Origin of the sequence: Paraburkholderia sediminicola, assembly GCF_046026855.1 — a bacterium.
In the GTDB taxonomy this organism is placed as follows: Bacteria; Pseudomonadota; Gammaproteobacteria; order Burkholderiales; family Burkholderiaceae; genus Paraburkholderia; species Paraburkholderia sediminicola_A.
In genome coordinates this window covers 171,880-229,550 of record NZ_JAQQET010000003.1, presented here as the reverse complement: position 1 = coordinate 229,550, position 57,671 = coordinate 171,880, and the positions used below count along the sequence as shown (strand labels likewise).

Genomic DNA, 57,671 nt, shown 5'->3' with positions numbered 1-57,671 from the left:
AGGCCGCGCCGCACGTCTGCGGAGAGGGCGTTGACCGGCGCATGGTCGATTGTGACCAGCAGGACTTTGCCGCGCAATTCGCGCGTCACAACGTCGGCGGAAGGGTTGAGGCTCATCGTGTCGTCTCCTGATTGTCACCGGACCAGATCGGGCATGCCGGGTCTGGCGAATTCTCCGATTGTCGGTTGGTCAAGGTTTATTGACAATTACATAGAGGGTTGACAGACTGTCAAAATTATTTTGACAAAGGCTGCATCATGGACGTCAATTCGCTGACCTTGCTGGTTGATATCCTCGACGCGGGCAACCTGAGCGAAGCCGCGCGCCGGCTGAAAATGAGCCGCGCGAATGTGAGCTACCACCTGAACCAGCTAGAGCGCTCGATCGGGCTGCAACTGGTCAGGCGCACCACGCGGCGGGTCGAGGCGACTGAAATCGGTCTGCAGTTATACGAGCATGGCCGCACGATCCAGAATGCGCTGCTGGCCGCGCGCGAGTCGGTTACCACCCTCGGGCAGAGCTTGCAGGGGCGGGTGAGATTGAGTGTGCCAAGCGGTTACGGGCAACTGGTGATGTCGGATTGGCTGATCGCGTTCAAGCGTTTGTATCCGGGCATCGTGCTGGATGTGATGTTCGAGAATCGCGTCGAGGATCTGATGCGCGACGAGGTCGACATCGCGGTCCGGGTCATGTCGGAGCCGCCGCAGAATCTCGTCGCGCGCGACATGGGGCCGGTGCGATATGTTGCGTGTGCATCGCCGGATTTTGCCGAAAGCCGTGGCATGCCGGTGCGGCTAGATGATCTGCGCACGACACCGTTGATTACGGCGGCGGTGGTCGGCAGGCAGTTGCGCGTGGCGGCGTATCTGCGCGACGAGCGCCATGAGGTGCTGCTGGAGCCGACGATTATTTCCGAGAACTTCCTGTTCTTGCGCCAGGCGGTGCTGGCCGGCCTGGGTGTGGGTCTGGTGCCGGACTACGTAGTGCAGGACGACCTGCGTCGCGGGGATGTGGTGACGGCGCTCGATGAATGGCGTTTAAGTATCTTCGGTACGAATATGTACATGCTCTATATGCCGAATCGCCATCACACGCGGGCAGCGGCGAGTTTTATCGAGTTCATCCTGGAGCAGGCGCACGGAAGTGGAAGAGGGGTTGTTGCCTGAGCGGCAATGAAGCGCTTTTTCTTCGGCACGCTGATGATCTGCGCGTGGCAGGCGAACAGATCAAGGATGGCCTCCATGCTTCGCCGCGCAGGAATGAACAGCACCCGCACAGGTGCTTCACTCACGGGTATGCTTAACAAAACGGCGAGATAGCCGTGCGCCTGGCATCACATCAAACTTCAGGGGAGACGGAGATGAAATGGACAATCGCATTTCTAGCTCTGCTTGCAATCGCCATTGTCATTGTACTGGTCTCGCGTCTCCCAGGCGAGGAGGCCATCCGCCTCGCCGGTTATGCGGCCACGGCGGTTTTCGCCGCACTGGTCGGCTTCCTGATTCGCTGGCGCTCAACTCGCGCCCAACGAAACAAACGCACCGGGTGACTTCGCGTGCGCGGGTATTCACCCGGTCGGCTTAAAGGTCATGCAGTATCAGGCCCGCGGTATGCACGCTAATCCGATCGAACGCTCGCTTGCAACGCGTCGCCGAGAAAGTCGACGAACGTCCTGAGTTTCGCCGACAGCCGATGTCGTTCCAGATAGATTGCGTGAATGTCCGCGTTCGGCAGCGCCCAGTCCGTGAGCAAGGGCACCAGCTCGCCGCGTTGCAGATGGCGAGCAATCTCCCATTCCGAGCGCACCGCGATGCCGCGCCCATCGAGCGCCCACTTCAGCACGGCGCTGCCGTCGTTGCTGCTCAACGGGCCGTCCACTTTCACTGTCTCTGATTTCTTGCCGCGCGCAAAATGCCACGTGCCGTACGCCGATTCGTTTTCGCGTAAGACGAGGCACGCATGGCGCGTCAAATCGTGGGGCATGGCCGGCGCGCCATGCCGTTTCACATAGCTCGGCGCGGCACACACCAGCCGCTGGTTCTTCAGCAGCAAACGTGCGTTGATCCGCGCATCCGGCACCTCGCCGAAACGAATGCCCAGGTCGAAACCTTCTTCCTGCAAGCTGACCGGCCGGTCTGTCAGATGCAACTGGATCTTCATCGACGGAAAACGCTCGCTGAACCGCGAGATGGCCGGCGCAATGTGCGCGCGGCCGAAACCGAACGACGCGTTCACGCGCAATAGCCCAGTCGGCTCGGCGCGGCTGCTGGTGACCAGTTGCTCAAGTTCAGCGAGGTCGTCGAGGATGCGTGAGCCGTTGGCCAGATAGATCTCACCCTCCGCCGTGAGACTCAGGCGGCGTGTGGTCCGGTTGACGAGACGCACGCCCAGGCGCTGTTCGAGTTGCGCGAGACGCTTGCTGATCGACGGCGGCGTCACGCCGAGCTCACGCGCCGCGGCAGCCAGATTGCGGTGACGCGCCACTAACGCGAACAGATTCAGGTCGGAAAAACCGTCCATCGATTCGTTCCTAAAAGTTAATTCCGGATTGCCTTAAGAGAAACCATATCGTTGCAGGCATCAATTAGACTGCATTCAGATACGGGAGGCAACGATGTTTACAGGTTTCACCGACGCGTCGATTCACGTCGACGGCATCCAGATCCACGCAATCCGCGCAGGCAATGGGCCCGCTTTACTGCTGCTGCACGGCCATCCGCAGACCCATGCGATCTGGCATAAGGTGGCGCCCGCGCTGGCGCAGCACTTCACCGTCATTGCGGCGGACCTGCGTGGCTACGGCGACAGCGGCAAACCGCAAGGCGCGCCCGACCACAGCAACTATTCGAAACGCCGCATGGCTGCGGATCAGGTCGCGTTAATGCGCGCACAAGGGTTCACGCAATTTGCCGTGATCGGCCACGATCGCGGAGGACGCGTTGCTGCTCGCATGGCGCTCGATCATCCGCAAGCCGTGACGAAGCTGGTCACGCTGGACGTCGCGCCGACACTCGCCATGTATGAGAAAACTTCGTTCGAGTTTGCGCGCGCTTACTGGCACTGGTTTTTCCTCGTGTGTCCCGCGCCGTTTCCCGAAACGCTGATCCGTGCGGATCCCGATCTCTATCTGAAGCAGACCATCGGCGCGCGCAGCGCCGGGCTGGCGCCGTTCACGGAAGCCGCGTACGCCGGGTATTTGCGCTGTCTGTCAGACCCCACCACTGCGCATGGCATGTGCGAGGACTACCGCGCGAGCATCACGATCGACCTCGATCACGACCGTACCTCGCTCGCTGAAGGGCAGAAGATAGAGTGCGATTTCCTGGCGTTGTGGGGCGCGCATGGCGTGATCGAACAATGCTTCGAGCCGCTCGCCGAGTGGCGGCAGTGGTCGGCGCATGTGAGCGGCGCGGCATTGCCGTGCGGCCATTACATTCCCGAGGAAGCGCCCGGGTTGTTACTCGAACGCGCCCTGCCGTTCCTGCAGTCGTAGCCGCCGGTCGACCCATCATGTCAAAACGAACCCTTTACCAGAAGCTCGTCGATTCGCACGTTGTTACGCGCATCGACGAGCAAAACGTGCTGCTGTATGTCGATCTGCATCTGATGAACGAATACACCAGCCCACAGGCGTTCAGTGCGCTCGCGGCGAAAGCGCGGCCCGTGCGCCGTCCGCGACAGCAACTGGCGGTGGTCAGCCACATCATTCCAACGCATGCGGAATCGCCGCGTGTGATTCGCGATGCCGCTTCGTTGTTGCAGGCGAATAATCTCGCGCGTAACTGCGAGCAGGCGGGTATCGAACTGTACGCGGCGAACGATCCGTTGCAAGGCATCGAACATATCGTCGCGCCCGAACGCGGCCTGATTCGTCCGGGCATGGTCGTGCTGTGCGGCGACAGTCACACGACCACGTATGGCGCGCTTGGCGCATTGGGCTTCGGCATCGGCACCTCGGAGGTCGAACACGTGCTTGCCACGCAAACGCTGGTCTATCGTGTCGCGCAAACCATGCATATTACGATCGACGGGGCGTTACCCTACGGCACATCCTCAAAGGATGTGATCCTGTGGATCATCAGCTGCATCGGTGCACAGGGTGCGCGCGGATATGCGGTGGAGTTCGCTGGTTCGACGATTGCATCGCTGTCCGCGGAAGCACGCATGACCTTATGCAACATGACCGTCGAAGCCGGCGCGCGCGCAGCGTTGATCGCACCCGATGCAACCACGTTCGACTACGTCCGCGCGCACGCAACATCACTCGACGATGCCGCGTGGGCCGCGGCAATGAATGACTGGCGCGAACTGAAGTCGGACGCCGACGCGGTCTTCGATGCCGAACATCATTTCGACGCACGCGATATCGCGCCGTTCGTTACGTGGGGCACGAGCCCCGACCAGGCGATCGCAATCGATCAGCGTATTCCTGGTGCCGACGCTCAAGAGACGCCGGAGGCCGCCGCAGCATTGCGGCGCGCGCTCGACTATATCGGGCTCGATGCGGACCAGCCGATTGCGGGCACGCCGATCGATCGCGTGTTCATCGGCTCGTGTACTAATGGACGTATCGAAGATCTGCGCGTGGTCGCTGCGATCGTGCGCGGACGTCACGTCGCGCAAGGCGTGCGCGCGATGGTCGTGCCGGGTTCGGGCAGTGTGCGCCGCCAGGCCGAGGCTGAGGGTATCGCGACGATACTGCGCGACGCCGGTTTCGAATGGCGTGAGCCGGGCTGTTCAATGTGTCTCGCGATGAACGACGATTTTCTCGCGGAAGGCGAGCGCTGCGCGTCCACGACCAACCGCAACTTCGAAGGACGTCAGGGGCGCGGCGGCCGCACCCATCTGATGAGCCCCGCGATGGCCGCGGCTGCCGCACTAACTGGGCGCATCACCGACGTCCGCACGCTGGAGACTCAATCATGCTAACCAGACTCACTGAAATCGATGGGATTGCCGCGCCGCTGCCGATTGAAAACCTCGACACCGATCAGATCATGCCGAAGCAGTTTCTTCGCATCATCGACAAGGCCGGCCTGAGCGAGGGCTTGCTATACGACTTGCGTGTCGACGCAGAAGGCGAGCTGCGCTCAGGTTGTGTGCTGAATCAGGCGGCGTATCGCGGTGCGCGCATCCTGATTGGTGGTTCGAATTTCGGTTGCGGGTCGAGTCGCGAGCATGCGGTGTGGGGGCTTCAGCAATTCGGTTTCGACGCAGTGATCGCGCTGAGTTTTGCGGAGATTTTTTATTCGAACGCGATGAATAACCGCTTGCTGCTAGTGCAACTGGAACGCGACGCAGTCAATGTCCTGTTGCATGGCACCGCGACACAACCGGCTGCGCGGTTGCATATCGACATCGAACAGCAAACGGTGACGGACGCCAATGGTCACGTGTTCAAATTCCCTCTCGGCGCACGTCACAAACAGATGGTGATCGAAGGCATGGACACCGTCGATCTCACGCTCGCTTCGTTGCACAACATTGAAGCGTTCGAGCGGGCCCATTTTGAGCGGCATAGTTGGGCCGCCGTGCTGTAAATCCCCTGGCGGCCTTTGCGCCGCCATTCAACCGGAACGCGCGTGACGGATTCCCCGCCAGAAGGGAAGGGACGCGCTTTGCCTTTAAAAAACGGAGGAGACATGAAGCGCAAACCGCTCTATAAGGTGCTGTACGTGCAGGTGATCGTGGCGATCGTTATCGGTGTGCTGGTGGGCCATTTCCTGCCTGCGGATGCGGTGGCGATGAAACCGCTTGGCGATGCATTCATCAAACTTGTGCGCATGATCATCAGCCCGGTGATCTTCTGTACCGTCGTGACCGGCATCGCCAGCATGCACGATATGCGCAAGGTTGGCCGCGTGGGCGGTAAAGCGCTGTTGTATTTCGAAGTGGTGTCGACACTCGCGCTCGCCATCGGCTTGCTGGCCGCGCACGTGCTGAAACCAGGCGCGGGCTTTAACGTCGATCCCGCCACACTCGACGCCGGCGCAGTGTCCAGTTACACCGCGCAAGCCGCGCACGGCGAGGGGCTCGCGGGTTTCTTCATGCACATCATCCCGGAGACGTTCGTCGGTGCGTTCACGCAGGGCGATATTCTGCCGGTGCTGCTGATCGCCATGCTGTTCGGCACGGCGCTCGCGGTCATGGGCGAACCCGCCAGACCAGTCATCAGCCTGATCGAACTGCTGTCGAAAACGTTCTTCCGGATCGTGCGCATGATTACGAGCCTCGCGCCAATCGGCGCGTTCGGCGCCATCGCATTCACGATCGGCAAATATGGCATCGTCTCCTTGCTGCCGATGATGAAACTGATCGGCACGTTCTATCTCACCGCGTTCCTGTTCGTCTCGTGCGGCCTCGGCCTGATTGCGCGAGCATGCGGTTTCAGCCTGTGGCGTTTCGTCGTGTATATCAAGGATGAACTGCTGATCGTGCTTGGCACGTCGACATCCGAAGCGGCGTTGCCGCAGTTGATGGAAAAACTTGAACGGCTCGGTTGCTCTCGTGGAATCGTTGGGCTGGTCGTGCCGACCGGCTATTCGTTCAATCTCGACGGCACCAATATCTATATGACGCTTGCGGTGTTATTTCTCGCCCAGGCCACTAATACCCATTTGACCATCGCTCAGGAGATCACGTTGCTCGCGGTGACGATGCTGACGTCGAAGGGTTCGACCGGCGTCACAGGGGCAGGTTTTATCACGCTGGCCGCGAGTCTTTCGGTCGTGCCGACCGTGCCGGTGACGGCGATGGTGCTGATTCTCGGCATCGACCGTTTCATGTCCGAGTGCCGCGCACTGACCAATACGATGGGTAACGGTGTGGCGTCGATCGTGATTGCCGCGTGGGAAAAGGAATTGGATCGCGACAAGCTCAGGGCGGCGTTGGGGAGGCCTGTTGCTGTGCCTTGTGCAGACGTCGAGGGGCGCTCTGTCTGACTATGCCGTGATAGTTGCCTCGTGTCTGTGTGCCTGCGGCGTTGGCCTTTCCTTGTTTTGTTATTGGTTTTTTAGTGTTGCCCCTGTGCGGGGCGGCACCTACTTTTCTTTGCCGGCCGCAAAGAAAAGATAGGCAAAAGAAAGCGGCTGACACCGCTAGCTCATAAGCGGGGCCTTTGCACAGTTACGGTAGTGGTGCATCTGGAATCTGCGCTTTCGCACATTCCGCGCTAGTGACAAGGCGCTCATCTGCTCCCACTCCGTGCACCGCGGACAACAAGCCGCGTCGCGAATTCACGCCGAGCTTCGCGAAAGCGCGCTTTGCGTAAGTTTCGACTGTGGACTCCTTTACGCCTATTGCCTCTGCTATCGACAGTGTCGTCATGCCCTTTACGAAGGACGAACACACGCTGGCCTCCCGCGACGAGAGCAGTATCGAGCGGCGTGTCAGATATGCCTGGAGTGCATCCGCAGGCGCGATCCTTTTGATGTTGTCGTCGAGCGGCACGCCGACCATGCGTGTATGCAACTCTGCCAGCGGCAACAGTACCTGGCCGAGATGCTTGAGCACGCTCAACTCATAGAGCGAGAACGCCGGCAAACGCCGTGCGCGGCAGGTGGACAGCGAATAGGCGATGCCGTTGGACGGCCGCACCACGATGCACTCGTCGTGAATATTCGCAACGTCGTAGATCAGACAGCGTAGCTCGGTGTCTTCGATCGTCTGTGCCGACCGGTGAATCAATTCGGCCTGCCGGGCATCGGAAACGCGGTCGTTGAGCGGGTCGCGGTCGGCGAAACTGCCAAAGTACGTTTCCATGGTCCGCTGCAGGTTTTCGTGGTCAGGCGCATAGCTGCCGATCCACTCGATGCGCCGGGCGCGTGTTTCCTGCGACGTAACGCGCGCCCGTTGCAGATGCAACGAATCGCAATCGACAAATTGCTTCACGCAATCGAACAGTTGCCCCAGAAAGCGCGACGAACCGGCAGAATCGACCACTGGACCCAGGGCGTTCGACAGCGCGGCCAATTGTCCGACAGACAGTGGTATGGAGGAGGGGAAGCGGTCATGACCTTATATTTTCAGCGGAGCATCGCGGCAAGTTGACACTGATAACACGAAAAAATCGGCGCGCCCACTGCGGCTTACCCCTCCACCAACCGGGTGCAAGCGCCTGAACGCCGAGAACCCCAAAGTTGCACGTTTATATCCTGCGTGTCCCCCCTCAGTCGGGACAGACGGCGTAATTTCGTCTCCCTAGACTCTGCCCATCGTTGCATCATCATGAACCGGGGATGGAGGTCGAGGATGGAAATCAGCGGGTGGAGTAAGAGACTGGCGCGGCCGATGCGGGCACTATCGGTATGTTTGCTGACCGCAGCGGCGCATGCGGACCCGGCGGTCGTGAACGTCTACAACTGGGGCAATTCGATCGGTAAGGATACAGTCACCAACTTCGAGAAGGCGACCGGTATCCACGTGGTGTATCAAGAGTTCGACAGCAACGAGACCTTACAAGCCAAATTGCTCTCCGGCAGCTCCGGCTACGACGTGGTAGTGCCGTCTGACGCCTTCTGGGCGAAGCAGTTGGCCGCCGGCATCTACCAGCCGCTCGACAAAACCAGGCTGCCGAATTACGCACTGCTGGACCCCAAACTGATGGCGCTGCTCGCCGCCGACGACCCCGGGCATCAATACGGCGTGCCCTGGAGTTGGGGGACGGACGGTTTCGGGATCAACGTGGAGAAAGTGCAGGCTGCGCTCGGCAAAGATGCAAAGCTCGACGGACTCGATCTGCTGTTCGATCCAAAGAACGCGGCGAAACTGAAAAGCTGCGGCATTTCACTGATCGATTCGCCACGCGATGTATTCGGCAGTGTGCTGCTGTATATGAAGCGTGATCCGAATAGCGCTAATCCCAAGGATTACCAGGACGCGATGAGCGTGTTGAAGGGTATTCGGCCGTATATCGCGCAGTTCAGCACCGGCAGCTATATCGGTGACCTGGCGAACGGCGATATCTGTCTCGCGCTCGGCTGGTCGGGCGACGTGAATACCGCGCGACGCTCCGCGCTGGATGCGCATCGCTCCTATCACATCAAATACATTCTGCCGAACGAAGGCGGCCCGATCTGGTTCGACGTGATGGCCGTGCCGAAAGATGCGCCGCATCCCGATGCCGCGCTGAAGTGGATCAACTTTGTGCTGTCCGAGAAGGAAAGCGCGAACCTGACTAACGACACCTCTTATCCCACCGGGGTCGCGAGCGCGTCGAAACTGGTGCATGCGGAAGTGCTGGCTGATCCGGCGGTTTTCCCGCCACCGGCCGACTTCAACAAGCTGTTCGCGGTCAAGCCCTTGCCGACCGAGATCAACCGGCTCGTGACACGCCTGTGGCAACAGTACAAGACGGACTAGCGGCCTGAACGGGTTATCGACGACGCTGCGCAACCTGGCGACAGCAGTGCGTTTGGAACGTAACTGAGTCCCGCAACCCCACGCTCATACAACAAGCACGCTTTCTGCCGCCGCGTCTCGCGACGCGGTGCGGATCAACTCGTCCCTTCGATATCTTCCATCATGAAACTGAAAGTCATTGTTCTGGTGAGCACGCTCGCGTTCCAGTTGACTGCCCTTGCTGCACAGACGGACGCTTCTGCACATCCGTCCGTTGCCGCGCAACTTGATGCATTGCAGGCGCAAATCACTTCGCTGCAAGCGGAGATTCATAGCCTGCAGGCTCAGGCCAAGGTTAAGGCAACGCCGCAGATAGCCGCGGCCGCATCTGCACCGGTGTCTGCCACAGCCGCTGCTTCTGTTTCCGCTTCTGCTTTTGCTTCGGCACAGGACTCCGCAGCATTGGCGCGTGATTTCCAGTCGATGCACGAGCAGGTCAACAATCTCACGCTGAAAACGGACTCGCTTGAAGATGCGGCCACCACCGGCCCGCTCGCCGGCCTGAGCGTAACCGGCTATATCGACCCGCTGTACCTGTACAACCGCGCGCAGCGTTCAGGTGGCTTCCAGTTCCTGAATCATGACCCGGGCGTCTACGACTACTTCGAAAGTCAGATTGGCGATGTCTATCTCGACATCAAGAAGACCTTCGGTGTCGGGCCGCTCGCGCCGGCGGCGGAGATCGTGATCCAGCCCAATCGCGGTGTGGGTTCGACCTTGAGCAGCGGGCACGGCAGCGTCGGCAACAACATTCTGACGCAGGCCGATGTGACGGTGCCGCTGAACTCGCTGACCACTTTCACGGCGGGTCTGTTGCAAAGCCCGATCGGCTATGAGCCATTGCCGTCGAATCAGATGCTGACCCTGACGCACAACCTGCTGTACGACTTCAGCGAACCGGCAGGCATGGTTGGCATCGGCCTGAAGGGGAACAACGCGATCTTCACGCATTTCTGGCAGGTGTACATCGCGAACGAACAGTTGCGCACCGCGGGGGCGATCGTCAAAGGTCCCAACAACACCTCGCAGAGCAACTGGGTGCCGTCGCTCTCTGCGCGCTTCGACGATGCATTGTCGACCGCGCTCGACATTGGCGTGGCCGGCATGTTCGGCCGCTCGACACTGTTCTCGCCGTGCGCGAATCCGGGCGGCTATGGTTACCAATGCAACGCATCGACGCCCTTCGGCATGATGCGCTACGTCGAAACCGATCTGACTTACACGCGCGACAAGCTGCAACTGAACGCGCAACTCGACTACGGCGAACAGCAGAAGGGCGCTTACGACGGCGGCACCGCGCGCTGGTACGGCATTTCATTGCAGGGCCACAAGAAGTGGACTTCCACGTGGCTCGGCCATATGGGCGCGACGCTGCGCTTCGACTACCTGAACGACACGGCCAATGGCGGCGGCGCGCCAAACATTCTGTATGGACTCTCGGGCGGTAATCCTTCGGTGAATGCGACGAGCGGCTTCGGCATCGACCCTGCGTGCTTCTCCGTCTCGACGCGCAATGGCACCGAGTGCAAAGGCGCGACGCACTACGACATCACGGCCGACCTGCTGTTTTTTCCGACCCAGCAGATCACGCTCAAGTTCGAGTACCGGCACGACCAGGCCAACCATCCGGTGTTCCTGATGAACGACGGTACCTATTCATGTGCCAACGACATTCTGGCGACCCAATTCATCTATTCATTCTGACGACTATCATGGCTAACTTCTCACACGATGCCGCACGCGACGCGCTGCGCTACCGCAACTGCACCTTCGTCAACGGTGCGATCTACACCGGTGGCCCGACGCCGGCCTTTGCAGAATGTCTTGCCGTGCGCGACGGTTTGATCGCATACGTCGGCCGTCGCGCGGGTTTGCCGGAGGCGCTTCACCAGGCAGAGCAAATCGATTTGCGTGGGCGCATGATCGCGCCGGGCTTTACGGATTCGCACGCGCATCCTGTCGAAGGATTCCAACTGACGTGTGACGGCGATCTTGGCGACGCGCACTCATTCGACGCAATTGCCCACCAGGTCCGCGAATGCGCCGCTCTGCATCCGCAGCGAAGCTGGGTGATGGCGGGCAACGTTGCACTCGAAGCGCTCGGCGAGCAGCTCAACCGCGCGGCGTTAGACACGATGGTGCGTGACCGTCCGTTGCTGCTGATTGGCCATGACGTGCATTCCGGCTGCCTGAACACAGCCGCATTACGCGCCCTCGGCGTGAGCGCAACGACCCTGGACCCCGAGGGCGGCATTTACGAACGCGACGAGCACGGCGAGCCCACGGGTGTCGTGCATGAAGCCGCGCTATACGGACTGTTTCGCCATCTCCCGCAAATGGGCGCAGACGAATCCGCGCTGGCGTTGCAGAAGGCGCAACGCCAGGCCCATGAAAATGGCATTACGGGGTGGTTCGAAGCGATGGTGGGGCAACGCCTTGTGGATGCCTACGTGCGTGCACGGGACAACGGCGAACTGAAGGCAAACGTGAGCCTGGGGTTGCTGGTGTCGCCGAATATGTCGCTGGCGCCGCAGATTGCCAAGCTGATCGACTGGCGCCATCAGTACGACGGCGGCCGCGTACGTTTGCACACGGCCAAGATCTTTATCGACGGCGTGCTCGAAAGCCACACAGGCGCATTGCTGGACAACTACGAAGACGCCGACCATAACGGCGCTGCGCATTGGGATCCCGCGCAACTGCGCGAGGCTGTATTTGCCGCTGACGCTGCCGGCTTCGACCTACATTTCCACACGATCGGCGACCGCGCGGTACGAATGGCATTGGACGCACTTGAGGCGCTGAACCACGAACGCGGCCGCCGCGACCGCCGAGCGCAACTGGCGCACGTACAACTGATCGACCCACAGGACGTACCGCGTTTCGCCGAGATCGGTGCCATCGCATCGATTCAGGCCGTCTGGGGCAGTGTCGCACCGGATCTGCAGGATCTGTACACGCAACTGCTGGGAGAACGGCGAATGAGCCGCCACTATGCGTTTGGCGATTTGCAGCGCAACGGTGCGATGTTATCGGGCGGTTCCGACTGGCCGGTATCGACACAAAACCCGCTGGTGGCAATAGAAACCGCGTTGCGCCGTGCGAGGCCTGGCGATATCGACGACACGCCGTTCCTTGCGGAGCAAAGCGTCGATCTCGCAACGATGATGCAGGCGTACACGCACAATTCCGCGTACAGCTTGCGTTTCGACGACCAGGCGGGCCAACTGAGCGTGGGCCGTCCGGCATCGCTCGCGGTACTGAGTGACGACGTACGCGAGGTGGCGTCACATCGGATAGCGGAGGTGGCGACGACGATGACGTTGTTCGAGGGCGAGACGGTATACGGCAAACTTGATTAATTGAGGCGAGTTAGAAAAGGGAGGGCAAGCGGAGAATTACGCACCCGCCCACGCACCCCGCAGGTTTCCGTGGCACACCCATCCGCGACGCACGCAGTGCGGAGTGGGCGCTGATGAGCCCTTTGTCACCACGGCCGAATGTGCGAGGGCACGGATTCCAGATGCACCACTACCGTGGCTGCGCGAGGGACTCGCTTAAGAATTAGCGGTGTGAGCCGCTTTCTCTTGCTTACTTCTCTTTGCGGCGGCAAAGAGAAGTAAGTGCCTGCCCCGCACAGGGGCGACGCTAATAAACCAATAAGAATTCAAGGAAAGGCCAAAGGCCAAAGGCCAAAGAAGCCAGATCAAGGAAAGCCCAACGCCACAGGCAACAAGGCCACTACAGTCACACGGCAAACACACAAAAAGTACGCAACAGTCGCGAGTCCCCCCGCATGCTACGATACTTTGCTCGTTGTGAAGAACGTCGGAGACATAGATGCGTCCAGAGAGTGCCGTCCGTTTCGATGAACAGTTTGCGCCTCGCATCGCCGAGGCGATCGCCGCATGTTTTGCCACCACTGTGCATACCGAAGTACTGCCTTACGGCGGACATGGGCGTCCCACGCGCGTGCGAATTCACGCAGCACCGATCGAGGGCCTCAGCCACTACGCGCATCCCTTGAATCTGTTTCTGACCTGGGATAACGACGAGATCGAACGATTGATGGGCGCGGAAGGGCCGACGCGCTTCGCCGGCTATCTGGCTGCGCTGCCGCGCAAGCTCGAAGCCTGGCGCCATGTGCGCGAACTGGATTTTCTCTCGCACACACAGGCTGAGCCGGTGGTATTGATCGGCGGGCTCGATTTCGGGTCTTAGAACGCCGCCGTGCCGATCCGGAAGAAACTCACGCTTTGCACCAGACTCGATGCCTTGCTCTGCACCGCATTCATATGACAATAATGGTCGGCGCAACGCATCTATGCCGAAGCAGGCGGACGATTTCACATCACCGGAGAATGCAGGTGATGCGGATGGTCGAGTGTCTCGCCCACAATACGCAGCGCCTCTTCGCATTCGTCGCGCGTCTTCGAGCCGCCGAGACACACGCGCATGGCGTTCGGCGGATTGCCGTCGGTAGAAAACGCCGCGCCTGCAACCGCGGCGATGCCCTGATTGCGCAGTTGCAACGCGAGTTCCGATGCACTCCAGCCACTCTCGACCGGCACCGGCAACCACAAATGAAAACCATCCGGATGGGCTTCGTAAGACCACGCTTCGAGCATGCGCAAGGCAATCGCCTGGCGCGCGCGGGATTCATTGCGAATCGCGTTGAGCATGTCGAGCGCGGTGCCGTCGACGATCCATTGCGTCGCGAGCATGACCGTGAACGGACTCGCCATCACCGTGGTCGCGCGCAATGCGCCAGCGAGGCGCTGTGTTTGCCTTGCAGTCGGTGCGTGCAGATGCGCGACCCGCAAACCGGCACCGAGGCTCTTCGATAAACCCGTCACGTAGTAGGTCAGTTCGGGTGCGAAGCTCGCGAGCGCATCGGGCGCATTCTGCGGCAGCATCGCGTAGGCGTCGTCTTCGATGATCGGGACGTTGTAGCGCAACGCAACGTCTGCGAGGGCCTCGCGCCGTTTGTGCGTGAGCGTCAGCGTGCTCGGGTTCTGCAGCGTCGGATTGCAATAGAACGCGCTCGGCTTGTCGGTCTTGCAAAGCGCTTCGAATGCGTGAGCGAGCGGACCTTCGTCGTCGCGCGGCAGGGCTTGCAGACGCACGCCGAGTTGCGCGGCGATCGCCTTGATGCCGGGGTAGGTGAGCGTGTCGAGGCAGATCGTGCCGCCGGGCCGTGCCAACTGCGAGACGAGCGCCACCAGCGCGCTATGAATGCCAGGGCACACCAGCACGTTCTGCGCGTCGCAATGCGGCACGCGCCGCTTAAGCCATTCTGCGCCCGCGTCCTTGTCGGCGGCCGAACCGCCGAAGTCCTGATAACGGAGTAACTGGTAAGGATCGCAGCCGGTCATCAGGCGCGTGGCCGAGTCGCGCAAATGCGCGGCGTAGTCGGGCGGCTCGGGTGGCGTGTTCATCGACATCTCGATGCTGGTGCCGCCGGCCAGCGGCAAGGTCGCGGTGCGGCCGCGCACGAAGGTGCCGCTGCCGGCGCGCGAATCGAGCAAACCGCGCTTTCGCGCTTCCGCATACGCGCGTGCCACCGTTGTGTAGTTCAGTGCGAGTTCCCGGGCGAGATCGCGCAGCCCAGGCAGGCGGTCGCGCGGACGCAGACGGCCGGTGGCGAGATCTTCTTCAATCAGTTCGGGAATCGCGAGGTAGGCCGGTTTGCGGATATCGGCGAGACGTTTGATCCAGTGGTGTGTCGGGCTGCTCATCGTCTTGGGCTTCGGGTGAAGGTCATTAAAGTTGATCGGATGCTGAGGCACTCAATGATCGGATTGATCGCCAGTGGTGAATGAGTGCACCACGCCGACACGTCTCTGCCGGCAAACCGCACCCTGCTGGTGCGATATCGAGGCGCTGAGTGCGAATGCTCGTGACGCCCCGGCTGCATGCAACCTTCGCGCCAAAAGAATTTTCGAGTCGCATGTCGAATCGAGCCGGAATTGATTGCTGATTGATTGCATTTGTGTGGCCGATCAATGGCACGGGCGTTGCATTAGGAGAAGCGCGCACAGATTGAACGCGCGTCATCTTTTACTTAGCAAACCTGATCGGAGAGTGTCATGCCAGCCGTCAACAAACCGCTGCATCAGAAAGGCGATTACCTTGTCGACTACGAAGAGAAAGTCTTCGAAGACGTAAAAGCGGAACCGGGCGAGAAGGCGCTCGTCACGTTTCACACGGTTGCGTTCGAAGGCTCGATCGGTTTCGTCAACTTGCTTCAGGCCACCCGTCTGCAACGCAAGGGTTTCGAGACGTCAGTACTGCTGTATGGGCCGGGTGTCACGCTTGGTCTGCAACGCGGCTTTCCAACCCTCGGCGACGAAGCGTTCCCCGGTCACCTGAACTTCAACAAGCAACTGATGAAATTCATGGAAGAGGGCGGCAAGGTGTACGCCTGCCGCTTCGCACTGCAAGCCTTGTATGGACACGGCGAAGCGTCGCTGATCGAAGGCATCCGCCCGGTCAGTCCGCTCGACGTGCTCGATATCCAGCTGCTTCATCGCAAGGACAACGCGTTGATCATCCACACGTGGACGGTTTGACGAGAGGCGGGTGACCACTATGTCCGACAAGCGCATCGTGCGTGCCGCGGCAGTCCAGATCGCACCGGACTTCGAACGGAGCGGCGGCACCCTCGAGAAGGTATGCGAGGCCATCGAGAAGGCGGCACGCGAAGGCGTGCAACTGATCGTGTTCCCCGAAACCTTCGTGCCGTACTACCCATACTTTTCTTTCGTGCGGCCGCCGGTTGCATCCGGCGCCGATCACATGAAGCTCTATGAGGAAGCCGTGATCGTGCCGGGACCGGTGACGCAAGCGGTGGCTGAGCGGGCGCGTTTGCATAGGATGGTGGTGGTGTTAGGCGTCAACGAGCGCGACCACGGCAGCCTCTACAACACGCAACTGATCTTCGACGCGGACGGCCAACTGGTGCTCAAGCGCCGCAAGATCACGCCGACGTTTCACGAACGGATGATCTGGGGCCAAGGCGACGCGGCTGGTTTGAAAGTCGCTCAAACCGCAGTGGCGCGTGTCGGTGCGCTCGCTTGCTGGGAGCACTACAACCCCCTCGCGCGCTACGCATTGATGACGCAGCATGAAGAGATTCATTGCAGCCAGTTTCCCGGTTCGCTGGTGGGGCCGATCTTCGCCGACCAGATCGAGGTGACCATCCGGCATCACGCGCTGGAGTCGGGCTGCTTTGTGGTCAATGCAACGGGCTGGCTTACCGAAGCGCAGATCGCGTCGGTCACGCCGGATACGAATCTGCAGAAAGCGCTGCGCGGCGGCTGCAATACCGCGATCGTGTCGCCCGAAGGGCAGCACCTGGCCCAGCCGCTGCGTGAAGGCGAGGGCATGGTAATCGCCGATCTCGACATGACGTTGATCACCAAACGCAAACGCATGATGGATTCGGTCGGCCACTACGCGCGGCCTGAATTGCTCAGCCTTGCGATCAACCGGCGGCCGGCGGAAACCGTCGCACCGATGGCGGTGTGGTCCAGTGCTTCGGGTACTGGTTTCGATTCAGACGAGGGATGGCGCGATGAACTCCAGCGAGACACTGTCGGCAGCGAGCCGGCAATTGATGACTGAATTGCAGTCGGCCGGTTTGCGGCTCGTGTCTCCGGATGCGGGCGCCGCGAGCCGGCGCGGCGGCGCAGGCCCATCGGACCACAAAGCCGTAACGGTGGACGGTGTGACGATCATGGTGCCGGTGCATACGAGCACCGCATGGCACTCGCCGTTCGTCGCGCAGACGCCGGACGCGAACGGTTCGAGCGCGTTGTTGCGGGGCACGATTCCGATTGCCAATATCAGCTTTCCGAAAGCACCGCGTTTTTACGGCATGCAAACGCTCGACGGTGTGCCGTACTCGCACATCGCCACGCTGCATAGTGCGGACGTGCTGGCCACGACGGTGCTGCAAACCTGCATCCGCTACGAGAGCCGTCGCAAGAGTTGCAAGTTCTGCGCAATCGGGCAGTCGCTCGCGGCAGGCCGCACGATCGCCCGCAAAACGCCGGAACAATTGGCCGAAGTGGCGCGTGCAGCGGTGTTGCTCGACGGCGTCAAGCACATGGTGCTGACCACCGGCACGCCGCCCACGCCTGATCGTGGCGCGCGGATTCTGTGCGAGAGCGCGTTCGCCATCAAGGCGGCGGTGGATCTGCCGATTCAGGCGCAATGCGAGCCGCCTGACGACGATCGCTGGTTCGCGCGCATGAAGGCGAGCGGCATCGATACGCTCGGCATGCATCTCGAAGTGGTGGCGCCCGCATTGCGCGAACGCATCATGCCGGGCAAAGCGGGCGTGCCGATGTCGCGTTACATGGAGGCGTTCAAGGCCGCGGTTGCCGTATTCGGGCGCGGCCAGGTCAGCACGTACATACTCGCCGGTCTCGGCGATAGTGCCGAAACGATTCTGACCGTGTCGCGTGAACTGATCGAACTCGGCGTCTACCCGTTCGTGGTGCCGTTCGTGCCGATCAGCGGCACGCCGCTCGAAGATCATCCGGCGCCCACTCCCGAATTCATGAAGTCGATCCTGCAGCCGCTCGGTGGCATGCTCAACGCCGCCGCGATGCGTTCGAGCGATATCAAGGCGGGATGCGGCAAATGCGGCGCGTGTTCATCGCTGTCATCGTACGAGGAGTGATCATGTTCGGGGAAGCGATTGCAGGCGAGGCACTGGATGGCGACGTTGTTTTTGCACCGTATACGCCGAGCGAATTCCGTATCAAATGGACCACCCTGGATTGGGAAGCCGACGAAGCGTACAAGTTGAGGCGCGCAGTGTTCTGCATTGAGCAGGGCATTTTTGTCGGCGATGATCGCGACGATATCGATCGACACGCGCAGCAACTGGTGGCAGTCAGTTGCGTGGCCGGCATGCCGGAGCAGGTGGTCGGCACTGTGCGGATTCATCGCGATGAGGGCAACGTGTGGTTCGGTTCGCGACTCGCCGTGCATGCGGCGTTTCGCCGTCACGGCAAGATCGGCGCTACGCTGATTCGTCTCGCGGTGAGCAGCGCCCATGCGCTCGGCTGCGAGACTTTTTTCGCGCATGTGCAGAGCCAGAACGTGCCGCTCTTTTGCGCGATGCATTGGGACGTGCTTGCTGAAGAAACGCTATTGGGGCGGCCTCATCATCTGATGCAGGCGCAGCTGGATTGGTATCCGCCATGCGTGACACCGTATGGCGGCTTTGTGACTCACACGCAGCCACATGGCCTTCAGTCCGCACGGAGAGCCGCATGAACGTGGCCGATCTCGTTGCCAGCTTGCGCGAAAGCCGCGGGTTTCGGCACAAGACTGATATCGCCGATGTGGTCAGCTCGCTCGCACGGCATCTGCCTGGCGGTGCGCAGGATCTCGCACAGGCCGTCGCACTTGGCGACGACTGCGCGGCACTCGCCGATGGCGATGGCTATCTACTGTTCGCAATCGAAGGCATGGTCAGCGATTTCGTGAGCGCGATGCCGTGGTTCGCCGGCTATAGCAGTGTGATGGTCAACGTCAGCGACATCTACGCGATGGGTGGTCGGCCACTTGCGGTGGTTGATGCACTGTGGAGTGAGGGCATTGGCGCGGCCGGGGACATGCTTGCAGGCATGGCTGCGGCCTCTGTCGCTTATGGCGTACCGATCGTCGGCGGTCATACGAATACGCGCAGCAATGCAGCGCAACTGGCGGTGTCGATTGTGGGGCGAGCTAAGACGCTGCTTTCGAGTTTCAACGCGAAACCGGGTGACCGGCTGATGATGGCTGTCGATTTGCGCGGCCGGTTTGAGGAACCTTATCCGTTCTGGAATGCATCGGTGGACGCGCCGTCTGGACGTCTTGGAGCGGATCTGGAACTGCTGCCGAAATTGGCAGAAGGTGGCCTGTGCGACGCGGCGAAAGACATCAGCATGGCCGGCACGCTCGGCACGGCGCTGATGTTGCTCGAATGCTCGCGGGTGGGCGCGCGGATCGATATCGATCGTATTCCGAAGCCTGCAGATGTTCCGTTGGAGCGCTGGGTCACAGCGTTTCCGAGTTTCGGCTTTCTGCTATCGGTGCGGGAAGAACAGGTGGAAGCCGTGCAGGCGCAGTTTGACTCGCGTTCGCTCGCGTGCGCGGTGATTGGTTCGGTCGATGCAACGCGTGAAGTGGTTTTGCGTCAGCACGAAGAGACTGCGGTGTTGTGGGATTTCAATCGCGAGCCGTTCATGATCGCGAAGGACGGCCCGCGGTGAACAGGTTGCGTAGCGCATTGCTGACGCATTCGGTCAACCCGCGCGGTGGCGTGACGCATACGCTCGAACTGGCGACGGCGTTGACTGCGCTCGGCCATGATGTGACGGCCTTTGCACCGGCCGTGCCGGGCGGAATGCTGCTTTACTTGCCGCTTCCTTGCAAAGCGCACGCCGCCTATTCATTGATTGATAGAGGATTTGCGATGCCTGTCATGCACTTTCGGATTCAGTGGCCCGATGGCGACGAAGCGAACTGTTATTCGCCGTCGCTCGTCATCGGCGATTTTTTCAAGCCTGGAGAGACCTATGCGCTGGACGATTTCGTCGAACGTTCACGGCGAGCGTTAGGTATCGCGTCGGAACGCGTACGCGATAAATACGGCTTTGCCTGCTCTGCGGCGATGGACCAGCTTGCACAGATCGAGCGCGATGCTGAGCGCTTTCGCGATCACCCAGAGGCGACCGTCAAGGTTCTCGAATTCATCTAGACACTTATTTTGCAGAGGACGCATCATGTCGAATCCAACACATCATGCGCGTGCCGATGGGCATTACAGTGTGCTCATCGTCGGCGGCGGGCAGGCGGGCCTATCGGTCAGCTATTTCCTCAAGCAGGCGGGTATCGACCATCTGGTCGTGGAAAAGAACACAATCACGCATACGTGGCGCCAGCAACGTTGGGACGCCTTCTGTCTCGTGACGCCGAACTGGCAATGTGCATTGCCAGGCTATCCATACCGGGGCGACGATCCGCACGGGTTCATGAAGAAAGACGAGATCATCGACTATCTCGACGGCTTCATCGCACACGTCGATGCGCCGGTGATCGAGCATGCGGAAGTGAGGCGCGTTAAGCAACACAACGATGGGGTCTATACGATCGCGACCACCCAAGGCGATTTCACGGCGGAGCAGGTCGTGGTGGCTTCGGGCGGCTATCACACGCCTATCGTGCCGCGTCTCGCCGAGCGCTTGCCCGCAGGCATCGTGCAGTTGCAGTCGTCGGCTTATCGGAATCCACAGGCCTTGCCTGAAGGCGCGGTCATGGTGGTCGGCACGGGGCAATCCGGCGCGCAGATCGCGGAGGACTTGCATCTGGCGGGGCGCAAGGTGGTTCTCGCGGTTGGCGAGGCACCGCGCTGCGCGCGCTTCTATCGGGGCCGTGATGTGGTCGATTGGCTCGCGGACATGCAGTACTACGACATGCCGGTCGAAAAGCATCCCCTACGCGAAGGCGTACGCGACAACACCAATCACTATGTGACCGGCCGGGACGGCGGCCGCGACATCGACCTGCGCAAGTTCGCTGCTGAAGGCATGGAGTTGTACGGCAGGCTCGACGATCTGCGCGACGGGCAATTCCATTTCGCGCCGACGCTCGCTGTCAATCTCGACGCTGCGGACGATACGTATAACCGGATCAATGCGAGCATCGACGGCTTCATTGAAAAGCATGGCATCGACGCACCCGCGGGCGAGGTCTACGAACCCCTCTGGCGGCCGGCCGAAGAACGTACCACGCTCGATCTGGAGGCTAGCGGTATTTCGGCAATTATCTGGTGCATCGGCTTCACGCCGGACTTCAGCTGGCTCGACGCGCCCGTGTTCAATGGCCGAGGATATCCGGCGCATACGCGCGGCATTACACCGATCGATGGGTTGTATTTCGTCGGTCTGCCATGGCTGCACACGTGGGGTTCAGGACGCTTCTCCGGCGTCGCGCGCGATGCGGAGTTCGTTGTGCAAGCGATTCGCGAGAGGATGCGCGAGCGTGCGTCGTTGAGGGCGGCTGTAGCGGCTTGACACTACGGTTTAAGCGTCAAGATGCGAACGCATGAAAAAGCGGCCGTTGCTTTCCGTCGCAGCGGCCGCTTCTTTTGGTAAGGGCCTAGTGGAAACTTAGCTGCCGAGTGCCGGATCGCTCATGCTGCTCTTGCCGGTTTCCACGTGTCCGGCGAAGCGTCGCACGAACGACGGATCCGTGTCGACGGTAATTGCGAGGTCGTACCAGCCATAGGCGTTGCGCAGATCGAGGTATAGCTGTTCAGTGTCGCCACCGCGCACCGAATGTTTGACCACGTTGCTCGCATCATAGGCATTGACGATGGTGAACTGGCAATGTGCGCTGCCCACGTTCTCCAACCGCAATTGCAGGTTGCCGTTCGCGACGTCGTAGCCTTCGGCGACTTCCGGCCGCGCGATTTCGGAGCCGTGCCACCAGCTTCTCGCAACCGGCTTGCCCGCGAAGCGGCGCAGAAAACCGTTCGGGCCATAGACCGTGTAATCGTACGTACCGTCGACATTCAACGGCAACTGATCCTGCAGCCGCTTGCCGGCTTCGACCGTATACGTAAGCGGCGCGGCGAGACCATTCGCTGCATAGACGAGAAACACGGCACCCGTGCGGCCCGAATTGACGAAACGCATCGTCAGCTTGTTGGCCGAGCCTTCACCGTGCACGCGTACGAACAGCTCGTACGGCAGGGCGCGAGCCGGGCGTACGCCGGGTTCCTGCTTCGGCACCGCCTGCATGAGCGGCGGTAGCGGGACATAGTCCGGGTGGCGATTCTGGTCGGGCGGCACGTAGCCGCTCGTGCTCGGCAGCGTCGGGAACGCGTCGTTCGGGGTGCTGAAGTTGAACGCCGACATCAGATCGCCGCACACCGCGCGGCGCCACGGCGTGATGTTCGATTCGCCGAGGTTGTGCTGCTCGCCGAAGCGCTTTTCGATAAAGCGGATCACCGACGTATGGTCGAACAGCTCCGAGCACACGTAGCCGCCTTTCGACCACGGCGAGACCACCAGCATCGGCACGCGCGGGCCGAGTCCATACGGGCCAGCCGGCGTGCTACCGTTGCCCGCGTAGTTTTCATTGCTGGTGTCCACGGTCGACAAACCGTTCGCACTCGTCGCCGGGGCGAACGGCGGCGCCATGTGATCGAAGAAGCCGTCATTTTCGTCGTAATTGACCAGCAGCACGGTCTTGCTCCATACCTCCGGATTCGACGTGAGAATCTGCAAGACCTGATCGACGTACCACGCACCATAGTTGGACGGCCAGTTCGGGTGCTCGGAATACGCTTCCGGCGCGACGATCCACGAAACTTGCGGCAAGGCATTGTTCTGCACGTCGCGCTTGAGGATGTCGAAGTAACCGTCGCCATTGGCTGCGTTGGTGCCCGTGCGGGCGTTGTCGTACAGCGGGTTGCCCGGCTGCGCGTTGCGGTACTGGTTGAAGTAGAGCAGCGAGTTGTCGCCGTAGTTGCCGATATACGGGTTCTGCGTCCAGCCCCACGAGCCGCTTGCGTTGAGTCCGGTGCCGATGTCCTGATAGATCTTCCAGGTGATGCCCGCGTTCTGCAGCACTTCCGGATACGTGGACCAGCCGTAGCCGAGTTCCGAGTTGTCGATCACCGGGCCGCCGCCGTTGCCGTCATTGCCGACCCATCCGCTCCACATGTAGTAGCGGTTCGGGTCGGTCGGGCCCATCAGCGAGCAGTGGTACGCGTCGCAGATCGTGAACGCGTCGGCGAGTTGATAGTGGAACGGAATGTCGTCGCGTGTGAGGTAGGCCATCGTCGTGGTGCCCTTGGACGGCACCCATTGATCGTAGCGGCCGCCGTTCCATGCAGCGTGCGTGCTGGTCCAGTCGTGCGCGAGGTCCTGCAGGAATTGCAGACCGAGGTTCGGCGCGCTGGGGCGGAACGGCAACACATAACCGAGATCCGCGGCGAGCGGCTGATACCACACCGGCTTCCCGTTGGGCAGGTTGATCGCGCGCGTGTCGCCGAAACCGCGTACGCCCTTGAGCGTGCCGAAGTAGTGATCGAACGAGCGGTTTTCCTGCATCAGCACGATGATGTGCTCGACGTCGCGAATGCTGCCGGTCTTGTTGTTGGCGGGAATCGCGAGAGCGTTGCGAATGCCCAGCGGCAACATGCTCAACGCGGTGGCGGATCCGGCGGCGTGCGCGGCGGAGCGCAGAAATTCACGGCGATTTTTTGAAGTCATGGTTTTGGCTTTCGATCTTCATAAGAGGAACGAACCACGCGGCGCGCGAACATGAGCCGCGCATCGCGTGGGGCGCGGAACTCAATCTACGGTGTGGATGACGGGTGTGGCGAGCGGCGTCGATGCGGCAGCGGACTGAGCCATGTCGGCGCTTGATGCGGGCAGTGCTGGGGTTTGAATCGTGAGTGCGGGTGAGGCGGGTGGGGCGGAAGACGGGTTCGCTGACAAGACCTGTGAAGCGCCGCTGTCATCACCGGCACTATTGGTAGAACTCACTGCGTTCGTGTCCGGCGCTTTGTCGTCGTCGTTGCCGCAGGCGCCGAGCAATCCGCACAGCGACATGGCAATCAGTGCGCCTGCCAAACGTTTGCGATGTAAGGCAACAGTCGGCTTCGACACAACGGACATGGAATGCCTCCGGCACGGGGGAGTGAGCGCCAAGGCATTCGCGTGCCCGGGTCGACGATGCAGAAGAATAATCGCCGACCTGTGTAAGTTTTGTGAAGATACGGTGAGAAATAGTGAGGAATCTGCCGCCCTCGATCCTTAATCGTGGATCGCCACGATTTACCGGCTATGGAAAACGCGATAGCCGGTGCATACCGGCGGGAGAGCGTACCGCGATGATGTTCAACGCTGCCGCGAGATAAACGCCGCAATCGCCTCATTCAGCGCACCCGGCGCATCGCGATGCGGCGAGTGTCCGCACGCATCGAGTTTGACCAATTGCGCATGAGGCACGCGCTCGGCGATTGTATCGATCTGCGCCATCGTGCCGTAGTTATCGTCGTGGCCTTGCACCGCAAGCAGAGGTTGCTTGATGGCGGCCAGTTCACTAGCGATGTTCCATTCCCTGAACGCCGGATTCAACCAGATATCGTTCCAGCCATAAAACGCGGAATCGACGTCGGCGTGATAGCGACTGAGTTTGCTGCGCAGATCCGTGGTTTCGTAAAACGTTTTGGTCTGCGCGATGCTTTCCACCGAGATATCTTCGACGAATACGTGCGGTGCGATTGCTACCGCGCCGGCCAGTTCATTCGGATGCAGTGCCGCGTAAAGCAGCGTAATCGAGCCGCCGTCGCTATGGCCGATCAGCCACATGCGTCTGCGTTCCTGCATGCCGACATCGAGTGCGTCGAGCAAGGCGGGCAGGATATCGCGTGCTTGCTCCGTCATGAAATCGACCGGCCATTTGACGTTGTGCTCGCGCGGCGTGGAGAGTCCGTAACCGGGGCGTGAATAGACGAGGCCACGCATGCCGAGCCGCTCGCATAAGGATTGCGGCCAGTCGCGCCACATCGCAATAGAACCGAGTCCTTCGTGCAGGAAGACGGCGATGGGTGCATTGACCGCCACTTCATTCACCCAACGATATTCAATGCGCAACAGTCCATGCGATGCCGTGGCAGGCAACTCAGCGAAGTCGCTAACAATGGTTGAGCTTGCGGGGTTCTGCATGGATCACCTTATGACTGTTCGCGCAGTTTGAAGCGTTGGATCTTGCCGGTAGCCGTTTTCGGCAAATCGTCGACGAATAAAATATCGCGCGGATACTTATGTGGCGCGAGCCGCTCCTTGACGAAAGCCTTCAACTCGTCCACGAGTATCTCAGACGGCGCGAACTCGCGCTTCAACACCACGAATGCGCGGGTTTTCACGAGGCCGCCGTGATCTACGCCGACCACCGCGGCTTCCAGCACCGCATCGTGTTGCACCAGGACCATTTCCACTTCGACGGGCGACACGTACTGGCCACTCACTTTCAGCATGTCGTCGCTGCGGCCTGCGTACACGTAGCAACCGTTCGCGAGCCGGCAGTACTTATCGCCGCTGCGAATCCACTCGCCGAGGAACGTCGCACGCGACTTCTCGCGATTGCTCCAGTACATCAGTGCGGCACTCGGCCCCTTGATATACAGATCGCCTACTTCGCCGTCAGGCACCGCATGACCCGCTTCGTCGCGCAGTTCGATTTCATAGCCGGGCACCGGGCGGCCCGTAGTGCCGTATTCGACCGCGCCGGCGCGATTCGACAGGAAGATATGCAGCATTTCGGTCGAGCCGATACCGTCGAGAATCTCGCAGCCGAAGTGTGCTGTAAAGCGCTCGCCGATTTCGCGTGGCAGCGCTTCGCCCGCAGACGTGCACACGCGCATCGCGACATCGGCGCGCGCGGGCAGGTTAGGGCACACGAGCATGCTTGCGTACAGCGTCGGCACGCCGTAGAAAATGCTCGGACGATGCCGCACGAGGCGCGTGAAAATCGCCTCGGCGGTGGGGCGCTCGGCCATCAATATTGCCGTAGCGCCGACCGAGAGCGGGAACGTCAGACCATTGCCCAGACCATACGCAAAGAACAATTTGGCCGCCGAGAAAACCACGTCGCTTTCGACGATGCCAAGAATCGGCTTCGCGTACAGCTCAGCCGTCCAGTACAGATTCGCGTGCGTGTGGACGGTGCCTTTCGGTTTGCCGGTCGACCCTGACGAATACAGCCAGAACGCGATATCGTCGCAACCTGTCGTTGGCGCCTTGATGGCCGGCGTGGCCGCGTCGATCAGATCCTTGAGTAGCGGCGCGATTAACGGCTCGTTTTCCGGCGGCTGCGAAACGATCAACTGGCAACCGTCGTGTTCGGCGGTATCCATCGCCTGCGTGACATTCGGCAGCAAGGCACCCGATGCGATCACGGCGCGCGCGTGGCTGTGCGTCAGCATGTACACATAGTCGGCGGCGGTGAGCAGCGTGTTCGCAACGACCGGCACGACGCCCGCATAGAGCGCGCCGAGAAAGACGACCGGCAGCTCGACGGTATCGAGCATCACCAGCAGTACGCGTTCTTCCGGATGCACGCCGAGGGCGCGCAATGCGCTTGCGAAACGCCGGGCCCGCTCTTCGAGTTCGCCGTAAGTGGTGGTGCCGGTATCGTCGATATAAGCGGTCTTGGCGGCGCGCGATTCGTTCAATCGGAACAGGTAGGCCGCGAAGTTAAATACCGCGGGCGGCGGTTCGACCGTCGCGGCGGGCTGACTCGCAGCCGGTTCCAGCAGGGCTTCCATATGTCTCCTCCATCGGGTGGGGGCGGTCCGGCGGTTATGTGCTCATGATCCGCTCGATGCTTGCTACCTCATTGCTTGATGCCTGTCTTGCGCCGTTACGCTGCCGGCAAATGCGTGGTTTGCGTCAATGCGTCGATCGCCGCGCTCGATGCCTGAATGGCCGAGCGTCTGTGATAGAAACCCAGGGCACGCAGGCCACCGAGTTCTTCTCCGCCGCCCGCGCGGCCCGGTCCGCCATGCAGCGACATCGGCATCACGTTGCCGTGGCCGGTTTGACTCTGCTGGACTGAAGGCGAGATCGCGTGCACACGCCCATGCGAATCGGCGAGTTCCATCGCGAGGCGGCCGAGATGCGCGTCGTCGTTCGAATAGATCGACGCGACGAGCGAGCCCTGACCGCGTCGCGCGAGTGCGACGGCGTGCGCTTCGGGAAGGGCACCGCTTGCCGCGGCGGCGACGCGATAGGGCGCCACGGTTGCCACCGGTCCGAACACTTCGACATCGTGCAGCAGTGTTGCGCGATCGGGATCGTTGACGACGAACAGATGCGGCGCGACGCAGGCCGCAATCGATGCGTCCGCATCGATCAGCGGTGCAGCCGAACCGTCGTACGCGAGCACGGCTTCCTCGCGCAACGCGGCGATGCCGGCCAGCACGTTCTCGTACTGCTCGCGGCTCACGAGCGAGCCCATCCGCACCGCGTCGTTGCGCGGATTGCCGACGCTTATTTTCGCGAGCTTTGCTTTGAGTGCATCCAGGACCGCTTCGAGCGTTGCTTCCGGCACGAACGCGCGCCGGATCGCCGTGCATTTCTGACCGGACTTCACGGTCATTTCCCGTACTACCTCCTTGATGAACAATTCGAAGGCTGGCGTATCGGGTGTTGCATCGGCACAGAGAATGGCGCTGTTGAGGCTGTCGGCCTCGACATTCAGGCGCGCACCGCGCTCGACGAAAGCCGGGTGCGCGCGCAATGTTGTGGCGGTTTGCGCGGAGCCGGTGAACGACACCACGTCGAATGCCTGAATCTGATCGAGCAGACCCGCTGAACCGCCGCAGATGACTGACAATGCGCCGGGCGGCAGAATGCCTGCGTCGACCACATCGGCAACCATTTTTTGCGTGAGCCATGCTGTCGCCGTAGCGGGCTTGATGATGACAGGCACGCCGGACAACAACGCGGGCGCTGCTTTCTCCCACAAGCCCCACGACGGAAAATTGAACGCGTTGATGAAGAGCGCGACGCCGCGCGTTGGCGTCAACACATGCTGCACGGAGAACGATTGGTCTTTGCTCAGCGATGCGGCGTTGCCGTCGCGCAGCGCATGCACGTCGCCGAGCGACACACCGAGTTTCGCGTAGTACGACAGCGTGAAGATTCCACCGTCGATGTCGACCGCCGAATCATTGCGCGTCGTGCCCGAGTTCGCGGTCGCGATCGCATAGTAGTCGTCGCGCCTCGCTTGCAACAGTTTCACGATCTCGGCAAGACGGGCGGCGCGCTGCGCATAGGTCAACTCACGTAAAGCTGCGCCGCCGTCTTCTCGGGCGAAACCGAATGCGTGAGCGAGATCCAGACCTTGGCTCGACACGCGCACGAGCGCTTCACCGGTGATCGGATCGGTTAGCGTCACGCCTTCTCCGCCGCCTGCGACCCACTGGCCGGCAACGTAGTTTTTCAATAGTTCAGTCATGGCGAAGCTCAGGCGGAAGGTGGGGTGACGGTGAATTCGATCGCGCCTTGCGGCAGCAGATACAGCACCAGCGCCTGGCCATTCGCGACGGTCGGACGATGCGCGCTGCCGGGGCCGTACACGCACCAGCCGGCCGGATGACCGTCGAAGGTGGCGCCTTCGGTGAGTGGCATGATCAGATCGATTTCGCCGTTCGGGTGAACGTGATGCGGACCGGCAATATCCTTCATATCGACCACGTCGACGGAAAAGCCGTGGGTATCCGGCAGTGCCTTGAAGATCCGGCCATAGCGGATGCCGCCGCCTTCGCGGTTGCACAGCCAACCTTCGGTCACGCCGGTGCGGCAGGCATCGGTGAGATCGCGGAAGGTCGTGCCATCCGCAGGATAAGTATCGTTGAGCCACGCGGCCAGCGTGCCGTCGAGCGGCCGACTGGCGAGTTGCTCTGTCACGCCCGCAATCAGGCGTTGAAACTCATGTGGGGACATGTGAGCCTCCAGATCAGCATGCTCACGCACCTTAATTCATGCGTGTTGCGCGCCTTTTCCGTGATGCCGCCGAAAAATCTCGACAGCGTTTGTTATTGGATCAATATTTGGCGAAAATTAACCGTTCACTCAGTGCGTGTCAAGCACTATAGTACATGTAACGCAGTCAAGAGGCAGTTAAACATGAACCAAAATTACTCTTCCGCGCCGCTGGACGACCCTGCCGATGAGGACGCAAGCCGTGCGGGCCGGGCCAGCCCCGGGGCGGACAGCGGTGCTGAGCGCGGCGGCGAGCGAGAGGAACGTGATCCTTTCCTGACGGCAATGGGCGATCGCGTGCGCCTGCTGCGCGCGCGCCGCGGCATGACGCGCAAGACGCTGGCGACTGAAACCGGCTTGTCGGAGCGTCATCTGGCGAATCTGGAATCGGGCGTGGGGAATGCGTCGGTACTGGTATTGCGGCAGATCGCGGCGACGCTGAACTGCCCGCTGGCCGAAGTGATCGGCGACGAAACCACCGCTTCCGCCGAATGGCTGCTGATCCGCGAACTGCTGCAAGGGCGTGACCAGGCGGCGTTACAGCGTGCCCGTGTGGCGCTCGCCGAAATGTTCGCGCAAGCGCCGCGCGACCCGCATCGCAAGGACCGGATCGCGCTGATTGGCCTGCGCGGGGCAGGCAAGTCAACCTTCGGGCGGATGCTGGCGCAGGAGCGCAAGGTGCCATTCGTTGAACTCACGCGCGTGATCGAACAACTCGCCGGCTGCCCGCCGTCGGAGATTCACTCCCTCTATGGTGCGAGCGCTTACCGGCGCTATGAACACCGCGCGCTCGAGGCGGTGATTCAGGAGCACGAGCGCGCGGTGATCGCGTCGCCGGGCGGACTGGTGTCGGAGTCGGGCACCTTTAACGCGCTGCTGTCGCACTGTTTCACCGTGTGGTTGCAGGCCACGCCGGAAGAGCATATGCGCCGTGTCGTCGCCCAAGGGGATCTGCGGCCGATGTCCGGCAACAAGGAGGCGATGGACGACCTCAAACGCATCCTGGCAGGGCGCAGTGAACTGTACGGCCGTGCCGACATGACCTTCGACACTAGCGAGAAAACCTTGGCCGACGCCTATTTGCAGCTGCGTGACCGGCTTGCGGCAAGGCTCGCAGCGGAATCTCCGGACGAAGTACGGGTGAGCTGAAATGCAGTGCGGCGTCAGGGTTTACTAGCAAACATGCATTAAAGTGCTTTACATGGGTTTGACGATGCACTATTGTTCAAAAAACAAGTTTTGCATCGTCCAGTCAGGAGACGCCCCATGTCCACAGCAGAAACCGCAATCGCGCCGGTCGACTACCGCACCGATCCCTCGCAGTACAAGCATTGGAAGCTGAGTTTCAATGGTCCCGTTGCGACTCTCGGCATCGATATCGCCGAAGATGGCGGGATCCGCGACGGCTACAAGCTGAAGCTGAATTCGTACGACCTCGGCGTCGACATCGAACTGCACGACGCGATACAGCGCATCCGCTTCGAGCATCCCGAAGTCAAAACGGTGGTGCTGACGAGCCTGAAAGATCGGGTGTTCTGCTCGGGCGCGAACATCTTCATGCTGGGTCTGTCCACGCATGCGTGGAAGGTCAACTTCTGCAAGTTCACCAACGAAACGCGCAACGGTCTCGAAGACTCGTCGCGTCATTCAGGTCTGAAGTTTCTCGCTGCCGTGAACGGCGCATGCGCTGGCGGCGGTTATGAACTCGCGCTCGCTTGCGACGAAATCTATCTGGTGGATGACCGCTCGTCGTCCGTCTCGTTGCCGGAAGTGCCCCTGTTAGGTGTGCTGCCGGGCACGGGCGGCCTGACGCGTGTTACCGATAAACGTAAGGTGCGCCACGATCGTGCGGACATCTTCTGCACGGTGGTTGAAGGCATTCGCGGCGAACGGGCGAAAGCATGGCGTCTTGTGGATGAGGTCGTGAAGCCGAATCAGTTCGACCAGACGATTCAGGCCCGCGCGCTCGAACTCGCCGAGCAAAGCGATCGTCCCGCGGACGCACAAGGCGTCATGCTCACGCGAATCGAACGCACTGAGCGCGAAGACGGCCTGACTTATAAAACGCTCGATATCACGATCGATCGTGCGAAGCGCATTGCTACCTTCACCGCGAAAGCCCCGCAAGCCGAACAACCCACGGAGATCGACGCGATCGTCGCGGCCGGCACGAGCTGGTGGCCGCTGCAGTTTGCTCGCGAACTCGACGACGCGATCCTCACGATGCGCACCAACGAGCTCGACGTCGGCACCTGGGTCTTCAAGACCGAAGGCGATGCCCGTAACCTGCTCGCCGCCGACGCCACCCTGATGCAGCACAAGGACCACTGGTTCGTGCGCGAAACCATCGGCTTGTTGCGCCGCACGCTGGCGCGCATCGACGTGTCGTCGCGTTCGCTGTTCGCGCTGATCGAACCGGGCTCGTGTTTTGCCGGCACCTTTGCGGAACTCGCGTTCGCCTGCGACCGCAGCTATATGGCGGCACTCCCGAGTAACGAAGACGAAGAACCGGCGATCACGCTGTCGGAAGTCAACTTCGGTCTCTATCCGATGGTCACGCATCAATCGCGTCTCGCTCGCCGCTTCTATGAAGAAGTCGAACCGCTTGACGCCGTGCGCTCGAAGATCGGCCAGACGATCAAACCGGTTGAAGCCGAACGTCTGGGTCTCGTGACCGCATCGCCCGACGATATCGATTGGGCTGACGAAATCCGCATCGCGCTCGAAGAACGCGCGGCCATGTCGCCGGATGCATTGACCGGCCTGGAAGCGAATCTGCGCTTCAACGGCCCGGAAACGATGGAGACGCGTATTTTCGGGCGTCTCACCGCGTGGCAGAACTGGATCTTCAACCGGCCGAACGCAGTGGGCGAGAAGGGCGCGCTCAAGGTGTACGGCAAGGGCAGCAAGGCGCAATTCGACGTCTCGCGCGTTTGATTCTTTCGACGCGTCGCACCTGAAAGCAACGCCGCCTGCCTGATACGCGCATCCCATACGCAAGCTCTGTATTCCGACCAAGGAACCGACCATGTCAACGATCAACTACAGCGAAAAGATTCCGAACAACGTCAATCTCGCCGACGACCGCACGCTACAACGCGCGCTCGAACAATGGCAGCCGAATTTTCTGGCGTGGTGGGGCGATATGGGCCCGGAAGGCTCGCACGGCTATGACGTGTATCTGCGCACGGCGGTGAGCGTCGACGCGGGTGGCTGGGCGCATTTCGATCACGTGAAGATGCCGGACTATCGCTGGGGCATTTTCCTCACGCCCGGCGAGCAGGACCGCAAGATTCATTTCGGTGAGCACAAGGGTGAGGCTGCGTGGCAGGACGTGCCCGGCGAGCATCGCGCGAATCTGCGCCGCATCATTGTGACGCAAGGCGACACAGAGCCGGCTTCGGTCGAGCAGCAACGGCATCTGGGTCTGACCGCGCCGTCGATGTACGACTTGCGCAACCTGTTTCAGGTGAACGTGGAAGAAGGGCGCCACCTGTGGGCGATGGTGTATCTGCTGCATCGCTACTTCGGCCGTGATGGACGTGAGGAAGCCGAAGCACTGCTCGGCCGCCGTTCGGGCGACGAAGACAATCCGCGCATTCTCGGCGCCTTCAACGAGAAAACGCCGGACTGGCTCGCGTTCTACATGTTCACGTACTTTACCGACCGCGACGGCAAGTTCCAGTTGTCGGCACTCGCCGAATCGGGTTTCGATCCGCTGGCGCGCACCACGAAGTTCATGCTGACCGAAGAAGCGCATCACATGTTCGTCGGCGAATCGGGGGTGTCGCGTGTGATTCAGCGCACCGCGCAGGTGATGAACGAACTGGGCACGGACGACGTCGCAAAGATTCGTGCAGCCGGTGTGATCGATCTGTCGACCATTCAGCGTTATCTGAACTTCCATTACTCGGTGACGATCGATCTGTTCGGCGCCGATCATTCCTCGAATGCGGCCACGTTCTATAGCTCGGGCCTGAAGGGGCGCTACGAGGAGAACAAGCGTGACGACGATCATCAATTGAACGGTCAAAGCTACAAACTGCTCGACGTACAGGACGGCAAGCTGGTCGAACGTGAGGTGCCGATGCTCAACGCGATGAACGAAGTGCTGCGCGACGACTATATTAAAGATTCGGTGGCGGGCGTTGGCCGCTGGAACAAGGTGCTCGAAAAAGCCGGCATCGATTTCCGTATGACGGTGCCTCACAAAGCGTTCAATCGCCAGATCGGCACCTTCGCGAACACCCGTGTATCGCCGGATGGCCGTGTGATCGGCGAGACCGAATGGGCCGCCAATGAAGCGAAGTGGCTCGCCACACCGGAAGACCGTGCCTATGTCGCTTCGCTGATGGGCCGTGTCGCCGAACCCGGCAAGTTCGCGAACTGGATTGCGCCGCCGGCAATGGGCGTGAACCGTCAGCCGGTCGATTTCGAATACGTGCGCTTCAACTGAGCAGGCGATTAAAGACGTGTGGCGTACGACGTCGTATTCGCACGAATATAGGGTGGAGGAAGTCATGAACGGCCCAGTATCGATCGAAGTTCTCAGGCAGCATCTGATCGATCCGGAAATCTGCATTCGCTGCAATACCTGCGAAGAGACTTGCCCGGTCGATGCGATCACGCACGACGAGAACAATTATGTGGTCAAGGCGGATGTCTGCAACGGTTGCATGGCGTGCGTGCCACCATGTCCGACCGGTGCGATTGATAACTGGCGCACGGTGCTGAAAGCCGATGCATATCCCATCGGCGAGCAGTTCAAATGGGACGTGTTGCCTGAGCAGAACACAATGGCCGTGCCGGCAGCGGAAGATGCAGCGACGGGATCGTCAGGCGAGACACCGGCGGACGCGAGCGGTATTGAAGTCGATACCGTGCGCGGGTCGGTCGTGCCGCCGTGGTCCGCTGCGAAGCCGTACGTGAATCTCTATACGCACAAGGAGCCAACTACCGCGACGGTGGTCGGCAACTACCGGCTCACCGACGGCTCGACCGATAGCGACATCCACCACATCGTGCTCGATTTCGGTTCGATGCCTTTTCCTGTGCTTGAGGGACAGTCGATCGGTATCCTGCCGCCGGGAGCGACCGCGGATGGCCGCACACATCACGCGCGACAGTATTCGATTGCGAGCCCGCGCGACGGCGAACGGCCCGGCTATAACAATGTTTCTCTCACCGTGAAGCGCGTTTCCCAGCAGCACGGCGATGCACTCGATGGTGTCTGCTCGAATTATCTGTGCGATCTGAAGAAGGGTGACGTGGTGAGCGTGATCGGCCCGTTCGGCGGTACCTTCCTGATGCCGAATCATCCGAACTCGCATTTGCTGATGATTTGCACGGGCACGGGTTCTGCGCCGATGCGCGCGATGACCGAGTATCGCAGGCGGCGTCGTCTGAAAGGCGCGACCGGCAAACTGATGTTGTTCTTCGGCGCACGCACGAAAGAAGAGTTGCCGTACTTTGGGCCACTGACGAATCTGCCCAAGGATTTCATCGACACGAATCTGGCGTTTTCGCGCACGCCGGGTCAGCCCAGGCGCTACGTGCAGGATGTCATGCGTGAGCGCGCGGTCGACGTCGCGCACATGCTCAAGGACGACAACACGCATATCTACGTGTGCGGATTGAAGGGTATGGAAGATGGCGTGTTGCAAGCACTCAAGGAAATTGGCGAGCAGCACCAACTCGATTGGGAAGCGTTATGGATGAAGCTGAAGCGGGAGGGGCGGCTGCATCTGGAGACGTATTGATCGAGACGCTGTCGAAGGGAGCCTGGTTTTGCGCCGTAATGCCGTTCAGTCAAGTTTGCCGTTTGCTGATTATTTGCTAAGCTGGTCGATGCCGTACAGATAGTTGCATCCTTGCGTCACGCAAGGCAACATATGAGCATGACTGAATAGGCAGGCGAGGAAGGATTGAACAAACGGACAGCGTCTTGTGCACTATTGGCTATCGCGGCGGTCGGTGCTGCCTGGGTTTTTTTGGGCGAAGTTACCTATACATACGACGACGGAAACCAACATCACGTTTTCATTAAGCAGCATCCCACGCTGCAGGTCCTGTTCGTTAATCCCTATGCGAGCGATTTCTTGGGCGAGGAACACGACTACGCAAAAAAGTTTGACACCTCGGGGCGTTTCCTGAGCAGTACACCGGAATTTGGGGAGTTTCTAAATTACTGCAAGTACAGATTTGGTGTCATGGGCGATGGTATTGCCGCCCATGACCGATGCGTGGCGCTTATACAAAGCAACGTCGCTAGCTCGGCGAGCTAAGCCGTAGAGACGCGCGAAGCGTTTTTACAAATTCGAGGCCCACATTGCCGGGGCATATGCGTCCCTCTCCAGCGCTCTGATTCTGAAATTCGCGATGACCGCCAAGCACCCAAATGTAAAATACATTGCTCAGAATTTCGACTAGCTTCCTCAATGAATCTTTCTGTCTGTCGGGTATCTGCGGGCCGTTTTTGCCTAGCAGGCGAACGAGACTCTGCATCCTTCCGGCGAGGTCCTTTCGCTCCTCAGGTTCCGCGAGGTTCTCAAGCAAAACGATTCCAATTATGCCGGTGTTGTAGCGGAACAGGTGTTCGCCCTTAAAACGGATGTCGCGGCCTTCATAGATGTTCCCAAAACAGTCAATCGCGTAGTGATATCCAATGTCGTCGGCGTGCATCTTGCCCTGCATCCGTTGCAATAGAGTAGGGTCCATCTGCATGGACTGTATATCCTGCAACTGTAATGCAGCGGGCCCGCAGGTGAAGCTGCGGCCTGCGTGATGAACGGCTATGCCACGATAGTCCCAGTCGTCTTGCATGCTCGCGGTCTTCGCTTTGTGCGCTGCCCAGCTTGACCGCTCGACAAATTCCGTCCTTGAACGGCGAACCGCGTTGATGATGGCCTGTCGCGTCGCGGCACGGTCATTCACCGTGATTTCGACAGGGTCGTTGTTTTTGTAGTCCGGCATTGCGTTTGCCGTGCTCCAATGCTCGATGCTGTAATAGGGGGACACCATCCGCTATACCCCCTCCGCTGTGAGATGGCCTCTCGGCGAGGCGAAGACGACATGAATCCGAATTGACTGTCCTGCATGCGTATCAACATACGCATATCCTTCACTATCAGTGATGCCTTCACTTCTGATGCCGTCGACATCGGAGATGTATTTTCGGTTCGCGAGCCGCGTTCCTGTTTCGCTGTCTCTCAGCAAAAACGACTTGCCGTCATTTCCTCGTGTGGGTTCTTCTTTGCTTCGCGAAGCTGCTGAAACGGCGGTAGAAAATGACGCGTCCGTCGCAGGAATCGCCTCGCTCATCATGAACATCGTCATGCTGCGCTGAGCCGAAAATACACGGGGCGGTTTGCAATCGCACATGTTGATATCGCCGCTGAGCGCTGCCTCCTTGCCGTTCTCCGCAATACAGGGCAGTCGGGGGCCAGTGGGGCAGATAGTTCCGACCTTCTTGCATGCATGGCAGTACGTTTTCATGCCGACGGTTGCCATTCGCAGATGTCGTCCAGTCTCCTCGTCCTGATAGATGCTTGTATCCAGACCTTCGACAATGACGGCTTCTCCGGCTTTGTCGCCCTCGCAAAGAAATGTTCGAATCACGTGTCATCTCCTGTTAAACATTTCGGAAAATTCACGGTAATAAACGAGGAGGCCGATAGATATAGGATTGATCCGAAGGTTAGATCGAAGAAATTGCCCGAACGCGCCATAATCTCGAGGAGAGCTCTGATCGCGGGCTTTAACTACCTTCGCGTCAGAAATTAAAAATGCCGTTCAGCGCTCAACTGAACGGCATTAGGCGCTGCATGGCTTTCCGATTTGCCGGATTGTTCCGGCGTGTACGTAGGCCGATTCTTTCGCCTTTGATTGCTGGTGGGACGACGACGTCCAGCTATTCTCTGCAACCAGCTCGGTCGGATTTTCATAGCACACCATCGAGCCGCGCAGCACGTCGACCGGCTTGTGTTCGACACCGCGGCAAGGTCGTACTTCGAACACAGGTTTGCCGCGATTGGTCACGATGACGCTTTCACCCAATACCTCGACCTGTTGAAGGAAGTTGAGCGCGTTAGTCTCGAACGCCGACTTTGATACATGCTTCCTTTAGATGATCGTTCCTGTCGCTGTTTGCCACTACTCATGGTTATTAATCAATCGGTGAGGCGACCCAGTCATTTTTGAATGTTGCCGTCATTTGGCGACACCGCCCCACACGCCCGAATCACCAGTTGCACGACTTCCTCGGTTGTCACTTCGAACGCCTTCTGCGTGAGCGCTCGCTTGCCTTTAAGCGCGCGAATCTGCGCATCGAAGTCGGCGTAATGCTGAGTGGTTGCCCAGATCATGTACATCAGCGTTTGCGCATTCACTGGCGCCAGCAATCCGCGCGCGATCCAGTCGTCGATCACCTTCACCCGGCTGTCCAGCCACGGCTTTACGCGCCCGGTGAGAATGTCCTCCATATGCTCCGCGCCGTGGATGATCTCGCTCGCCCACACCTTCGAGCCCAAAGGCCGGCGGCGCGACAATTCCATCTTCGCGCGTACGTATCCGCCGATTGCCTCGACCGGATCATCGCTGCATTCAAACGTATCCGCCGCGCGGTGCCAGTCTTCGAACAGGTCTTCCAGCACGCGCCGGTACAACGCGAGCTTTGTCGGGAAGTAGTAATGCAGGTTAGCTTTCGGTAAGCCTGCGCGTTCCGCGATCATTGCCGTACTGGTTCCGTCGAGTCCTCGCTCCGCGAAAACCGCTTCGGCACACGCCAATAAATGCGCTTCATTCGACTCGCGAATGTGTGCCTTGCGCCGCCGCAAAGGTGCGCGAGTTTCGTCCCTCGTCTCGTTGTTTTCCGTGATGTCGGCAGCCACGTTGTCGTCTCTCATGTTGGCCTTCATCGGCATGTGTGCCGCGTCGCGCTTCATTCTAGTCGTTTGGGCGCGGATGGACACACGCATTCGAATCCGTCGATAAATGCGTGCTGCAGTGCAATGGCACGCTTCTCGCTATGTTTCTTACCGTACGAAAGGTATTGATTTGGCGGGCTTAATCGTCTACAACCTGTCCAATTGGACAGGATTGAGAGAGCGAGAGATGCCCCAGGGTTTGCCCTCTGACGAAGAGGCAATTAAAGGCATTGAGTGTGCACCGCCGCCGTGCGGCCACGCCCCAAAACTCGCCGCCCATGCACCAGTTTCATGTCGGTTCACCGAAAGGAGCGAGACGAATGAACGCGGTATCCGAAGCGCTGAAGCACTCAGAACCCGCTACGTCGATCAAGGTCGACGGCAAGCGGCTGTGGGACAGCTTGATGACGATGGCGAAGATCGGCGCAACGCCCAAAGGCGGCGTGTGCCGGCTGGCACTGACCGACCTCGACAAACAAGGGCGCGACCTGATCGTCAGTTGGGCGAAGGAAGCGGGTTGTGCTGTCACTGTCGATCAGATGGGCAATGTATTCATGCGCCGCGCCGGGCGTAATCCTGCTGCGTTGCCGGTCATGACCGGTTCGCACGCGGACTCGCAGCCAACTGGCGGCCGGTTCGACGGTATCTATGGCGTGCTTGGCGGACTCGAAGTCATCCGCAGTCTGAACGATCACGGCATCGAGACCGAGCATCCTGTTGAAGTGGTGATATGGACCAATGAGGAAGGCTCGCGCTTCGCGCCCGCAATGGTCGCCTCGGGTGTCTTTGCCGGTGTCTTTACGCTGGACTACGGCCTTTCGCGCAAGGACGTGGACGGCAAGACGATCGGCGAGGAACTCGAACGCATCGGCTATGCGGGCAATGTTCCTTGCGGTGGCCGCCCCTTGCATGCCGCGTTCGAATTGCATATCGAACAAGGGCCGATTCTCGAAGCCGAGCAAAAAACCATTGGCGTGGTGACCGATGCGCAAGGTCAACGCTGGTACGAAATCACGCTGACGGGGCAGGAAGCGCATGCGGGTCCGACGCCGATGCCACGCCGTCGCGATGCATTGCTCGGCGCCGCGCGCGTGGTCGATCTGGTCAATCGCATCGGGCTGGACAACGCGCCGTTCGGCTGCGCGACCGTCGGCATGATGCAGGTCTATCCGAACTCACGCAATGTGATTCCGGGGCGCGTGTTCTTCACGGTAGACTTTCGCCATCCGGATGACGCCGTACTCGCGAAGATGGATGCCGAGTTGCGCGAAGGGGTGGCGAAGATCACGGGCGCGATCGGTCTGGAAACCGAACTCGAGCAGATCTTTTACTACGCGCCAGTCGCTTTCGACGAGGCATGCGTGAAGTCGGTACGCGCCGCGGCTGAACGCTTTGGCTACCCGCACCGCAACATGGTGTCCGGTGCGGGACACGACGCCTGCTATCTCTCGCAAGTCGCGCCGACTTCGATGGTGTTCGTGCCGTGTGTCGACGGGATCAGTCACAACGAGATCGAGGACGCGACCTTCGAATGGATCGAAGCGGGCGCGAATGTCTTGCTGCACGCCATGCTCGGACGAGCGTGCGAGCCGGTTTCATAACGCTTTAGCGATAGCTGTAGCGGGTTTCGGTTAATTCCCTAGCCTCACCGTAGTGCCCATAAAACATGCCGCCCCGGCTCCGCTTCAGCGCAGTCGGCGGGACCGGCTACGTCCTCACATCGAAGAAGGAACGTGTATGGCCATCAAGCAAACCGGCGATATTGCGCCTCAGCGCCTATCGGCCGATCAACTCTCGTGCGAGTTCTCCGATATCGCACCGTTGCTCGACGCGAGTGCCGCGGCCGCAGCAGCGAGCCGCTGTCACTACTGTTACGACGCGCCGTGCGTGAACGCGTGCCCGACGCAGATCGACATTCCCAGTTTCATTCGCAAGATCAGCAACGGCAATCTGAAGGGCGCGGCCGTCGATATTCTGTCGGCGAATCCGCTGGGCGGCATGTGCTCGCGCGTTTGCCCGACCGAGATTCTTTGCGAGGGTGCTTGTGTGCGCAACCATCAGGATGCGAAGCCGGTGGCGATCGGCGCGCTGCAACGTCATGCGACTGATTGGGCGATGGCGCGCGGTGAAGCGCTGTTCAAGCGCGCGGCCGAAACGGGTCGGCATGTCGCGGTGGTCGGTGCGGGACCGGCGGGACTGGCGTGTGCACATCGGCTTGCATTGGCCGGCCATAACGTGACGATTTACGACGCTAACGAGAAGGCGGGCGGCCTGAACGAGTATGGCATTGCCGCCTACAAAACCGTCGACGATTTTGCGCAGCGCGAAGTGGCGTGGCTGTGCTCGATCGGTGGCATCGAGATCAGGCACGGCGTAGCGCTTGGACGTGACGTGGATCTCGATGCGCTGCGCAAGCAGCACGGTGCGGTCTTCCTCGCGATGGGTCTCGCGGGCGTGCGTGCCCTGGCGATGGAGGGCGAGGATCTGAGTGGTGTGATGAACGCAGTGGATTTCATCGAACAGGTGCGCACCGCGCGTGACTTCGGCACGGTGCCGGTGGGCCGCCGGGTCGTCGTGATCGGCGGCGGCAATACGGCGGTGGATGCGGCCGTGCAAAGTCGCAAGCTCGGCGCGACGTCAGTGACGATGGTGTATCGACGCGGCGTCCAGTCGATGAGCGCGACGTGGGCCGAGCGCGATTTCGCGCAGACCAACGGCGTCACGCTCGTCACGCACGCAACGCCGACTCGTTTGATCGGAGAAAGCGGTGTGGTCACGGGTGTTGAATTCGAACGTACGTCGAGCGATGGCAATCGGGAGCGCTTCGTGGTCGAAGCCGACGTGGTGCTCAAAGCGATTGGGCAAACATTGGTGCCAGTCGGCATCGAGCGAGAACTTCTGACGCTTGATGGCAGCCGCATCGCGGTGGATGCAAACGGACAAACTTCGTTGCCGGGTGTGTGGGCAGGCGGTGATTGCGCGGCGACAGGTGGAATCGATCTGACGGTACAAGCGGTGCAGGACGGCAAGATCGTCGCCGCCGCGATTGACGCGCAGTTCGCCCGCACAGCTGTCAAAGCCGCCTGAGTCGCTTAAGCACATTAAGTCACGCATCCCACCAGATAAAAACAGCAGTCCCCAAGGAGCCGAACATGGCCGATCTGCGCTGTACGATTGCCGGCATTACGTCGCCGAATCCTTTCTGGCTTGCCTCCGCGCCGCCGACCGACAAAGCCTATAACGTGAACCGCGCGTTCGAAGCGGGCTGGGGCGGCGTGGTGTGGAAGACCCTGGGCCTCGACCCGCATGTAGTGAATGTCAGTTCGCGCTATGGCGCAGTGCAATGGAACGGCCAGCGCATCGCGGGTCTGAACAACATCGAACTGATCACCGACCGTCCGCTCGACATCAACCTTAAGGAAATCGCCCAGGTCAAACGCGACTGGCCGGACCGCGCGATGATCGTCTCGCTGATGGTGCCGTGCAATGAGCACGACTGGAAGTGGATTTTGCCCCTCGTCGAAGACACGGGCGCGGATGCGGTGGAGCTGAATTTCGGTTGCCCGCATGGCATGAGCGAACGCGGTATGGGCGCGGCCGTGGGCCAGGTGCCGGAGTATGTGGAGATGGTCACGCGCTGGGTCAAGGAAGGCACGAAGCTGCCATGCCTCGTCAAGCTCACGCCGAATATCAGCGACATTCGCACCAGTTCACGCGCGGCCTATAAAGGCGGCGCAGACGGCGTGTCGCTGATCAACACCATCAATTCCATCGTCGCCGTGGATCTCGACGCGATGTCGCCGTTGCCGATGGTCGATGGCAAGGGCACGCACGGCGGCTACTGCGGTCCGGCCGTGAAGCCGATCGCACTGAACATGGTGGCTGAAATTGCTCGCGACGTGGAAACACCGAATCTGCCGATCTCCGGCATCGGCGGTATTTCGACGTGGCGCGACGCGGCCGAATTCATGGTGCTCGGCGCGGGCAGCGTACAGGTCTGCACGGCGGCGATGCACTATGGATTCCGTATCGTCTCCGATCTCGCGGATGGTCTTTCAAACTGGATGGACGAAAAAGGCTACGCGACGCTTGACGACATTCGCGGTCGCGCCGTGCCGAACGTCACCGACTGGAAGTACCTGAACCTCAAATACGACATCAAGGCGCGCATCGATCAGGACAAGTGCATCCAGTGCGGCCTTTGTTATATCGCATGCGAAGACACCGCTCACCAGGCGATCACGAAAGAAAAAGCTGGCGTCCGGCATTTTGAAGTGATGGACTCCGAATGCGTCGGCTGTAATCTGTGCATGCATGTGTGCCCGGTCGAACAGTGCATCACGATGGAGCGTGTGGACAACGGTGAGTATGCTAACTGGACGACGCATCCGAACAACCCAGCACGTGTTGATGCCGGTGAAAACGACAAGTCGGATGCCGCTGAAACCGCCGGGCATGCACATGCGCAGGCCCACGCTCACGCAGCGAAAGCAGCCTGAAACATGAGCTACCTGCAGGAAAGGAAACGAAGCGAAGCGCTTGTACTGAACCTGTAATTTCCCCCAAGGCCTGACGCGCCATCAGAAGCCGCGCGGGCCACAACGATCAGTGGAGATCTTTCGATGAAGCAGACAGCGCAACCCGTCGATCCGCAGTTTGCGGCCGGCGCGCAGGGCAGCAGTCTTTATAACGATGACCTTGCGCCGACCGGCGTCGCACAGCGCACGTGGAGGTGGTATCACTTCGCCGCGCTCTGGGTGGGGATGGTGATGAACATCGCCTCGTACATGCTCGCGGCCGGTTTGACGGAAGAGGGCATGTCGCCGTGGCAGGCGGTGGCGACCGTGCTGCTCGGCAATCTGATTGTGCTGGTGCCGATGCTGCTGATCGGGCATGCGGGCGCGAAGCACGGTATTCCGTATGCCGTGCTGGTGCGTTCCTCCTTCGGCACGCAAGGCGCGAAACTGCCGGCGATGTTGAGGGCAATCGTCGCGTGTGGCTGGTACGGCATTCAGACATGGCTTGGCGGCAGTGCGATCTATACGTTGCTGAACATCCTGACCGGCAACGCGCTGCACGGCGCGGCCTTGCCCTTCCTCGATATCTCGCTCGCGCAGCTCGCGTGTTTCCTCGTGTTCTGGGCGCTGCAGATCTACTTCATCATCCACGGCACCGATTCGATTCGCTGGCTAGAAAGCTGGTCCGCGCCGATCAAGATCGTGATGTGTGTCGCGCTGGTGTGGTGGGCCACCTCGAAAGCGGGCGGCCTCGGTTCGATGCTGTCGGCGCCGTCGCAGTTCGTGCCGGGCGGTAAGAAGGAGGGCATGTTCTGGGTCACCTTCTGGCCTGGCCTCACGGCGATGGTGGGCTTCTGGGCGACGCTCGCGCTGAATATCCCTGACTTCACACGCTTTGCGAAAACGCAGCGCGATCAGATCATCGGCCAGTCGGTTGGATTGCCGATTCCGATGGCGCTGCTCTCGGTGATCTCCGTGGTGGTGACGTCGGCGACCGTGGTGATCTACGGCAAGGCGATCTGGGACCCGATCGATCTGACGAGCCGCATGACCGGCATCGGCGTCGGGCTCGCGCTGATCATCCTGACGCTGGATACGATGTGCTGCAATCTCGCGGCGAACCTCGTGGGGCCGGCTTATGACTTTTCGAGCCTGTGGCCCAAGGGTATTTCGTATCGTGTCGGCGGCATGATTACCGCGACCATCGCCATTGTGATGATGCCATGGAAGATTCTCGCCACCACGCAGGGCTACATCTTCACGTGGCTGGTCGGATACTCGGCCTTGCTTGGTCCGGTCGCGGGTATTTTGATGGTCGACTATTTTCTGATTCGCGGCACACGGCTGGACCCGCGTGAACTGTTCGACGAGCATGGCGAGTACAGCTACACCGGCGGCTGGAACATCGGCGCGGTGGTGGCGCTCGCGATCGGCGTGCTGCCGAATCTGCCGGGCTTTTTGCATACCGCGTTTCCGGCATCGTTCCCGAATGTGCCGGCGATTTTCAACACGCTCTATACGTATGCATGGTTTGTCGGACTCGCGTTGGCGTCGATCGTATACAGCGCATGGATGAAGCTGAGCAACGGACCGAGCGCGGGCGTGGTGCGTGCATAAACCGCACAGGAAGCGAATGAAGTACGTAGCACCGAAACCAGCAGTTCATAAGGAGGCGGCAACATGACAACCCTGATTCGCGGCGGCACGATTATCGACGCGGAGAACACGTATCGTGCGGACGTGTTGTGTGCGGACCCGGAAGATGGTGGCACGATCCTGCAGATCGGAGCGGACCTGGAAGCACCGGCGGGTGCCACGATCGTCGATGCGGGCGGGCAGTATGTGATGCCCGGCGGCATCGATCCGCATACGCACATGGAATTGCCGTTCATGGGCACGACGGCGAGCGACGATTTCTATACCGGTACGGCCGCGGGTTTATCCGGCGGCACGACCAGCATCATCGACTTCGTGATTCCGAGTCCGAAGCAGCCGTTGATGGAGGCCTTCAAGGAATGGCGCGGTTGGGCTGAAAAGGCGTCGGCGGACTATGGCTTTCACGTTGCGGTGACGTGGTGGGACGATTCGGTCTATCGCGACATGGGCACGCTGGTGCACGAACACGGCGTGTCGAGTTTCAAGCACTTCATGGCCTACAAAAACGCGATCATGGCCGACGACGAAGTACTGGTGAACAGTTTCTCGCGTTCGCTCGAACTCGGCGCGCTGCCCACTGTGCATGCGGAAAATGGTGAACTGGTGTTTCAGTTGCAGCGTCAATTGCTTGCGAAAGGCTTTACGGGTCCGGAGGCGCATCCATTGTCGCGGCCACCGGAAGTGGAGGGCGAGGCCGCCAATCGTGCAATCCGTATCGCGCAGGTGCTAGGCGTGCCGGTGTATATCGTCCACGTGTCCTCGAAAGATGCGGTCGATGCGATTGCACGTGCCCGCAGCGAAGGCCTTCGGGTGTTCGGCGAAGTGTTGCCGGGCCATCTGGTGATCGACGAAGCGGTGTATCGCGATCCCGACTGGACCCGCGCCGCAGCGCACGTGATGAGCCCGCCGTTCCGTTCCGCGGAGCATCGGGAGGCATTGTGGCGTGGTCTGCAAGCGGGCCAATTGCATACCACGGCGACCGATCACTGCGTGTTCTGCGCATCGCAGAAGGCCATGGGCCGCGAAGACTTCACGAAGATCCCGAATGGCTGCGGCGGTGTTGAAGATCGTATGGCGGTGCTCTGGCATCACGGTGTGAATTCCGGGCGTCTTACGCCGAATGAATTCGTGCGCATCACGTCGACCAACGCCGCGCAGATTTTCAACCTGTATCCGCGTAAAGGTGCGGTACAGGTGGGCGCGGACGCGGACCTGGTCGTGTGGGATCCGAAGGCAAGTAAAACGATTTCGGTGAAGACGCATCATCAGAAGGTCGACTTCAACGTGTTCGAAGGGATGACGGTGCAGGGTACGGCGATGCACACGCTCACGCGCGGCGCACTGGCATGGACCGATGGTGAGCTGCGGGCCGTGCGTGGCGCGGGGCGCTATCTGAAGCGCCCACCGAATCCGGCTTACTTCGATGCGATCCGGGTTGCCAATAAACGGAAGGAGCCGCATCCGGTGGAACGGTAAGCGGTTTGCAATCTGGCGGGCGGCCTCGCAGTGCCGCCCATGCCGGCTATTTTTCACCGCCGCGCGTTCGCCGCGGCGACACCCTCCCGCGTTTTCCCCGATGGCGCTCGGCACGCGTTCCGTGGTGCGATGCATGCCGCGTCTGTCATATCTGCTGTAGAGTCGAATTCGACGTTGTATGAGCTGCCTTGGCTGTCCGCTTAGCACGCAAGCGCATATTGATCGGAAACCTGATCCTTTGTAAAAACGCAGACCGTTTGCTACAGTCCGCCCACTCTGCCGGGCCTGACCGCTGGCGGAATGCCGCACACAAAACCATGCAACTGACGTAGCAAACTTTACGGAGCCACCTGATGAAGTCGATTCGTTCCATTCTGCTGATCGCGCTGCTGCAAGCGGTGACCCTGAGCCCGGCATTCGCCGCCGACGAACTCGCGCAGATCAAGTCCGCGGGTGTGTTCAAGATCGGCACCGAAGGCACCTACGCACCGTTCACGTACCACGACGAATCCGGCAAGCTGACCGGTTTCGACGTCGAGATCGGCACGGCGATCGCGCAACGCCTCGGCGTCAAGCCGCAATTCGTCGAAGGCAAATGGGACGGTCTGATCGCCGGTCTCGATGTGAACCGCTACGACGCGGTGATCAATGAAGTCGCTGTCACCGACGCGCGCAAGGTGAAATACGATTTCTCGGACCCGTACATTACCTCGCACGCGGCGCTGATCGTGGCCTCGAACAACACCACGATCAAGAGCTTTGACGACCTGAAAGGCAAGAAGTCGGCGAATACGCTGACCAGCAATTTCGGCAAGATCGCGGCCGCGCATGGCGCGGAGGTGATTCCCGTGCAGGGCTTCAACGAATCGATCGATCTGTTGACCTCGGGCCGAGTCGACGCGACTGTTAACGATTCGCTGTCGTTCCTCGACTTCAAGAAGCACAAGCCCGATGCGAAGGTAAAGATCGCCGCGCTCGATACTTCTTCCGATAGCAGCGACAAGTCCGCAGTGCTGATCCGCAAGGGCAGCCCGGAATTGCAGGCAGCAATCAATAAGGCACTCGCCGACATGAGGAAAGACGGCACGTATTTGAAAATTTCGCAGAAGTATTTCGGTAAAGACGTCTCCCAATAAGCGCCACCTGCGAGTCTGAATCATGCCTGCATGGTTGCATCTGATGGCGCAGTCGCTGTGGCCCCTTCTGTACGCGGGGCTTGTCTTCACCGTGCCGCTCACACTGGCATCGTTCGCGATCGGGATCGTGGTGGCGTTTATCGTCGCGCTGGTCCGGCTATTCGGACCGCGCTGGGCGGTAGTGTGCGTGCGCTTCTACGTGTGGCTATTTCGCGGCTCGCCGTTACTGGTGCAACTGTTCGTGATTTTCTACGGACTACCGAACGTGGGCATCGTGCTCGATCCGTTGACGGCGGCGATCATCGGTTTTTCGCTGAATGTCGGTGCATATAACTCGGAAGTGATCCGCGGCGTGATCGAGTCGATTCCGAAGGGGCAGTGGGAAGCGGCGTACTCGATGGGCATGACGCGTGAGCAGGCGTTGCGCCGCGCGATCTTGCCGCAAGCCGCGCGTGTCGCACTGCCGCCACTGTCGAACTCGTTTATCGCGTTGGTGAAGGACACCTCGCTCGCCGCGGTACTGACAGTACCGGAGGTGTTTCAGGCGGCGCAACGGATTGCGTCGGTGACGTATGAGCCGTTGATTCTGTACACCGAGGCGGCACTGGTTTATCTCGTGTTCAGTTCGGTGTTGTCGTCTGCGCAAGTCCGGCTCGAACGCAAGTTCGGCCGCCACGCACTTTTCCAGGCGAGCAACTGATGATTCGACTGGAAAAAATCGACAAATACTTCGGCGAGAACCAGGTTCTGAATTCGGTGGACCTGCAACTCGCGTCAGGCAACGTTACCGCACTGATCGGCCCATCCGGCAGCGGCAAGAGTACGCTTTTGCGCTGCGTGAATCTGCTGGAAATTCCCGAGGCTGGATCACTTGAACTGGGCGACCAGCGCCTCGAATTCAGCCGCGATCACAAACCATCGCGCGAAGCCGTGCTGACGATTCGCCGCCGCACCGGCATGGTGTTCCAGAATTTCCAGTTGTTTCCGCATCTGACGGTACGGCAGAACGTGATGGAAGGCCTGCTGACAGTACAAAAGTGGAACAAGGAAAAAGCGCGCGTACGAGCGGACGAATTACTTGAGAAAGTGGGCATCGCCCACAAAGCGGACGCATGGCCCTCAACGCTTTCCGGGGGACAGCAACAACGCGTAGCGATTGCGAGGGCGTTGGCGCCATCGCCGGAAGTATTGTTGTGCGACGAGCCCACATCCGCACTCGATCCTGGATTGGCCGCCGAGGTGGTGGAAGTACTCAAGCAGCTCGCCACGGAAGGCATGACGATGTTGATGGCGACACATGACTTGCGTCTTGCCGCGACGATTGCGCGGGACGTAGTTTTCCTGAATAACGGCGTAGTGGTCGAGCAGGGCCCATCGCGCGACATTTTCATGAATCCCCGCGAGCTGGAGACAGAACGCTTCGTGTCGACGCTGACGCATAGTTTGCCGGACGCGTGGACAGATCGGGGCTGACCTGAGAGCGGGCAAGACGGGGAATAAAAGGAAAGACGGGACCACAGACCTGTCCGTCGCCAGGCAGCAACGCAGAAAAAAGAAGAGGGGTGCAGAAGCGCCCCTCAAAAAATCACGACAAAAAACACTATTGGGTTTGCTAGCCGACCCTTCCGGCGAGCACACAGTGCGAGTCGGGAAGTATGACTCCCTTGTCACTCACGGGGAATGTGCGAAAACACAGATTCCAGATGCACCACTAACGCAACTGCGCGGGGGCCCCGCTTAAGAATTAGCGGTGTGAGCCGCTTTCTCTTGCTTACTTCTCTTTGCGGCGGCAAAGAGAAGTAAGTGCCGCCCCGCAGAGGGGCGACACTAATAAACCAATAAGAAATCAAGGAAAGGCCAAACACCAAAGAATCCAGATCAAGAAAAAATCAAAACCCTCATACAGCAACCCGCTCCACATCACCCCTCAGCGCAACTTCAAAAAACCGCCCTTGGGCCTCAACATTAACCCGCGCATAAGCCCGATTAACCCCACTAATCACAGCCCGAATAGAAGCTGTCACCAGATTGGCATCGATGCCAACCCCAAACGCGCTCCCGGCCACATCAGCCCCAGCCATCTCGGCAACAGCCACAGCGCGAGCATCCGCACCTTGAGTCAAAGCCCGCTCTTCATAGTGCTGAATGCGAACAGGCACACCAATAGCATGCATCAACGCATCAAGCGGCCCATTCCCTTCACCGTTCAAGACGCGCCGCGAGCCATTAATCTCGACAGTGAGCTTGATATGTTCACGCCCGTTGCGTTCAGACAGACTATGTCCAACGTAGTGAATCGGCGCAGCACTGTGCACATACTCCTGCTGGAACAACTCCCAGATCTGCGAAGGCGTCACTTCCTGACCACTAGCGTCAGTAAGCCGCTGCACAGCAGAGCTGAAATCGACCTGCAAGCGCCGCGGCAAGACCACGCCATAGCTCTGCTCGAGCAAATAAGCAATCCCACCCTTACCGGACTGGCTATTCACGCGAATGACGGAATCATAAGTCCGCCCGAGATCGCTCGGATCAATCGGCATATAAGGCACTTCCCAGACCGCATCCGGTTTCTGAACAGCAAACCCCTTCTTGATCGCGTCCTGATGCGAGCCGGAGAAAGCTGTGAACACCAGATCGCCGACATACGGATGACGCGGATGCACCGGCAACTGCGTGCATTCTTCAGCGGTACGCGCGACTTCATTGATATTCGAAAAGTCGAGTTCAGGATCGACACCCTGCGTATACAGATTCAACGCAAGCGTCACGAGATCGACATTGCCGGTACGTTCGCCATTGCCGAACAGGCACCCTTCGATACGATCTGCTCCCGCCATCACCGCCAGTTCCGCAGCAGCCACGGCAGTGCCGCGATCGTTATGCGGATGCACCGAAACGATCAACGAATCGCGACGCGCGAGATTGCGATGCATCCATTCGATCTGGTCTGCGTAGACATTCGGCGTGGCCATTTCAACGGTAGCGGGCAGGTTGACGATTGCTTTGTGTTCGGGCGTCGGTTGCCAGATGTCGAACACGGCGTCGCACACTTCCTTGGCGAATTCGAGTTCGGTGCCGCTGAATACTTCCGGGCTGTATTGCAGCGTGAAGTGCGTTTCCGTCGCGGCGTCAGCGAGACGTTTCATCGTACGCGCGGCGTTTTGCGCGAGTTCTTTCACACCGCTCTTTTCGAGGCCGAACACGATGCGGCGGAATTCCGGCGCAGTGGCGTTGTACAGATGGACGATGGCACGCGGTGCACCACGCAAGGATTCGAAGGTGCGTTCGATCAGGTCGTCGCGAGCTTGTGTCAATACTTCGATCGTGACGTCGTCGGGGATATGGCCGCCTTCGATCAGCTCACGCACGAAATTGAAGTCGGTCTGCGAGGCAGACGGAAATGCGACTTCGATTTCCTTGAAGCCGATCTGCACCAGCGTCTTGAACATGCGCATCTTGCGTTGCGCGTTCATCGGCTCGAACAGCGCCTGATTGCCGTCACGCAGGTCGGTACTCATCCAGATCGGCGCGCGCGTGATGGTGCGCGACGGCCACTGGCGGTCCGTCAAATTGATGGGCTTGAACGAGTGATATTTGGTAGCAGGGTTCTTCAACATTTTCATCATCCTTGGGATCGATCAACCTGGGTGTCGACCGGACGACGAAAACGTAAAGCATGGCCGCCGGTCGGAAACCGGGGCTGGGTCAGTTACTGGGGAATTGAGCGGTGCTTCGGGTGTATCAGATGGAAGCGCGCAGCAGCAGACCTAGCCCGGTAGAGCGGGCTAGTAGTAGCGATAGGGTGGTCTGGGCGCGATACATGGTGTGCAATAGGAACATATTATCAGGACGGCGTCAAGCGCACTGCGGTGAAGAACGTGCCGACCGGAGGCTTATTCCGGCCCTGAGGCGCTGCGACCCGGGCCGGTCATGCCTGTCACCTGGGTTTCACGAAACGCAACGTCATGCGATCCGATTCACCGATCGCCGCGTATTTCGTCCGGTCGACGTCGTGGCCTTCATAGGTGGGCGGCAGAGACCACACGCCGTGCGGATAGTTTTTCGTGTCGCGAGGATTGCTGTTCACCTCGCTTTGGCCGGCCAATTCGAAACCTGCGGCGCGCGCGTGTTCGATGACATAGGCTTGGGTCACATAGCCGGTGTCGATGATCTGTTGCAGGGAGGTGCCTGGCGCCGCGCGATGCTCCTCGACACCGAGGATGCCACCGGGCTTCAGTGCCGCGTAAAAGGCGCGCAGGTTGGCGTCGATCTGGCCGTCCTTGATCCAGTTGTGGATATTGCGGAAGGTGAGCACCTCGTCGACGCTGCCATCGGCCGGAAAGCCGCTGAACTGGCCCGCGCGCAGCGTGCCGACCACCACATTGCCATAGACCGCGGGCGTGGCCGCCAGCTTGCGCGCGAAAGGCGCCCGGCCAGCCTGCTCCTCTGCCGCCGACGCAGCCTCCGGGCTTTCATATTGCGCCTCGTACAGCTTGCCGTGGTCGTGCAGATAGGGCGCGAGTATTTCCGTGTACCAGCCGCCGCCGGGCGCGATCTCCAACACGGTTTGCGACGGCGCCACTTCGAAGAATTTCAGCGTTTCCTTCGGATGGCGATAGACGTCGCGTGCGCGGTTCTTGTCGCTGCGCTGCGGCCCGGAAATTGCGGCGTCGAGCGCGGCAGAATCAGCCGCGATGGAAGTGGTCGATGCCGTCGGGGCGGCGCAGGCGGCCAGCAGCAGCGCCGCGCTTAGCGCCGCGAACGTGGAACGCAGCGCGCGGGCTTGGGGAGTGGGGTGCGTGTTCATGGCACCCATTATCGGCCGCGATCCGCCTGGAAAGAAATCGCCAATCGCCATAACGATATGCGACTGCGGTATTTGCCGTGTCCCGGGGGATTGGGTCACCTCACGGTGCGCGCCTGTTTCCGGCGCGACTACCCGCGACTGGATTGCTGGCTCGGCCTCTGGCTCACATACCGAACACGATCCGCAGCGTATCGTTCTGCACGATCACGGAGATGCCGATTACCAGCAGGATCAACGGTAGCAGCGCAGTACCGTAGCGCCGGATCGGCGCGCCCAGCAGAGGATGCTCCACCAGCCACACCGCGCCCGCGCACCACAGCCCGATCATCACGACGAACACCAGCGAGATAAACATACCCTCGCTGTGCGAATGACTTGCGTACAAGGGCACGTAGACGGCGAGATTATCCGAGCCGTTGGCGACCGCCACGCACGCGACTGTCCACCATGACGAGCGTGTGACGGCCGCAGTCGATGTGCCCGGTGCATTCGTGTGCGCGGTGCCCTGCGCTTCTTTGTCCTGATCCGCGTTGGCGGGGCGAAAGCGTGTCCATGCTTTGCTCAGGCCCACGCCGATTGGCAGAATGCCGAGCAAACCGACATAGCCGGCGGGTAACCGCGTCAACAACGCGGCAAGCAGAATCGACCCCACGATCAAGGCCAGCGAACCGGCAAACTGCCCGGCGATCACCCGACGCCGCTGGCCGCGCGCCTCCGCAAGGAAGGCGAGCAGCACGAAAAGATTGTCGATATTGGTGGCGGCGTAAGCCGCGACGGCGAACAGGGCAAGGCTGAACATGCGGGAAAGCCGGTCAATGCACAGTGGGGAAGCGGATCTGCACCCGTGAAGCGGGCCCAGTTGAAGAGGCGGCAGCGCATAGGCGGCATGGCGGCCGGTCAACACGATGCCGATGCGAGGCGTTGCGGTCAAGCCGTCTTTTTGTCTTGTGCTATCTATGCGCCCTGCGGTTCAGTATGTTCACGCTCATATACGGTGCCGTGCCGTGCCGTGCCGTGCCGTGCCGTGCCGTGCCGTGCCGTGCCGTGCCGTGCCGTGCCGTCCCGTCCCGTCCCGTCCCGTCCCCGTTCTGTGCCTATGCCACCCCCATGAGAGCCACGGTGCCGATCCGTCAGCCCGTAAGCTACAATTGCCGACAGCTTGAAAAACGGAACATCAATGAAGATTCGGATTCTCCCTATCGTCTGCATCACGACCGCTGCCGCGCTGCTGGCGGCCTGCACGGCCGTCTACAAGAACTCGGATGCATGCGAGCAGTTGATGCGAAGCAAGCTGGCTGAAACGTCGCCGGATACGCTGAAAGTCGCTCATAAGGGTGTCGGTATCGACGGCTCGCGGGTGGTCGTCGAAGGTTCGATCGAGCATGTGGTGACGGCTTCGGAGGCCGCGGCAGCTTCCGCCGCGCAACTCGCGAATGCGCCCCGCCCGGCTTCGGGCGTGCGCGCGGCGTCGGCGGTATCGGCGGCCGCTCCGGCTTCAGGCGTTGCGGAAGCCTCCGGCGTGACGGCTGGCGTGGCTTCTGTTGCTACGGCCGCCTCCGCAAGCGTTGCTGCGTCAGGGGGCGAAGCGGCTTCGCTCAAATCGGCCAAGCCGAAGAAGACCAGCACGGCGGCCGCTGCTGAATGCACGTTTCATGGTTCGGCGCTGAGCGCATTCAGCTGGTTGGCGCCGGCCAAGCTCGCCACGCCGGCCAGCGGCGCTGCCAGCGAAGTCGTGGAGTAAAACCCGCGTTCCCAGCGGGTGCAGCCGGCTTTCGCCCGCGTCTCGTCAATCGCGAACCTCAAGCCGCCCCGTCCGCGTGGCGGCTTTTGTTTTCGCGTATCAATTTCAGCACGCTTTCACCGAACGCCTGCGGCCGCCCTTCAAAGCAGCGTTGCACCGCCTGCGTATCGATCAGGCGTTGCCGCAGCGCGGTGCGCTCGTCGTGCTGGTCGATCATTCGGACGGCCGCAGCGATATAAGCCTCGATGCTGTCCGTGGTGGTCCACGACGGCATGTCTACGCGCTCGAACAGCGCGCCGTCGATCTGTTCGAATACTTCCGGCCCGCGTTTGCATACACCGGGCAAGCCGAGCGTCAATGCATCGACGATACCGTTGGTATTACCGAACGGAAACGGGCTGAGGAACAGGTCAGACTGGTTGACGCGCGCCAGATACGCGGCGTAGTCGTGAAAGTCGTGCACGACGGCGCCCGGCACCGCACGCGTGACGACGTCGCGCAGTCGGTAGAGCGGTAGACCCAACGGCACACCGGTCATGAAATGAAATTCAACGGGTGTCGCGGCACGCTCGCCGATCGCGCGGCAAGCATCGAGAAAACCAGGATTGAGCTTCATCGCGCTGGCGGTGATGACAATCTGCAGCGTTTCGCGCGACGGGGGAATCTGCGCGACAATGTCAGGCAGCGCGACGGACGCCCGATACGGTTGCCCGTCTCTCGGCAGCTTCATCAGGCATTCGCTGAAGCAGGCCGGGTCGCCGACATAATCTTCCTCGACGCTGATGTAGTCGATCTTGTCTGAGTGCGTGGTGGCGGGGTGCCCGAGCGCCGCGATCTGCAACGGCGCGATGCGCAGATTGGACATGAACACCGTCAGCACGAACATGCCGACGCTCGGCATGTACAACACGTCCGGCTGCTCGGCCTCGGCAAAGTCGCGAATGGTCTTCATGCACTCGCCGATGTAGTCCGGCTGCTCCAGTTCGATGAAACGGTCGAAGATGTTCCGCCCCACTTCGTCCACGGCGTAACCGAAGCCGAAGCCCACCACCTCGAAATGTTCGCGCGCAGCTTCGAGCGTACGCGAATGCGTTCGGTAGATCGAATGGGCGCCGCTGAACCACTCAAGCACGACCACCATCAAGGGCTTCCTGCCGCGCCGTGGTTTGCCTCTGGCAGGCGTGCGCTTTGGCGTGGGCAGGTCGGTCAGGCCGAGTTGTTCGAGCTTGCGGCGCACCAGCACATTGATGTCCTGCTTGATCGCATGCCGGCGCGGTGTGTCGGCATAGCTGCAGAACATATAGGCGTTGTGCAGCACGGCCGACGGCAGATCGTCGAGGTCGTCGATTTGCTGCAGCTTGCCGGGCAGCCACTCCAGTAACGCCTCGCGCTTGCCGTGCGCGTTTGCCGAGCCCTTGAAGACAGGCGCCAGCAAGGTGAGGGCGAGACAGGCGGCGATGGTTTTGTCGTACGCCCAGAGCGCGGCAAAGTCGAGTTCCAGTTCGGATTCAGTCGAATAGAGCACGCAGAGTTTTTCAACGAAAGTGTCGCCGGGCAGAAACTGTGTGTCCGCGGGGCCGCGAGGATTCAGGTGCAGGGTGACGTGGTCGGTATTGCCGAACGCTGTGGTCGAGAACAGTATGCCGATCCATTCATGCAGCGTGAAGAACAGTCTGGAACACGCGGGGATGGGCTGAAAATCCGGGTTGGCGAACAACGTTGACGCTGCGCTCGCCAGGCGCGTGCAGAAACGCTGACGTTGTTCGTAGGGAGACAGATTGACCATGCCGGAGGCTTCGAAGCTGCCGTCCAGCTCGCCACGATTATGTTGAAGCAGCGCCAGCGCGGCGACAAGCTGGACTGAAGCTTGCGGGTGTTGTTGCGTATAGACGAGTTGCTCGAAGTGGTCGAGCGAAAAGGTGAATTCCATTAGTTGACTATTTTAAGATATGCATGACTAACTATATTGAAGGGAAGTTAGCCGGGGCGCCGATTATCGCAGTCAGGGCGTATCAAATAATCCCGGGATAGGAGTTTGGGAATTTTCTGTGCGGGAGAATCTGATCGGTTCGTGGGATTTATTCTGTTTTGGCGCGGTAGAACGAGATGACGGGGAGTCTGTTCGGACACTCAATCGACCCCGCCCAACTCAGTTGTCTGCGCCAGGCGGGTCCCGACATCGAGCACTCGGGATGCATCTCAGAACGCGTAATACGGACCCGGCCCGGCCGATGTTGCGCGCGACGCGATCGCCGTGTAGACCCGCCGCCCGAAAAAGAACGGCAGACCCCAGCCGAAGCTGTTGCTGGCCATGCCGGCCAGGTTGTTGAAGGCATTATTCGACGATGCGAACAGCGCGGTCGAATTGCCGATCGCAAACGATACCGTGGTCGACGCGCCATCGGTACCCACGATCGAGGCGCTCGCCGTTTGCGTCGAACCCGGGCAGTACCAGTAACCGCATTGCGGTAACTGGCTATTGCTGAAGAACAGGCCGTTCGAGCCGCTGTCGAGGTAACTTTGCGCATAAGTCTGGCCGGCGCTGCGGGTGGCCACATACCCTGTGACCTGATTCGCCTTGACAACACTTGCGCCGCCGAGCGTGTTGTTCGCCTGCGTGCCGATGCCGAAAATCATCGAGCCTGACACACTGACCGCGCCGGCGTCGGCGATCGCCGGCAGGTCGATTACCACGCCGTTGTTGTCGAGCGCGAAGCTGCTGACCGGATTGGTCACCTGCAGCGCAAGCGCTTGTGTGCTCGCGAGGCAGGTGCCGCCGGCGTTGCAACTGTAATACCAGCGCGGCAGCGCGGCATTGACGCAGCCGCTGCCGCAGTCGGCCGCGAACAGGCCGACGCCGAGAATGCCGTTGGCGCGAAGGCTCGATAGGGTCAGCATCGCCGGGCCTGCGCCCGCACAGTCGGTGGGTACGTTGGGCAGGGAGGGGTCGGAGATCACCTGGATTGGAATGGCTGCGGCTAACTGACCGGCCATGCGCACATCCGCACTGCGCACCGCGCCCCAGGCGTAGCCGCCGCCAAATACCGCGCACTCGCCGGTGACGCCGCTGCCCGAACCTACCGCCGCCAGCGTGAGGCTGGCCGGCAGCGCGGACGCGAGAATTCGCAAGCCATGCGAGCCGGTGTCGACCTGAATATTGTTGATCGTCGCGCAGTTGCTGGTGCCAGTCTGGCAGACGGTGACACTCGTCGTCAGCATGTTGCGGGTCAGGCCCGGCGCTGCGGCGACTGTGATCGGCTGAACGTTCGGCGTGCTCGACTGTGGCACGGAGGTGGCTGTGCTGGAAACGGCGGCCCCGGACGGCGCGCTGGCTCCTGACGGGCTTGACGCGTTCGGGCTGCTGGCCGGGTTGGCAGCCGCTGCCTGTGAAGAGCCGGCGGTGCCGCCACCGCCGCCGCAACCGGCGAGTGCCGCGCAGACGAGGAGCAGGGCATGGAGACGAGAAGAGGGTTTCATGATGTCGAGGGCAATCGCCGAGGCGTTTTTTTATTGGTTTGAGCGCGTCAGTGGAAATCGTCGGCTGTGACGCCGGACGGCAAGGCCGAAGGCAGCCAGGCGCGCCCTGCATAGCCGCGCATCGGGCCACCGGATTCCACGATTACATCCGGGCGAACTACCCGCGAGGCATGCAGGTTGCCGTCCGGCACCGCCGCTGCGGCCCCGGTTTTGTAGGAGTCGGCGTACTTCCCCAGCAGCGCGCGCAGGTCCGGCATGGTCGGACCTTGCCAGGTGTAAGCGATGATCTGGCCAGTATTCGTCGCGTACTCGTTGATGGTGGTATTGCCCGCGTCGGTCAGCGTGCGCAGGCGTAAGGCGCCGTTCAGCAGGGTTTGGGACGCAGCGGCTATCGAATTCGCCTGGGTCGGCATCGTGCCGCCCAATTCGGCACGCGCGTCGGCGCCGGTACATAGCACGGTAATCACCATTGCCGGGACGGCGAGGGCAGGTAAGAAAGAAGAATTTGGCATGGCAACCCGTCTCGCAGTTGGAGCGCTCAATCTTTTATTGAGATGTCCAATTCAAGATAACACCCGGGTTTCCTGATCCTTGTCAGGAGCGGCGCGCGGCGCTTGAGGTAATCTCGAAAATAGCGTGTGACAAGAGTGGAAAGTGTCTTTTAAAACAATGATCTGACGACTGGCCAGGACATGTCTGACAGGTGACTGGGAAGTGTTGTGAACTGTTAAATCTGCGGCTGGTGGAGATGATCGCCGCCAGCGAAGCGGGGTGCTTTTCTGCAGCGCGAAGCTCTCGCTGCGCGACGATTCATCGGTGTCCAGGCCACTTGTCGCAACCCGCGTTTTTGTGGGCCGAGCGCCGCTCAATTCGCGGGCAAACCCGGGTTTTTGCACATGTCGCGCTGGGATCGGTAAAATGTTGGGTTGATCCACGGAAACTTGCCGTGGCGTAGCGGAAGGATTCCCTGAAC

General features: G+C 60.5%; 50 protein-coding genes and 1 pseudogene (1 of these 51 running past the window's edge). 32 read left to right on the top strand and 19 right to left on the bottom strand.

Features of this window, described 5'->3' with window-relative positions; all coding sequences use genetic code 11:
* On the bottom strand, window positions 1-116 hold the 5' end (the start) of the coding sequence (locus PQR40_RS04985) for a 3-hydroxyacyl-CoA dehydrogenase NAD-binding domain-containing protein (RefSeq protein WP_408508542.1). It extends 2,005 nt beyond the left edge of the window; only the first 116 of its 2,121 coding nucleotides appear in the window; its start codon is at window positions 114-116; its stop codon lies beyond the left edge, outside the window.
* Between the two features lie 141 nt (window positions 117-257).
* On the opposite strand from PQR40_RS04985, the gene PQR40_RS04980 reads away from it, so the two are divergent.
* Both PQR40_RS04980 and PQR40_RS04975 read left to right on the top strand, forming a co-directional pair.
* Window positions 258-1,166, top strand: coding sequence for a LysR family transcriptional regulator (locus tag PQR40_RS04980; protein WP_408228809.1), 909 nt, complete (start codon window positions 258-260; stop codon window positions 1,164-1,166).
* Between the two features lie 194 nt (window positions 1,167-1,360).
* Entirely contained in the window at window positions 1,361-1,549 is a 189-nt protein-coding gene (locus PQR40_RS04975; protein ID WP_408228811.1) for a hypothetical protein, read from the top strand.
* Window positions 1,550-1,617: 68 nt separating this feature from the next.
* Here PQR40_RS04975 and PQR40_RS04970 read toward each other — a convergent pair whose 3' ends face one another.
* Window positions 1,618-2,520: a LysR family transcriptional regulator gene (locus tag PQR40_RS04970; RefSeq protein WP_408333546.1), complete on the bottom strand. Its 903-nt coding sequence runs from the start codon at window positions 2,518-2,520 to the stop codon at window positions 1,618-1,620.
* A gap of 94 nt (window positions 2,521-2,614) precedes the next feature.
* Here PQR40_RS04970 and PQR40_RS04965 point away from each other — a divergent pair, with 94 nt between their 5' ends.
* The 4 genes from PQR40_RS04965 (at window position 2,615) to PQR40_RS04950 (ending at window position 6,941) form a co-directional block, all read left to right on the top strand.
* On the top strand, window positions 2,615-3,493 hold the full coding sequence (locus tag PQR40_RS04965) for an alpha/beta fold hydrolase (protein WP_408508541.1): 879 nt from the start codon (window positions 2,615-2,617) through the stop codon (window positions 3,491-3,493).
* 17 nt (window positions 3,494-3,510) lie between these two features.
* Complete coding sequence (leuC, locus tag PQR40_RS04960) at window positions 3,511-4,929, top strand: 3-isopropylmalate dehydratase large subunit (protein ID WP_408508540.1); 1,419 nt, start codon at window positions 3,511-3,513, stop codon at window positions 4,927-4,929.
* Window positions 4,923-5,540, top strand: coding sequence for a 3-isopropylmalate dehydratase small subunit (gene leuD / locus PQR40_RS04955; RefSeq protein WP_408508539.1), 618 nt, complete (start codon window positions 4,923-4,925; stop codon window positions 5,538-5,540). The genes leuC and leuD overlap by 7 nt, the downstream gene beginning before the upstream one ends.
* Before the next feature lie 102 nt (window positions 5,541-5,642).
* The gene (locus tag PQR40_RS04950; RefSeq protein ID WP_408228825.1) at window positions 5,643-6,941 is read left to right on the top strand and encodes a dicarboxylate/amino acid:cation symporter; all 1,299 of its coding nucleotides are present in this window, start codon (window positions 5,643-5,645) and stop codon (window positions 6,939-6,941) included.
* A 184-nt stretch (window positions 6,942-7,125) separates the two neighbouring features.
* On the opposite strand, the gene PQR40_RS04945 is transcribed toward PQR40_RS04950, so the two are convergent.
* Window positions 7,126-7,971 (bottom strand): helix-turn-helix transcriptional regulator, encoded by an 846-nt coding sequence (locus PQR40_RS04945; RefSeq protein WP_408508538.1) that lies wholly within the window; start codon window positions 7,969-7,971, stop codon window positions 7,126-7,128.
* Window positions 7,972-8,289: 318 nt separating this feature from the next.
* Here PQR40_RS04945 and PQR40_RS04940 point away from each other — a divergent pair, with 318 nt between their 5' ends.
* From PQR40_RS04940 to PQR40_RS04925, 4 genes are all read left to right on the top strand, one after another.
* Window positions 8,290-9,360: an extracellular solute-binding protein gene (locus PQR40_RS04940; RefSeq protein WP_408229005.1), complete on the top strand. Its 1,071-nt coding sequence runs from the start codon at window positions 8,290-8,292 to the stop codon at window positions 9,358-9,360.
* 162 nt (window positions 9,361-9,522) lie between these two features.
* Window positions 9,523-11,103, top strand: a complete 1,581-nt coding sequence (locus tag PQR40_RS04935) for a DUF3138 family protein (protein WP_408508537.1) — start codon at window positions 9,523-9,525, stop codon at window positions 11,101-11,103.
* A gap of 8 nt (window positions 11,104-11,111) precedes the next feature.
* Window positions 11,112-12,761 (top strand): amidohydrolase, encoded by a 1,650-nt coding sequence (locus PQR40_RS04930; RefSeq protein WP_408508536.1) that lies wholly within the window; start codon window positions 11,112-11,114, stop codon window positions 12,759-12,761.
* A gap of 478 nt (window positions 12,762-13,239) precedes the next feature.
* Window positions 13,240-13,620 carry a DUF5594 family protein gene (locus PQR40_RS04925; protein ID WP_408228837.1) on the top strand — a complete coding sequence of 127 codons (381 nt, stop codon included), beginning with the start codon at window positions 13,240-13,242 and terminating at the stop codon, window positions 13,618-13,620.
* Between the two features lie 125 nt (window positions 13,621-13,745).
* Here the strand turns inward: PQR40_RS04925 and PQR40_RS04920 are convergent, their stop codons facing one another.
* Window positions 13,746-15,137 carry an aminotransferase-like domain-containing protein gene (locus PQR40_RS04920; RefSeq protein ID WP_408508535.1) on the bottom strand — a complete coding sequence of 464 codons (1,392 nt, stop codon included), beginning with the start codon at window positions 15,135-15,137 and terminating at the stop codon, window positions 13,746-13,748.
* A gap of 351 nt (window positions 15,138-15,488) precedes the next feature.
* On the opposite strand from PQR40_RS04920, the gene PQR40_RS04915 reads away from it, so the two are divergent.
* The 8 genes and pseudogenes from PQR40_RS04915 (at window position 15,489) to PQR40_RS04880 (ending at window position 21,473) form a co-directional block, all read left to right on the top strand.
* Window positions 15,489-15,971, top strand: coding sequence for an MSMEG_0572/Sll0783 family nitrogen starvation response protein (locus tag PQR40_RS04915; RefSeq protein ID WP_408228843.1), 483 nt, complete (start codon window positions 15,489-15,491; stop codon window positions 15,969-15,971).
* Between the two features lie 19 nt (window positions 15,972-15,990).
* A complete protein-coding gene (locus PQR40_RS04910; protein ID WP_408333702.1) occupies window positions 15,991-17,025 on the top strand; it encodes a Nit6803 family nitrilase in 1,035 nt (344 codons plus the stop codon).
* Complete coding sequence (locus PQR40_RS04905; RefSeq protein ID WP_408508565.1) at window positions 17,018-18,088, top strand: MSMEG_0568 family radical SAM protein; 1,071 nt, start codon at window positions 17,018-17,020, stop codon at window positions 18,086-18,088. Before PQR40_RS04910 ends, PQR40_RS04905 begins: the two co-directional genes overlap by 8 nt.
* A gap of 2 nt (window positions 18,089-18,090) precedes the next feature.
* Complete coding sequence (locus tag PQR40_RS04900; RefSeq protein ID WP_408228846.1) at window positions 18,091-18,690, top strand: MSMEG_0567/Sll0786 family nitrogen starvation N-acetyltransferase; 600 nt, start codon at window positions 18,091-18,093, stop codon at window positions 18,688-18,690.
* Window positions 18,687-19,670 carry a sll0787 family AIR synthase-like protein gene (locus PQR40_RS04895; RefSeq protein ID WP_408228848.1) on the top strand — a complete coding sequence of 328 codons (984 nt, stop codon included), beginning with the start codon at window positions 18,687-18,689 and terminating at the stop codon, window positions 19,668-19,670. Before PQR40_RS04900 ends, PQR40_RS04895 begins: the two co-directional genes overlap by 4 nt.
* Window positions 19,667-19,834: pseudogene (locus PQR40_RS04890) on the top strand (MSMEG_0565 family glycosyltransferase); the annotation flags it as partial. The gene PQR40_RS04895 and the pseudogene PQR40_RS04890, both read left to right, overlap by 4 nt.
* 39 nt (window positions 19,835-19,873) lie before the next feature.
* Complete coding sequence (locus PQR40_RS04885) at window positions 19,874-20,158, top strand: MSMEG_0570 family nitrogen starvation response protein (protein WP_408229014.1); 285 nt, start codon at window positions 19,874-19,876, stop codon at window positions 20,156-20,158.
* Window positions 20,159-20,183: 25 nt separating this feature from the next.
* Window positions 20,184-21,473, top strand: coding sequence for an MSMEG_0569 family flavin-dependent oxidoreductase (locus tag PQR40_RS04880; RefSeq protein WP_408228850.1), 1,290 nt, complete (start codon window positions 20,184-20,186; stop codon window positions 21,471-21,473).
* Window positions 21,474-21,569: 96 nt separating this feature from the next.
* On the opposite strand, the gene PQR40_RS04875 is transcribed toward PQR40_RS04880, so the two are convergent.
* The 6 genes from PQR40_RS04875 to PQR40_RS04850 all read right to left on the bottom strand — a co-directional run bounded on the left by PQR40_RS04875 (window position 21,570) and on the right by PQR40_RS04850 (window position 28,925).
* Complete coding sequence (locus tag PQR40_RS04875) at window positions 21,570-23,681, bottom strand: phosphocholine-specific phospholipase C (RefSeq protein ID WP_408228853.1); 2,112 nt, start codon at window positions 23,679-23,681, stop codon at window positions 21,570-21,572.
* Window positions 23,682-23,762: 81 nt separating this feature from the next.
* On the bottom strand, window positions 23,763-24,089 hold the full coding sequence (locus PQR40_RS04870; RefSeq protein WP_408228856.1) for a hypothetical protein: 327 nt from the start codon (window positions 24,087-24,089) through the stop codon (window positions 23,763-23,765).
* 222 nt (window positions 24,090-24,311) lie between these two features.
* Window positions 24,312-25,142, bottom strand: a complete 831-nt coding sequence (locus PQR40_RS04865) for an alpha/beta fold hydrolase (RefSeq protein ID WP_408508534.1) — start codon at window positions 25,140-25,142, stop codon at window positions 24,312-24,314.
* Window positions 25,143-25,150: 8 nt separating this feature from the next.
* Entirely contained in the window at window positions 25,151-26,743 is a 1,593-nt protein-coding gene (locus PQR40_RS04860) for a benzoate-CoA ligase family protein (protein WP_408508533.1), read from the bottom strand.
* A 95-nt stretch (window positions 26,744-26,838) separates the two neighbouring features.
* Window positions 26,839-28,437, bottom strand: coding sequence for a 3,4-dehydroadipyl-CoA semialdehyde dehydrogenase (locus tag PQR40_RS04855; protein WP_408228865.1), 1,599 nt, complete (start codon window positions 28,435-28,437; stop codon window positions 26,839-26,841).
* 8 nt (window positions 28,438-28,445) lie between these two features.
* Window positions 28,446-28,925, bottom strand: a complete 480-nt coding sequence (locus PQR40_RS04850; protein ID WP_408228868.1) for a DUF4863 family protein — start codon at window positions 28,923-28,925, stop codon at window positions 28,446-28,448.
* A gap of 183 nt (window positions 28,926-29,108) precedes the next feature.
* Between PQR40_RS04850 and PQR40_RS04845 the strand changes: the two genes are divergently transcribed.
* The 5 genes from PQR40_RS04845 to PQR40_RS04825 all read left to right on the top strand — a co-directional run bounded on the left by PQR40_RS04845 (window position 29,109) and on the right by PQR40_RS04825 (window position 35,248).
* Entirely contained in the window at window positions 29,109-30,113 is a 1,005-nt protein-coding gene (locus tag PQR40_RS04845; RefSeq protein ID WP_408228871.1) for a helix-turn-helix transcriptional regulator, read from the top strand.
* Between the two features lie 117 nt (window positions 30,114-30,230).
* Entirely contained in the window at window positions 30,231-31,901 is a 1,671-nt protein-coding gene (boxC, locus tag PQR40_RS04840; protein ID WP_408228875.1) for a 2,3-epoxybenzoyl-CoA dihydrolase, read from the top strand.
* A 91-nt stretch (window positions 31,902-31,992) separates the two neighbouring features.
* A complete protein-coding gene (gene boxB, locus PQR40_RS04835) occupies window positions 31,993-33,420 on the top strand; it encodes a benzoyl-CoA 2,3-epoxidase subunit BoxB (protein WP_408508532.1) in 1,428 nt (475 codons plus the stop codon).
* A gap of 64 nt (window positions 33,421-33,484) precedes the next feature.
* Entirely contained in the window at window positions 33,485-34,723 is a 1,239-nt protein-coding gene (gene boxA / locus PQR40_RS04830; RefSeq protein WP_408393939.1) for a benzoyl-CoA 2,3-epoxidase subunit BoxA, read from the top strand.
* A 165-nt stretch (window positions 34,724-34,888) separates the two neighbouring features.
* Window positions 34,889-35,248, top strand: a complete 360-nt coding sequence (locus tag PQR40_RS04825; protein WP_408228884.1) for a hypothetical protein — start codon at window positions 34,889-34,891, stop codon at window positions 35,246-35,248.
* Here PQR40_RS04825 and PQR40_RS04820 read toward each other — a convergent pair.
* The 3 genes from PQR40_RS04820 to PQR40_RS04810 all read right to left on the bottom strand — a co-directional run bounded on the left by PQR40_RS04820 (window position 35,232) and on the right by PQR40_RS04810 (window position 37,906).
* Entirely contained in the window at window positions 35,232-35,984 is a 753-nt protein-coding gene (locus PQR40_RS04820; RefSeq protein ID WP_408508531.1) for a peptidoglycan recognition protein family protein, read from the bottom strand. The genes PQR40_RS04825 and PQR40_RS04820 overlap by 17 nt on opposite strands.
* Before the next feature lie 3 nt (window positions 35,985-35,987).
* Window positions 35,988-36,581 (bottom strand): PAAR domain-containing protein, encoded by a 594-nt coding sequence (locus PQR40_RS04815; protein ID WP_408508530.1) that lies wholly within the window; start codon window positions 36,579-36,581, stop codon window positions 35,988-35,990.
* A gap of 572 nt (window positions 36,582-37,153) precedes the next feature.
* Window positions 37,154-37,906 (bottom strand): TetR/AcrR family transcriptional regulator, encoded by a 753-nt coding sequence (locus PQR40_RS04810; RefSeq protein WP_408228896.1) that lies wholly within the window; start codon window positions 37,904-37,906, stop codon window positions 37,154-37,156.
* 302 nt (window positions 37,907-38,208) lie between these two features.
* On the opposite strand from PQR40_RS04810, the gene PQR40_RS04805 reads away from it, so the two are divergent.
* The 8 genes from PQR40_RS04805 to PQR40_RS04770 all read left to right on the top strand — a co-directional run bounded on the left by PQR40_RS04805 (window position 38,209) and on the right by PQR40_RS04770 (window position 48,146).
* Entirely contained in the window at window positions 38,209-39,489 is a 1,281-nt protein-coding gene (locus tag PQR40_RS04805) for a Zn-dependent hydrolase (RefSeq protein ID WP_408508529.1), read from the top strand.
* Between the two features lie 136 nt (window positions 39,490-39,625).
* Window positions 39,626-40,975, top strand: coding sequence for an NAD(P)-dependent oxidoreductase (locus PQR40_RS04800; RefSeq protein ID WP_408508528.1), 1,350 nt, complete (start codon window positions 39,626-39,628; stop codon window positions 40,973-40,975).
* A 65-nt stretch (window positions 40,976-41,040) separates the two neighbouring features.
* Window positions 41,041-42,387: an NAD-dependent dihydropyrimidine dehydrogenase subunit PreA gene (gene preA, locus PQR40_RS04795; protein ID WP_408508527.1), complete on the top strand. Its 1,347-nt coding sequence runs from the start codon at window positions 41,041-41,043 to the stop codon at window positions 42,385-42,387.
* Window positions 42,388-42,510: 123 nt separating this feature from the next.
* A complete protein-coding gene (locus PQR40_RS04790; protein WP_408508526.1) occupies window positions 42,511-44,022 on the top strand; it encodes an NCS1 family nucleobase:cation symporter-1 in 1,512 nt (503 codons plus the stop codon).
* 63 nt (window positions 44,023-44,085) lie between these two features.
* Window positions 44,086-45,537, top strand: a complete 1,452-nt coding sequence (gene hydA, locus PQR40_RS04785) for a dihydropyrimidinase (RefSeq protein ID WP_408508525.1) — start codon at window positions 44,086-44,088, stop codon at window positions 45,535-45,537.
* 353 nt (window positions 45,538-45,890) lie between these two features.
* Window positions 45,891-46,673: an amino acid ABC transporter substrate-binding protein gene (locus PQR40_RS04780; RefSeq protein ID WP_408228914.1), complete on the top strand. Its 783-nt coding sequence runs from the start codon at window positions 45,891-45,893 to the stop codon at window positions 46,671-46,673.
* 22 nt (window positions 46,674-46,695) lie between these two features.
* A complete protein-coding gene (locus PQR40_RS04775) occupies window positions 46,696-47,373 on the top strand; it encodes an amino acid ABC transporter permease (RefSeq protein ID WP_325044858.1) in 678 nt (225 codons plus the stop codon).
* Complete coding sequence (locus tag PQR40_RS04770; protein ID WP_408508524.1) at window positions 47,373-48,146, top strand: amino acid ABC transporter ATP-binding protein; 774 nt, start codon at window positions 47,373-47,375, stop codon at window positions 48,144-48,146. The genes PQR40_RS04775 and PQR40_RS04770 overlap by 1 nt, the downstream gene beginning before the upstream one ends.
* Window positions 48,147-48,571: 425 nt before the next feature.
* Here PQR40_RS04770 and leuA read toward each other — a convergent pair whose 3' ends face one another.
* The 3 genes from leuA to PQR40_RS04755 all read right to left on the bottom strand — a co-directional run bounded on the left by leuA (window position 48,572) and on the right by PQR40_RS04755 (window position 52,279).
* Entirely contained in the window at window positions 48,572-50,290 is a 1,719-nt protein-coding gene (leuA, locus tag PQR40_RS04765) for a 2-isopropylmalate synthase (protein ID WP_408508523.1), read from the bottom strand.
* 320 nt (window positions 50,291-50,610) lie between these two features.
* Entirely contained in the window at window positions 50,611-51,489 is an 879-nt protein-coding gene (locus PQR40_RS04760) for a class I SAM-dependent methyltransferase (protein WP_408228924.1), read from the bottom strand.
* A 154-nt stretch (window positions 51,490-51,643) separates the two neighbouring features.
* Window positions 51,644-52,279 (bottom strand): cadmium resistance transporter, encoded by a 636-nt coding sequence (locus PQR40_RS04755; protein ID WP_408508522.1) that lies wholly within the window; start codon window positions 52,277-52,279, stop codon window positions 51,644-51,646.
* Window positions 52,280-52,657: 378 nt separating this feature from the next.
* Here PQR40_RS04755 and PQR40_RS04750 point away from each other — a divergent pair, with 378 nt between their 5' ends.
* A complete protein-coding gene (locus PQR40_RS04750; protein ID WP_408333490.1) occupies window positions 52,658-53,221 on the top strand; it encodes a hypothetical protein in 564 nt (187 codons plus the stop codon).
* A 58-nt stretch (window positions 53,222-53,279) separates the two neighbouring features.
* Here PQR40_RS04750 and PQR40_RS04745 read toward each other — a convergent pair whose 3' ends face one another.
* The 3 genes from PQR40_RS04745 to PQR40_RS04735 all read right to left on the bottom strand — a co-directional run bounded on the left by PQR40_RS04745 (window position 53,280) and on the right by PQR40_RS04735 (window position 57,210).
* The gene (locus PQR40_RS04745; RefSeq protein WP_408508521.1) at window positions 53,280-55,151 is read right to left on the bottom strand and encodes a glycosyl transferase family 1; all 1,872 of its coding nucleotides are present in this window, start codon (window positions 55,149-55,151) and stop codon (window positions 53,280-53,282) included.
* A 269-nt stretch (window positions 55,152-55,420) separates the two neighbouring features.
* Window positions 55,421-56,698, bottom strand: a complete 1,278-nt coding sequence (locus PQR40_RS04740) for a DUF3443 domain-containing protein (protein ID WP_408391589.1) — start codon at window positions 56,696-56,698, stop codon at window positions 55,421-55,423.
* Window positions 56,699-56,745: 47 nt separating this feature from the next.
* Window positions 56,746-57,210 carry a DUF2844 domain-containing protein gene (locus PQR40_RS04735; RefSeq protein ID WP_408391591.1) on the bottom strand — a complete coding sequence of 155 codons (465 nt, stop codon included), beginning with the start codon at window positions 57,208-57,210 and terminating at the stop codon, window positions 56,746-56,748.
* Window positions 57,211-57,671: the final 461 nt, after the last annotated feature.

Excerpts from the sequence above, each read along its gene's own strand:
- PQR40_RS04735 (WP_408391591.1), bottom strand. The coding sequence starts at position 57,210 with ATGCCAAATTCTTCTTTCTTACCTGCCCTCGCCGTCCCGGCAATGGTG.
- leuC (WP_408508540.1), top strand. The coding sequence starts at position 3,511 with ATGTCAAAACGAACCCTTTACCAGAAGCTCGTCGATTCGCACGTTGTT.
- PQR40_RS04820 (WP_408508531.1), bottom strand. The coding sequence starts at position 35,984 with ATGGTGTCCCCCTATTACAGCATCGAGCATTGGAGCACGGCAAACGCA.
- PQR40_RS04915 (WP_408228843.1), top strand. The coding sequence starts at position 15,489 with ATGCCAGCCGTCAACAAACCGCTGCATCAGAAAGGCGATTACCTTGTC.
- PQR40_RS04885 (WP_408229014.1), top strand. The coding sequence starts at position 19,874 with ATGCCTGTCATGCACTTTCGGATTCAGTGGCCCGATGGCGACGAAGCG.
- PQR40_RS04900 (WP_408228846.1), top strand. The coding sequence starts at position 18,091 with ATGTTCGGGGAAGCGATTGCAGGCGAGGCACTGGATGGCGACGTTGTT.
- PQR40_RS04775 (WP_325044858.1), top strand. The coding sequence starts at position 46,696 with ATGCCTGCATGGTTGCATCTGATGGCGCAGTCGCTGTGGCCCCTTCTG.
- boxC (WP_408228875.1), top strand. The coding sequence starts at position 30,231 with ATGTCCACAGCAGAAACCGCAATCGCGCCGGTCGACTACCGCACCGAT.
- PQR40_RS04965 (WP_408508541.1), top strand. The coding sequence starts at position 2,615 with ATGTTTACAGGTTTCACCGACGCGTCGATTCACGTCGACGGCATCCAG.
- boxB (WP_408508532.1), top strand. The coding sequence starts at position 31,993 with ATGTCAACGATCAACTACAGCGAAAAGATTCCGAACAACGTCAATCTC.
- PQR40_RS04935 (WP_408508537.1), top strand. The coding sequence starts at position 9,523 with ATGAAACTGAAAGTCATTGTTCTGGTGAGCACGCTCGCGTTCCAGTTG.
- PQR40_RS04745 (WP_408508521.1), bottom strand. The coding sequence starts at position 55,151 with ATGGAATTCACCTTTTCGCTCGACCACTTCGAGCAACTCGTCTATACG.
- PQR40_RS04895 (WP_408228848.1), top strand. The coding sequence starts at position 18,687 with ATGAACGTGGCCGATCTCGTTGCCAGCTTGCGCGAAAGCCGCGGGTTT.
- PQR40_RS04750 (WP_408333490.1), top strand. The coding sequence starts at position 52,658 with ATGAAGATTCGGATTCTCCCTATCGTCTGCATCACGACCGCTGCCGCG.
- PQR40_RS04845 (WP_408228871.1), top strand. The coding sequence starts at position 29,109 with ATGAACCAAAATTACTCTTCCGCGCCGCTGGACGACCCTGCCGATGAG.
- leuD (WP_408508539.1), top strand. The coding sequence starts at position 4,923 with ATGCTAACCAGACTCACTGAAATCGATGGGATTGCCGCGCCGCTGCCG.
- PQR40_RS04800 (WP_408508528.1), top strand. The coding sequence starts at position 39,626 with ATGGCCATCAAGCAAACCGGCGATATTGCGCCTCAGCGCCTATCGGCC.
- PQR40_RS04780 (WP_408228914.1), top strand. The coding sequence starts at position 45,891 with ATGAAGTCGATTCGTTCCATTCTGCTGATCGCGCTGCTGCAAGCGGTG.
- PQR40_RS04865 (WP_408508534.1), bottom strand. The coding sequence starts at position 25,142 with ATGCAGAACCCCGCAAGCTCAACCATTGTTAGCGACTTCGCTGAGTTG.
- PQR40_RS04770 (WP_408508524.1), top strand. The coding sequence starts at position 47,373 with ATGATTCGACTGGAAAAAATCGACAAATACTTCGGCGAGAACCAGGTT.
- PQR40_RS04880 (WP_408228850.1), top strand. The coding sequence starts at position 20,184 with ATGTCGAATCCAACACATCATGCGCGTGCCGATGGGCATTACAGTGTG.
- preA (WP_408508527.1), top strand. The coding sequence starts at position 41,041 with ATGGCCGATCTGCGCTGTACGATTGCCGGCATTACGTCGCCGAATCCT.
- PQR40_RS04920 (WP_408508535.1), bottom strand. The coding sequence starts at position 15,137 with ATGAGCAGCCCGACACACCACTGGATCAAACGTCTCGCCGATATCCGC.
- PQR40_RS04910 (WP_408333702.1), top strand. The coding sequence starts at position 15,991 with ATGTCCGACAAGCGCATCGTGCGTGCCGCGGCAGTCCAGATCGCACCG.
- PQR40_RS04805 (WP_408508529.1), top strand. The coding sequence starts at position 38,209 with ATGAACGCGGTATCCGAAGCGCTGAAGCACTCAGAACCCGCTACGTCG.
- PQR40_RS04860 (WP_408508533.1), bottom strand. The coding sequence starts at position 26,743 with ATGGAAGCCCTGCTGGAACCGGCTGCGAGTCAGCCCGCCGCGACGGTC.
- PQR40_RS04870 (WP_408228856.1), bottom strand. The coding sequence starts at position 24,089 with ATGTCCGTTGTGTCGAAGCCGACTGTTGCCTTACATCGCAAACGTTTG.
- PQR40_RS04980 (WP_408228809.1), top strand. The coding sequence starts at position 258 with ATGGACGTCAATTCGCTGACCTTGCTGGTTGATATCCTCGACGCGGGC.
- PQR40_RS04940 (WP_408229005.1), top strand. The coding sequence starts at position 8,290 with ATGCGGGCACTATCGGTATGTTTGCTGACCGCAGCGGCGCATGCGGAC.
- PQR40_RS04970 (WP_408333546.1), bottom strand. The coding sequence starts at position 2,520 with ATGGACGGTTTTTCCGACCTGAATCTGTTCGCGTTAGTGGCGCGTCAC.
- hydA (WP_408508525.1), top strand. The coding sequence starts at position 44,086 with ATGACAACCCTGATTCGCGGCGGCACGATTATCGACGCGGAGAACACG.
- boxA (WP_408393939.1), top strand. The coding sequence starts at position 33,485 with ATGAACGGCCCAGTATCGATCGAAGTTCTCAGGCAGCATCTGATCGAT.
- PQR40_RS04905 (WP_408508565.1), top strand. The coding sequence starts at position 17,018 with ATGACTGAATTGCAGTCGGCCGGTTTGCGGCTCGTGTCTCCGGATGCG.
- PQR40_RS04930 (WP_408508536.1), top strand. The coding sequence starts at position 11,112 with ATGGCTAACTTCTCACACGATGCCGCACGCGACGCGCTGCGCTACCGC.
- PQR40_RS04850 (WP_408228868.1), bottom strand. The coding sequence starts at position 28,925 with ATGTCCCCACATGAGTTTCAACGCCTGATTGCGGGCGTGACAGAGCAA.
- PQR40_RS04810 (WP_408228896.1), bottom strand. The coding sequence starts at position 37,906 with ATGAAGCGCGACGCGGCACACATGCCGATGAAGGCCAACATGAGAGAC.
- PQR40_RS04790 (WP_408508526.1), top strand. The coding sequence starts at position 42,511 with ATGAAGCAGACAGCGCAACCCGTCGATCCGCAGTTTGCGGCCGGCGCG.
- PQR40_RS04950 (WP_408228825.1), top strand. The coding sequence starts at position 5,643 with ATGAAGCGCAAACCGCTCTATAAGGTGCTGTACGTGCAGGTGATCGTG.
- PQR40_RS04855 (WP_408228865.1), bottom strand. The coding sequence starts at position 28,437 with ATGACTGAACTATTGAAAAACTACGTTGCCGGCCAGTGGGTCGCAGGC.
- PQR40_RS04975 (WP_408228811.1), top strand. The coding sequence starts at position 1,361 with ATGAAATGGACAATCGCATTTCTAGCTCTGCTTGCAATCGCCATTGTC.
- leuA (WP_408508523.1), bottom strand. The coding sequence starts at position 50,290 with ATGTTGAAGAACCCTGCTACCAAATATCACTCGTTCAAGCCCATCAAT.
- PQR40_RS04875 (WP_408228853.1), bottom strand. The coding sequence starts at position 23,681 with ATGACTTCAAAAAATCGCCGTGAATTTCTGCGCTCCGCCGCGCACGCC.
- PQR40_RS04925 (WP_408228837.1), top strand. The coding sequence starts at position 13,240 with ATGCGTCCAGAGAGTGCCGTCCGTTTCGATGAACAGTTTGCGCCTCGC.
- PQR40_RS04755 (WP_408508522.1), bottom strand. The coding sequence starts at position 52,279 with ATGTTCAGCCTTGCCCTGTTCGCCGTCGCGGCTTACGCCGCCACCAAT.
- PQR40_RS04760 (WP_408228924.1), bottom strand. The coding sequence starts at position 51,489 with ATGGGTGCCATGAACACGCACCCCACTCCCCAAGCCCGCGCGCTGCGT.
- PQR40_RS04740 (WP_408391589.1), bottom strand. The coding sequence starts at position 56,698 with ATGAAACCCTCTTCTCGTCTCCATGCCCTGCTCCTCGTCTGCGCGGCA.